Below are 43,172 nucleotides of genomic sequence, written 5' to 3' on the forward strand. Positions count from 1 at the left end.
CCGTGACACGATCGACCTCGCCGTCATCGGCGGCGACGGCATCGGCCCGGAGGTCGTCGCCGAGGGCCTGAAGGTGCTCTCCGCCGTCACCAACGGCGGCCCGAAGGTCACGACCACCGAGTACGACCTCGGCGCCCGCCGCTGGCACGCCACCGGCGAGACGCTGCCCGACTCGGTGCTCGAGCAGCTGCGCGGCCACGACGCGATCCTGCTCGGTGCGGTCGGCGACCCCGGCGTGCCGAGCGGCGTGCTCGAGCGTGGCCTGCTGCTGCGCCTGCGCTTCGCCTTCGACCACTACGTCAACCTCCGCCCGGGCCGGCTCTACCCGGGCGTGGCGAGCCCGCTGGACGTCGCGCGCGTCGCCCCCGACGGCATCGACTTCGTCGTCGTGCGCGAGGGCACCGAGGGTCCGTATGCCGGCAACGGCGGTGTGCTGCGCCACGGCACCCCCGCGGAGATCGCCACGGAGGTCAGCGTCAACACCCGCTACGGGGTGGAGCGCGTGGTCCGCGACGCGTTCGCCCGGGCTCAGGCCCGGCCGCGCAAGCACCTCACCCTGGTGCACAAGCACAACGTCCTCAGCCACGCCGGCCACCTGTGGCGTCGCACGGTCGAAGAGGTCGGCGCCGAGTACCCGGAGGTCACCACCGCCTACCAGCACGTCGACGCGGCGACGATCTTCCTGACCACCGACCCTGGCCGGTTCGACGTCATCGTCACCGACAACCTCTTCGGCGACATCCTCACCGACCTGGCCGCGGCCGTCACCGGCGGCATCGGCCTCGCGGCCAGCGGCAACATCAACCCGGACCGGACGGCCCCGAGCATGTTCGAGCCGGTCCACGGCTCAGCGCCGGACATCGCCGGCCAGGGGCTCGCCGACCCGACGGCCACGATCCTGTCGGTGGCGCTGCTGCTGGACCACCTGGGCCGAAGGGATGAGGCGCGACGCGTCGAGGACGCCGTCGCCGCCGACCTGGCGGAGCGGGCGAGCACCGAGGGTGCCGCCCGGCGCAGCACCGGCGAGATCGGCGACGCGATCGCCGCCCGCGTCTCCTGAGCCGGCGGGCCCGGCGATAGCCTGCGGGCACACACCGACCGCGTCTGGAGGAGCCATGTCCTTGTCGTTCTCGCCGCAGCGGCGCAGTGACCCCGTCCCGGCGGAGGAGCGTGCGGCGATCCTCGCCGACCCGGGCTTCGGCAAGCACTTCACCGACCACATGGCCCAGGCGACGTGGACCCAGGGGGAGGGGTGGCACGACGCCCGCGTGACGGCATACGGACCGATCACGCTCATGCCCTCCGCGGCCGTCCTGCACTACGCCCAGGAGATCTTCGAGGGGATGAAGGCCTACCGGCACGCCGACGGGTCGATCTGGACGTTCCGGCCGGAGGCCAACGCGGCGCGGTTCCAGCGCAGCGCCCGGCGGCTCGCGCTGCCCGAGCTGCCGGCGGAGGACTTCGTGAACTCGCTCAAGGCTCTGGTCGACGTCGACCAGGAGTGGGTGCCGAGCGGTGAGGCGGGGGAGGCGAGCCTCTACCTGCGGCCGTTCATGTTCGCCTCGGAGGCCTTCCTCGGCGTGCGCCCGGCGGCAGAGGTCACCTACTGCGTGATCGCCTCGCCGGCCGGCCCGTACTTCAAGGGCGGCGTCAACCCGGTCTCGATCTGGCTGTCGAGCAACTACACCCGCGCGGCCCAGGGCGGCACGGGGGCGGCCAAGTGCGGCGGCAACTACGCTGCCTCGCTCGCCGCGCAGATCGAGGCGGCCGAGCACGGCTGCGAGCAGGTGGCCTTCCTCGACGGCGCCGAGCACACCTGGGTCGAGGAGCTCGGCGGGATGAACCTCTACTTCGTCCACCGCGACGGGCGGATCGTCACTCCGGAGCTGTCCGGCAGCATCCTCGAGGGCGTCACCCGCGACTCGATCCTCTCGATCGCCAAGGACCTCGGCCTGTCCGCGGAGGAGCGGCGCATCTCCATCGACGACTGGCGCGAGGGCGCGCGCAGCGGCGAGATCACCGAGGTCTTCGCGTGCGGCACCGCCGCCGTGGTCACCCCGGTTGGCCGGCTCGCCTGGGACGGCGGCGAGGTGACCACCGGCGCCGACGGCAACCCGACCGCGCTGAAGATCCGCCAGGCGCTGCTCGACATCCAGTACGGCCGCGCCGAGGACACCCACGGCTGGCTCACCCGCCTCGCCTGACGATCGTCGCGCCGGAACCGTCTCGCCGGACGATCGTCGCGCCGGAACCGTCTCGCCCCACGATCGTCGCGCCGGATCATTGTGCCCTTCTGGCTGCTCTGGCAGCCAGAAGGGCACGTTGATTGCGGACAACGATTCATGACGGCCGGTATGCCGGGCACGCCGGGGCGGCCCACCGCCGCGACGCCGCCCACGCCCGCCCGCCCACGCCCGCCGGCGTCGTCTTGGATGGCAAGACGGTGGTGCCGGATGGCGGGATGGCCTGACATAGTTGCGCCCGTGACCATCCCCGGGACGTGCGTGGCGACCGCCACCATCATTCTCGAGTAGCGCGACGGGTTCTCCCGCCGCGCAGACCTCCCACACCCTGGGGGGTCTTTTTCGTTCCCGGGGCACCACCCCCGCACCGGGATCGCGCGAGGCGGGACGGGAATCGGCTCCGGACCGGTCACACCGCACAATGGAACAGCACTGCCGGCGGGGGACCGCCGCACCAGCTCGAGCTCGAGGATGGGCCGCGATGACCGACGTTCACGTCTACGACACCACGCTGCGCGACGGTGCCCAGCAGGAGGGGCTCAACCTCTCCGTGGCGGACAAGCTCGCCATCGCGGCCCACCTCGACGAGCTCGGCGTCGGCTACATCGAGGGCGGTTGGCCCGGGGCGAACCCGAAGGACACCGAGTTCTTCGCCCAGGCCCGCACCGGACTGCACCTGCAGCACGCGCAGCTCGTCGCTTTCGGCTCGACCCGACGGGCCGGCGTGGTCGCCGCCGACGACCCGCAGGTGCGGGCGCTGCTCGAGGCGCAGACGCCCGTCGTGACGCTGGTCGCCAAGTCGCACGTGCGACACGTGGAGCAGGCCCTGCGGACCACCCTCGAGGAGAACCTCGCGATGGTCCGCGACACGGTGGCCTTCCTGACCCGGGAGGGCCGGCGGGTCTTCCTCGACGCGGAGCACTTCTTCGACGGCTACGCGACGGACCCGGCATACGCCCTGGAGGTGGTGCGCACGGCCGCCGAGGCGGGCGCCGACGTCGTGGCGCTCTGCGACACCAACGGCGGCATGCTGCCGCCGCAGGTCGCCGACGTGGTGCAGGCGACGTTGGCCGGCACGCAGGCCCGACTGGGCATCCACTGCCACAACGACACCGGCTGTGCCGTGGCGAACTCGCTCAGCGCGGTCGCGGCGGGCGCGAGCCACGTGCAGGGGACCGTCAACGGCTACGGCGAGCGCACCGGCAACGCGGACCTGCTCACCGTGGTGAGCAACCTGCAGCTCAAGCTCGGGCACGACCTGCTCGAGCCGGGCCGGCTGCGCGAGGCCACTCGCGTGGCCCACTCGATCAGCGAGATCACCAACGTGCCGGCCTACAGCCGCCAGCCGTATGTCGGTGCGAGCGCCTTCGCGCACAAGGCCGGGCTGCACGCCAGCGCCATCCGCGTCGACCCCGACCTCTACCAGCACACCGACCCCGACGCCATCGGCAACGGGATGCGCACCCTCGTCTCCGACATGGCCGGCCGCGCGAGCATCGAGCTGAAGGCCCGCGAACTCGGCTACGACGTCGCGGGGCAGAACGACCTGCTCACCCGGGTCGTCACCAAGGTCAAGGACCTCGAGCTGCAGGGCTACACCTTCGACGCTGCCGACGCGTCCTTCGAGCTGCTGCTGCGCGGCGAGCTCGAGGGGCACCGGGTCAGCTACTTCGACGTCGAGTCGTGGCGTGTCATCACCGACGCCCGCGGCGACGGGGCGGCGCTGTCCGAGGCGACGGTCAAGCTCATCGCCGGCGGCGAGCGGCACGTCGCGACCGGCGAGGGTAACGGCCCGGTCAACGCCCTCGACCACGCGCTGCGCCAGGCGCTGTCCCGGGTCTACCCGGAGCTGGACAAGCTGGAGCTGATCGACTTCCGGGTGCGCCTCTTCGACGCCGCACACGGCACCGATGCCACCACCCGCGTCCTCATCGAGCACGCCGACGACGAGCGGTCCTGGGAGACCCTCGGCGTCGCCGGCAACATCCTCGAGGCGAGCTGGCGGGCGCTCACCGACGGCGTCACCTACGGCCTGCTGCGCCAGGGGGTGCCGGTCCGCACCGGCGACTGAGTCACCTCAGCAGCTGGTCGCAGGCCGCCAGCAAACGCCCTCGCAACGCCTGCGCCCGCTCGCTGAACGCCCGCTGCGCCGCGACGTACTCCGCCTTGCCCTCCGCCGTCTCGATCGGCACCGGCGCATAGCCCAGCTCGGACAGGTCGTACGGCGAGGCGCGCATGTCCAGCTCCCGGACCTCCCGGGCCAGCTCGAAGCAGTCGACCGTCAGCTCGCTCGGCACCGCGGGCGCCAGCTTGTAGGCCCACTTGTAGACGTCCATCCCGGCATGTAGGCATCCCGGCTGCTCGAACGCGACCTGCGAATCACGCTGGGGCTCCAGCGCGTTCAGCGGTCGTGCCGCCTCGGTGAAGAATCGGAACGCGTCGTGGTGGGAGCAGCGGATCCGGTGCCGTTCCACCACCGCGTCGGTGCCCGCATGCCCCAGCCGCAGCGGCCAGCTCGCGTGTCGGACCTCCTCCGGCGGCTGACGGTAGACCATCGCCCACTCGTGCAGCCCGAAGCAGCTCAGGTGCGCCGGTCGCTCCAGCGTCGCCGACAGCAGGTCGCGCACGAAGCGGACCGTCTCTGCCCGGTCGCGCAGGAACCCCTCGACGTCGACGTATGCCGTGTGCTCGGCATACCGGTAGTGCCGCCACCCTGCCCGCTCACCCGCGCCCTCCCCGCGTAGGGCGACCCCAGCACCCGGGTGCCAGCGGCGCAGCTGGCCCGGGCGGTGGCTGTAATAGGTGAACAGGAAGTCCTCGACCGGGTGGGCGCGCCCATCGCGGCGGCGGCGCAGGTACGGGGCGGTGAGCCGGTCGACGCGGGCCTGGTGGGCGCGCTCGCGCTCGCGCCACACGTCCTCGTCCAGGGCCTCACCGCTCACGTGGCCCAAGGGTAGGCGGCCGGGTGCGGCGGCCGGTACTCGACGGATGGCCGCCCGGCGCGCCCGGTGGGACGCTGGACCCGTCTGCCCGGGATCGCCCGGACATCGGCTCTGGAGGTCGTCATGTCCCTGCTCCGCCGCGGCGCCGCTCGGGTGGCCGCCCTCATCCTGTCCCTGTGTGCCGCGCTTGCGCTCGCCTTCGCCGGAGCCGCGCCCGCCTCGGCCGATCCGCCCCACGGCCACGGCGACCACCACGCCATGGGCTGGTACCTCGCGCTCGGTGACTCACTCGCCGCCGGCTACCAGCCGGGACTGGGCGAGGCGCGCCACGGCGGCTACACCGGCAAGGTCCTGCGGGACCTGCGGCGGGAGTCGGGCAAGACGACACTGCGCAACCTCTCGTGCTCGGGGGAGAGCACCGTGACCATGGCGCAGGGCGGAATCTGCAGTTACCACAAAGGAACCCAACTGGCCCAGGCCGTGCAGTTCCTGCACGCCCACGCCGGGCACACCCGTCTCGTCACCGTCACGATCGGTGCCAACGACGTGCAGCGGTGCGTGCGTGGCGCCATCGACGTCGCCTGCGTGGAGCAGGGCATGGCCGACATCCGGCAGGACCTGCCGGTCATCCTCGGGCAGCTGCGCGCCGCGGCGCCGCGCACGGAGATCGTGGTGACGAACTATGACAACCCGTTCCTCGCGGCCTGGCTGCTCGGCCCGGACGGGCAGGCACTGGCCCGCATGTCCGACGGCCTCCTCCTCCAGCTCAACGGGATCATCGCGGCGAGTGCCGCCGGGGTGCACGCGGGGGTCGCGGACGTGGCGACGGCGTTCTCCAGCCGGGACTTCACCGACCAGGTCACGCTGCCCGGCATCGGCGAGGTCCCGCTCAACGTCGCCCGGATCTGCCAGTGGACGTGGATGTGCACGCTGCAGGACATCCACACCAACGACCTCGGCTATGCGGTGATCGGCCACACCGTCATCGCGGTGCTCGAGGAGCGCGGCCTGGCGGCCGACCCGCGCCTGGCGCTCGTCGGGTAGCGCCGCATCGCCGGCGAGCTCCCGGGTGCCCGCCGGATAGGGTCGAGGCGTGCGCATCGCGAGGTACACGACTGGTGAGGACCCGACATACGGCTTGGTCGACGGGGCCGGGGAGAAGATCGCGCGGATCAGCGGCGACCCGCTCTACCAGCCGATCTCGCTGACCGGCGAGACCTCCATGGTGGAGGAGGTACGGCTGCTCGCGCCGGTCATCCCACGCAGCAAGGTGATCGGGATCGGCCGGAACTACGCCGAGCACGCCCGCGAGATGGGCGGTGAGACCCCGGCCGAGCCGCTCATGTTCCTCATCCCCAACACCGCCGTCGTCGGCCCCGGCGACCCGGTCGTGATGCCGCCGCAGAGCACCAACGTGCACTACGAGGGCGAGCTCGCCGTGGTCATCGGGCGGATGTGCAAGGACGTCGCGCCGGAGGACGTGGCGCGGGTCGTCTTCGGCTACACCTGTGCCAACGACGTGACCGCCCGCGACCTGCAGCGCTCCGACGGGCAGTGGGCACGGGCCAAGGGCTTCGACACCTTCTGTCCGCTCGGGCCGTGGATCGAGACCGAGCTCGACACCTCGAGCGTGCGGCTGCGCACCCGTCGCGACGAGGAGGTCGTCCAGGACGGCACCACCGGCGACATGATCCACGACGTCGCCCACCTGGTCTCCTACGCCTCGCAGGCGTTCACCCTGCTGCCCGGTGACGTCATCCTCACCGGCACGCCCGAGGGCGTCGGGCCGGTCGAGGCCGGCCAGCGCGTCGAGGTGCAGATTGAGGGGATCGGCACCCTGTCGAACCCGTTCGTCCGTCACGACGACTGACCGGGGCGAGGCGGTCAGTCGTTCCGGGGCGAGGCGGTCAGGCGTTCCAGGGCGAGGCGGTCAGGCGTTCCGGGACAAGGTGGAACATCCGTGTCGTCATGACGACACGAGGTTTCCAGCTCGTCGGCAGGCGTCGTCCACAGATTCGCCCCGAGCGGGCACGGGCGGCCCCCGAGGCGGGACGCTGTCGGGGTGTCGGACGAGGCTGGGGCAGAGCTCCGCGAGATCGCGCGACGGCAGCTGGGCGTCGTCACCCGTGCCCAGTGCCTGACCAGCGGTATGACGCTCGCCCAGACCCGCTGGAAGCTCCGGTCCGGGCGGTGGCGGAGCATCCACCCCGGGATCTACCTGACCCACAGCGGCACGGTCGGCTGGAAGCTGCGCGCCGCTGCCGCGGTGCTGGCCTGTGGACCCGGTGCCGTGTTGGCCGGTCGGGCGGCAGCGCGTTGGCACACGCTGGTGGACGACGACCCGGCGACGATCGACGTGCAGGTGCCGGCTCGGCGCCGCGTTCGTCCACCGGCACGCGTCCGGGTCCGTCGGGTTACGCAGCTCGAGGCCCGCACGGCGAGGCTGGCTTCTTGGCCACCGCGGACGTCGGTCGAGGACACCGTCCTCGACGTGGCCGAGGCGAGCTCGCCGCGCGAGGCGGAGGCGTTGGTGGCCCGTGCCTGCCAACGCGGTCTCACGACGATCGAACGGCTCGGCGCGGCTCTGGGGCGCCGTGGCCGCCACCGGTGGCGGGACCTGTTCCGCGTGGCGCTCGAGGATGTCGCCGACGGGGCCGAGAGCATCGCCGAGATCCGCTACATCCGTGGGGTGGAGCGGGCCCACGGTCTGCCCCGGGCGATCCGGCAGCTGCGCGTGGTGCGGGGCGGTCGTCGGCAGCGGGACGACAACCTGTACGAGGCCGAGGAGGTGCTGGTCGAGGTGGACGGCCGAGTCGGGCACGTCGGTGACGGGCGGCTCCGGGACCGTCGTCGGGACCGACGGGCGGCGGCGTCCGGCCTGCTGACCCTGCGTGTCGGCTGGGTCGAGGTCTCCGCGGAGGAGTGTGAGACGGCTCGCGACATCGCCGAGGTCCTGATGAGCCGAGGATGGTCCGGCCCACTCGAGTCGTGCGGTGCCGATTGCCGGGCGTTCGAGCCGGACGACGAACAGGGTGGAACATCCGTGGCGTCATGACGACACGAAGCGTCCACCTTGTGGTGACGGCCGCCTCGTGGTGACGGCCAGCTTGTGGTGACGGCCGGCCTCAGCGTGCCGGCCGGCTTGTGGTGACGGCCGGCCTCAGCGCGCCGGCCAGCCGCGGTGTGACCAAGGTGACGGCCCGGCGAGGCTGGGAGCCGGCTGTGTCCGGCATACCCTTCTGTGCCGTGGCAGACGCACCGATCGGCATCTTCGACTCCGGCTTCGGCGGGCTCACCGTCGCCCGGGCCGTGCTCGACCAGCTGCCGCAGGAGTCGGTCCTCTACCTGGGGGACACGGCCCGCCAGCCGTACGGACCGCGCCCGATCGCCCAGGTGCGGGCCTTCGCCCTGGAGTCCCTCGACCAGCTCGTCGACCGCGGGGTCAAGCTGCTCGTCATCGCCTGCAACTCCGCCTCCGCCGCGGTGCTGCACGACGCACGGGAGCGCTACGACGTGCCGGTCGTGGAGGTGATCCGACCGGCGGTGCGTCGGGCGGTCTCGGCGACCCGCAACAACCGAGTCGGCGTGATCTCCACCCAGGCCACGCACCGCAGCCACGCCTACATCGACGCGTTCGCCGCGGCCCCGCAGATCGAGGTCACGAGTCGGGCCTGCCCCCGGTTCGTGGAGTTCGTCGAGGCCGGGGTGACCGGCGGCACGGAGCTGCTCGACGTCGCGCGGGAGTACCTCGCGCCGCTGCAGGCCCACGACGTCGACACCCTGATCCTCGGCTGCACGCACTACCCACTGCTGACCGGCGTGCTGTCCTACGTGATGGGCGAGGACGTCTCGCTGGTCTCGTCGGCGGAGGAGACGGCCAAGGACGTCTACCGGATCCTCGCCGACGCCGACCAGCTGCGCCCCGACGGCCTGCCCCGCCCCCAGCACGAGTTCCTCACCACCGGGGAGCCGGCGGCGTTCGAGCGGCTCGCGCGGCGCTTCCTCGGCGCCGAGATCGTGGCGGCGGCAGCGGCGGCGGAAGCAGCCTCGTGAGGCTCACCGTCATCGGGTGCGCGGGCTCGTTCCCGGGGCCCGACTCCCCGGCGTCCTGCTACCTCGCCCAGGCCGACCACGAGGGGCGCACGTTCAGCCTGCTACTGGACCTCGGCAACGGCGCGCTCGGCGCGCTCCAACGCCACCTGTCGCCCTGGGAGGTCGACGCGGTCGCGTTCAGCCACCTGCACCCGGACCACTGCGTCGACCTGTGCGGGCTCTACGTCATGCGGCGCTACCGGCCCGGGCACGCCGACGGGTCGCAGCACCGCATCCCGGTCTGGGGCCCGACCGGCGCGCGGGAGCGCATGGCGGCGATCAACGGCGCCGAGGGGCCCGAGGACATGGGCGAGGAGTTCACCTTCCGCACCCACACCGACGCGACGCCCGTCCGCATCGGCCCCTTCACGGTCACGCCGCATCGCGTGAACCACCCGGTCGAGGCCTACGGCCTGCGCGTCGAGGCCGACGGCGCCACGCTCGCCTACACCGGGGACACCGACAGCTGCCCCGCGCTCACCCCGCTGATGGCCGGCGCCGACCTCGTCCTGTCGGACTCCGCCTTCGTCGACGGCCGCGACCACACCGAGGGGATCCACCTGTCCGGTCGCCGGGCCGCCGAGGCGGCGGTGGCGGCCGGGGGAGTGCGGCGGCTCGTCCTCACGCACATCCCCGCCTGGAACGACCCGGAGGTATGCCGGGCACAGGCCGCCGCGGTCTGGCCCGGTGACGTCGGGCTCGCCCGCCCGGGGACGGCATACGAGCTCTGAGCGGGGCGACCGTAGCCTTGGGGGCATGACCCAGACCACGGCCGACACCACCGCCACGACACGCCACGACGGGCGTGCACCGGATCAGCTGCGCACGGTGCGGATCACCCGCAACTGGCTCGACCACGCCGAGGGGAGCGTGCTCGTCGAGTTCGGCCGGACCCGGGTGCTGTGCGCGGCGTCGTTCACCGAAGGCGTGCCTCGCTGGCGCAAGGGCAGCGGCGAGGGCTGGGTGACGGCGGAGTACGCGATGCTGCCGCGTGCCACCAACACCCGCTCCGACCGGGAGTCCGTCAAGGGCCGCATCGGTGGCCGCACGCACGAGATCTCCCGACTCGTCGGCCGCAGCCTGCGGGCTGTCGTCGACACGAAGGCGTTGGGGGAGAACACGATCGTGCTCGACTGCGACGTGCTCCAGGCTGACGGCGGCACCCGCACCGCCGCCATCACGGGCGCCTGGGTCGCCCTGCACGACGCGATCGAGACGGGGCGGCGCAACGGCTCGATCGGTGCGAACGCCCGGCCGCTCAAGGGGTCCGTGGCGGCGGTCAGCGTCGGGGTCGTCGAGGGCCGTCCCGTGCTCGACCTCGACTACCACGAGGACGTCTCGGCCGACACCGACATGAACGTCGTGCTCACCGGTGACGGGGCGTTCGTCGAGGTCCAGGGGACCGCGGAGGGCGAGCCGTTCGACCGCGATCTGCTCAACGGGCTCCTCGACCTCGCCGTGACCGGCTGCGCCGACCTGACCCGGCGGCAGCAGGAGGCCCTCGCCCAGCCCGCGGAGCAGCCCGCGTGAGCCGCGTCGCCCGTGTCGTTCTGGCGACCCGCAACGCGCACAAGGTCGAGGAGCTGAACGCGATCCTGTCCGAGGTCGTCGGCGAGCTGCACCTGGAAGTGGTCGGGGTGACCGAGTTCCCCGAGGTGGAGGACGTGGTCGAGTCCGGGGTCACCTTCGCCGAGAACGCCACCCTGAAGGCCGTGCAGGTCTGCCAGGCCACCGGTATGCCGTCCCTCGCCGACGACTCCGGCCTCGCCGTGGACGTGCTGGGCGGCTGTCCCGGCGTGTTCAGCGCGCGGTGGTCCGGCGTGCAGGGGCCGGACAAGGACCGGGCCAACAACCAGCTGCTGCTCTCCCAGCTCGGCGACGTGCCGGATGCGCACCGTGCCGCCGCGTTCGTGTGCGCCGCGGTGCTCGCGATGCCCGACGGGACCGTTCGCGTGCAGGAGGGACGCGTCTCGGGCCGCCTCGGCCGGGCACCGCGCGGCTCGGGTGGTTTCGGCTACGACCCCCTGCTCATCGTCGACGGCGGCGAGCGCACCCTCGCCGAGTTCTCACCGGCGGAGAAGAACGCGATCTCCCACCGCGGCAAGGCCTTCCGCGCGTTGGCAGCAGACCTGCGCGAGCTGCTGGCCTGACCGCGCTGGACGGCCTCGCACAGCGGCGTCGGGACCACAGCGTTCCGTGAGAACCTGACCGGGTGAAGCGCTCCTGGCCCGTGGCGGCGCTGAGCGGCGTGGCGACGGGTGCGGTGATTCTCGGAGCCGCGGCGGTCCTGGCCGGGCTGCTCGAACGCGCCGGGCTGGCGGGTGGGGAGCCGTTCCCCGCCGTGGCCGTCGGGAGCGCGTTCGTCGACCACACGCCGGCGGCGTTGCGCGAATGGGCGATCGCGACGTTCGACGGACAGGACAAGACGGCCCTCTTCGTCGGGATGGGCGTCGTGCTCGTGTGCGTGTGCGCCCTGCTCGGTGTGCTGGCCGCGCGCCGGCGCCAGGCCGCGCTCCTGGGGTTCGCCGTCCTGGGGGCGCTCGGCGCCGCTGCGGTGCTGACGCGGCCCCGCGCCGTCGCCCTGGACGTGGGTCCGACCGTGGTGGGGACCCTGGTCGGGCTCTTCGTGCTGGGAGCCCTGCTCGGCCCCCAAGCGCCGAGGGTCGGCGCCGCGCGGGCGGCGGCGCCGGCACGCCACGAACAGCTGGCACGTCGCCCCGTCCTGGGGTGGGGCGTCGGCCTGGTGCTGCTCGGGCTCATCGGCACGTGGGCCGGCCGCGGTCTCGCTTCAGGCAGCCAGCAGGTGCGACGCGCCCGTGAGCGACTGCAGCTTCCCGCCGTCCGACACCGGGTCCGGGTCCCTGCCGCGGCGCAGGTGCACGTCCCCGGCGAGACCCCGTTCATCATGCCCGCGGCACGGTTCTACCGGGTCGACACGGCGCTGGTCGTGCCCGAGGTCGACCCGGCGACCTGGCAGCTCCACGTCCACGGCCTGGTGGAGCGCGAGGTCACCCTCACCTGGCAGGAGTTGCTCGCCCGCCCGATGCAGGAGGCGATGGTCACCCTGACCTGCGTCTCGAACGAGGTCGGCGGTGACCTCGCCGGCAACGCCGTGTGGACCGGGTGGCCGGTGCGCGACCTGCTCGCGATGGCGCGACCTCACCCCGACGCCGACATGGTGTTGTCACGCAGCGTCGACGGGTTCACCGCGGGGACCCCGCTCAGCGCACTCACCGACGGACGCAACGCCCTCGTCGCGATCGGCATGAACGGCAAGCCGTTGCCGTTCGCCCACGGCTTCCCGGCCAGGCTCGTCGTGCCCGGCCTCTACGGCTACGTCTCCGCGACCAAGTGGGTCACCGACCTCAAGGTGACCACCTTCGCGCGGGACGAGGCCTACTGGACGACGCGCGGCTGGTCGGTCCGCGGGCCGGTCAAGACGGCATCCCGGATCGACGTCCCGCAGGCCGGTACCGCCCTGAAGGCGGGGCCCGTAGCGGTCGCCGGCGTCGCGTGGGCGCAGCACCGGGGGATCGACAAGGTGGAGGTGCGCGTCGACGACGGGCCGTGGCGGCGGGCCCGGCTCGCCGCCGAGCCCACGATCGACGCGTGGCGCGAGTGGGTGCTGCGCTGGGACGCCCCCCGCGGCCACCACACCCTGACCGTGCGGGCCACCGACGGGGAGGGTCACCTGCAGACGAAGCTGTCCGCGCCGCCGGTGCCCGACGGCGCCAGCGGATGGCACACCATCAGCGTGCGGGTTGACTGACGCACGGTCAGTGTCGTGCGGAAGAAGGGACTCGAACCCTCACGCCCGAAGGCACAGGAACCTAAATCCTGCGTGTCTACCAGTTCCACCACTCCCGCGCGGCGCCGACTCTACGTCACCGCCGTCGCCAGCGGCGACGTCGCAGGAGCCGCGAGACGGGACAGCGGCGACGTCGCAGGAGCCGCGAGACGGGACAGCGGCGACGTCGCAGGAGCCGCGAGACGGGACAGCGGCGACGTCGCAGGAGCCGCGAGACGGCTCGTCAGGCCGCGGCGAGGGCCTTCTTCAGCGATGCGACGTGGCCGGTGGCCTTCACGTTGTACTTCGCCAGCAGCACCGTCTGGTCGGTGTCGACCACGATCGTGGAGCGGATGACGCCCGTCGTCTTCTTGCCGTAGAGGTTCTTCTCGCCGTACGCGCCGTAGGCGTCGAGCACCGCCTTGTCGGTGTCCGACAGCAACGGGTAGGTGAGGGACTCCTTCTCCTCGAACTGCTTGAGCTTCTCCGGCGCGTCCGGGCTGATGCCGACCACTGCGTAGCCCTCGGACTGCAGTGACGCGAGCGAGTCGCGGAAGTCGCATGCCTCCGTCGTGCAGCCCGGAGTCATTGCGGCCGGGTAGAAGAAGATGATCAACCGCCGTCCGGCGTAGTCGGACAGCGAGACGGTGCGGCCGTCCTGGTCCGTCAACGTGAACGCCGGTGCCGGTTGTCCTGCTTCCAGTCTGGGCATGTGTTTCCTCCGTCGTTGTCCTGGGCGATGCCTGTCGCCGTGTCCACCACGGCGCTGTGCGTTATCGTCGCAGGCGAGCCAGACGAAAGGGAGGCCACCATGGCGAACAGCGGACAGAGCAGGTCCGTCACGCAGATCGAGGCGGATCTGCGCGCGTCACGCGCCCGCCTTGCGAACACGATCGACCAGCTCGCCTTCCGGGCCCAGCCGAAGGAAATCGTCCGCCGGGAGAAGGCATCCGCCCGACAGAAGTTCATGGAGGCCACCCACACGCCCAGCGGGGAGCTCCGGGTCGAGCGCATCGCGGCCGTCCTCGCCGCCGTGTCGGCCGTCTTCATCGCGGCGGGCCTCCTGCGACGCCACAGTGGCTGACCGGGGTCGACCGACGGCGGATCGCCTGCCGATCCGCATGCTGCACGACCGCATCCTCGTGTCCCTGGAGGGGGAGCCGGGTGAGCGGCGCTCGGGGGGAGGGATCGTCATACCGGCCACGGCGAGCGTGGGCAAGCGACTGTCCTGGGGCGAGGTGGTGGCCACGGGCCCCAACGTCCGCCAGGTGCAGATGGGCGACCGCGTGCTGTTCGACCCCGCCGACCGCGCGGAGGTCGAGTTGCACAGCAAGGACTACGTCCTGCTGCGCGAACGCGACCTCCATGCCGTTGCAGCGCCCCGCGTCGAGGACGGACAGACTGGTCTGTACCTCTGACCCGCCTGAGATTGCGGCCGCGTGCGGGTCGACGGCGCGGCGGAGGAGGGTAGCGAGCGTGCGGACGGTGCGACCCACGACACTGGGCTTGCCGGGCCCGGGAGCGCTCGACATGGCGCTGCGACTGCAGTCCATCCGAGCCGACCCCCTGAGCTTCCTGCAGGAGGTGCAACAGCGGTATGGCGACCACGTCGCCTTCCCTGCCCCCGGACCTCCCGTCCTGCTGCTGAACGCGCCGGAGGACATCCGCCGGGTGCTGCAGGAGCACAGCCGGTCCTGGACGAAGCACACCGTGCAGTACCAGACCCTCGCACGGGTGACCGGCCCCGGTCTGCTCGCCAGTGCGCAGTCCGACTGGCTGAGCCGGCGGCGCATCGCGGGGCCGGCGTTCCACCACGAGCGGGTCGACGCCATGGCGGCGACCATGCGCGAGGCGGCGGGCGACCTGCTCCCGACGTGGGGCCGGCCGATCAGCGGTGTGGCCGGGGAACGGACGATCGAGGTCGACGTCGAGGCGATGGCCACGGACGTCACCCTGCGGGTCGTCGGTCGCGCGTTGTTCGGCTACGACCTGAGCAGCGTGGGGGAGCGCCTCACCCGGGCCACGGCCGCCGCGGCGGAGCTCATCGTCGCGCTGGCGCGGGCGGTCATTCCCGTGCCAGCCGCCGTGCCCACTCCGCTGAACCGGCGACTACGGGCCGCGACGCAGGAGCTCGACCAGGTGTGCCGGCAGTTGATCGCCGACCGTCGCCGTGCCGGAGGCGATGAGCCGGACCTGCTCGGTCAGCTCCTCGCGGCGGGCCTGACCGACCGGGCGGTCCGTGACGAGCTGGTCACCATGGTCGTCGCCGGGCACGAGACCGTGGCGACGGCACTGATGTGGACCCTGCTGCTGCTGGCCCGCCATCCCGAGGCCCAGCAACGGCTGCGGAGGGAGCTGGCGGCCCTGCGGCCCGCCCACGGCTCGGCAACGGGCGGTCTCCCGGCCGCGGCGCTGCTCCGCGCCCTGCCCTGGACGCGGGCCGTCATCGACGAGTCGCTGCGGCTCTACCCGCCGGCCTGGGTGATGTCGCGGCGGGCCCGCAGCGCGGACCTGGTGGCGGGGCGGCACGTCCCTCCCGGGACACTCGCCATCGTGAGCCCGTGGCTCGTGCACCGCACCAGCCCGTCCTGGGAGGCGCCCGAGGCCTTCCGCCCGGAGCGGTTCCTCGGGACGGGGACCAGCGCCCGGGCCGACTACCTGCCGTTCGGGCTCGGCCCACGCCTCTGCATCGGTCGCGACATGGCGCTGCTCGAACTCGTGGTCCTGCTCACCGAGCTGCTGCGCGAGCACACGGTGAGCATGCGTCCCGGCAGCGGGCTGCCGGGACGGGACGCCTTCATCACCGTCCGGCCGCACGGCGGGCTGCGGCTCCGCTTCACCTCGGCGGCGCCGGGCGAAGCGGCGACGTGATGGGGGCCGCCAGCCGGCTCGACAAACTGACAGGCCATTTTCAGGTTGTTTCCAGACAGGCGCCCTAACGTCATTCCCAACATCCCGACCGGGGCGTCTGGCCAGGGTGAGGGCGCCCCGGTCCGGGATGTGACAACAGGGGGATCCGCGGAGTGGTCTATCCGACCCTCTCCCGAGCAGAGACGAAGGCGCGCACGCAGCGCTCCACGTCCTCCACGCTGTGCGCCGCGGACAGCTGCACCCGGATGCGGGCCTTGCCGGTCGGCACGACCGGGTAGGAGAACGCGATCACGTAGATGCCCTCGCTGAGCATCTCGTCGGCGATCTGCGTGGCCTTCCGGGCCCCGTCCTCACCCGGGAACATCACCGGGGTGATGGGGTGGCTGCCCGGCAGGACGTCGAAGCCCTCCTCGCCCATGCGCCGCCGGAACAACTCGGTGTTGCGACGCAGCGCCTCGCGTTGTTCGTCGGACCGGCTGGCGAGTTCCAGGGCGGCCAATGACCCCGCCGCGACACCGGGCGCGACGGCGTTGGAGAACAGGTAGGGGCGCGACCGCTGGCGCAGCAGGTCGACGATCTCCCGGTGGGCGCTGATGTAGCCACCGGAGGCACCGCCGAGCGCCTTGCCGAGCGTCCCGGTGAGGATGTCGACCCGGTCCATCACCCCGAACAGCTCGTGGGTGCCGCGACCGTGCTCCCCGATGAAGCCGACGGCGTGGGAGTCGTCGACCATGACGAGCGCGTCGTACTGCTCGGCCAGGTCGCAGATCCGGTCGAGGGGAGCGTAGGAGCCGTCCATGGAGAAGACGCCGTCGGTCACCACCACTCGCCGGCGCGCGTCCTGCGCGGCGATCAGTTGCTGCTCCAGGTCCGCCATGTCGGCGTTGCGGTAGCGCAGCCGTCGCGCCTTGCACAGCCGGATGCCGTCGATGAGGGAGGCGTGGTTCAGCTCGTCGGAGATGACGGCGTCCTGTTCGCCGAACAGCACCTCGAAGGTGCCGCCGTTGGCGTCGAAGCAGGACGAGTAAAGGATGGTCTCCTCGGTGCCGAGGAACTCCGAGATCTTGCGCTCCAGCTCCTTGTGCAGTGTCTGGGTGCCGCAGATGAACCGGACGGACGCCATGCCGAAACCCCACTGCTGCAACGCTTTTGTCGCAGCATCGATGATGGTGGGGTCATCGGCCAGCCCGAGGTAGTTGTTGGCGCAGAAGTTGATCGCGTTCGCCTTCAGCGTCGTCACGTGCGCCGACTGGGGCGACGTGAGTTCGCGCTCCTCCTTGTAGAGCCCCGCGTCACGGATCTCCTGAAGCGTCGCCGCCAGCTCGTTCTTCACTGCTCCGTACATCGTCGATCCCTTCCTCGGCCGTCAACTCCAGTCCATGACGACCTTGCCACACCGCCCGGAACGTGCGGCCTCGAACGCGTCCTGCCACTGCTCGGCGGGGAAGCGGTGGGTGATGACGGAGCGGACGGCCTCGCGGAGGGTCGACGAGCTCTGCAGCATCGAGCTCATCGCGTACCAGGTGTCGTACATCTCCCGACCGTAGATGCCCTTGATCGTGATCATGTGGGTGATCACGCGGCCCCAGTCGATCGGGTACGGATCCTTCGGGAGGCCCAGCATGGCGATGCGGCCGCCGTGGTTCATGTTGCCGAGCATCTCCTCGACCGCGGACGGGCTGCCCGACATCTCCAGGCCGACGTCGAACCCCTCGCGCATCCCGAGCTCGCGCTGGGCGTCGACGATCCGGCGCTCGGCGACGTTGACGACCAGGTCCGCGCCGGCACCCTTGGCGAGGGCGAGCCGGTCGTCGCTGACGTCGGTGACCACGACGTGACGGGCGCCGACGTGGCGCGCGATCGCCGCGGACATCACCCCGATGGGGCCGGCGCCGGTCACGAGGACGTCCTCGCCGGCCAACGGGAAGCTCAACGTGGTGTGCACGGCGTTGCCGAGCGGATCGAACACCGCGCCGAGGTCGGGGTCCAGGTCGTCCGGCTGGACCCACACGTTGCTGGCCGGGATGACCACGTAGTCGGCGAAGGCTCCGTCGCGGTTCACCCCGACACTGTTGGTCCTGATGCAGAGGTGGCGTCGTCCGGCCCGGCAGTTGCGGCACGTCCCGCAGACCACGTGTCCCTCGCCGGAGGCGAACTGACCCTTCTGGACGTCGGTCACGTCCTCGCCGACCTCCACGACCTCACCGAAGAATTCGTGTCCGATCACCAGTGGTGGCTGCACCGTGCTGGCCGCCCAGTCGTCCCACTGCTCCAGATGCAGGTCGGTGCCGCAGAGCCCGGCCCGGAGCACGCGGATCTTGACCTCCAGCGGTCCGACCGACGGCTCGGGCCGGTCCACCAGCTCGAGGCCGGGTCCGGCGTTCGACTTGACCAGTGCGCGCATCGGCGTGCTCCTTCAACTCGTGCCCGCGTGGGTCGCCCGCGTGGCATGACGTGGCGTCGGCGTCCAGTGGGACGTCCGTCCACATGATGACCCATCCGAGGCGTCCGTTAACCGCGCGGTGAGTGGGTAACCCGCCGAGGGAGTGAAGGAGGACGCCATGACGCAGACCGGACCCGATGAGGGCAGCGCCCTGTTCGCGGCGGTGCGAGAGGACGTGCGAGCACTGTTGCGGCAGGAGCTGCGCCTCGCGCAGACCGAGCTGATGCAGAAGGGCCGGAACGCCGGCAAGGGCACGGCGGCGCTGGGCGGGGCGGCGGTGTGCGGGGCCTTGGCGACGGCCGGCTCGGTGGTCTTCACGTTGCGGGTGCTGGACCGGTACCTGCCGCCGAAGACAGCCGCATTCCTGCTGACCGCCGGCTACGGAGCGGCTGCGGGGGCGCTCGCCGCGTGGGGCTACGCGCAGATTCGCGAGGCCATGCCCCTCTATCCGGAAGAGACTGTCGAGAACGTCCAGGCGAATGTGCACCAGGCGTTCCCGGGCGACAGCCCTGCGCCGTGACCGGCTCTCCCGCACCCGAGCTAGCGGCAGGCGGTGAGTTGCTGCTCCCCGCCCCGGCAGCGCCGCTCGGGGGTGGCCACCTCGCCCGGGTCATCGGTCGGGCCGTACAGGCGCACCAGCAGGCGCAGGCCGAGCTGGTGCAGACCCCGCGGGGCGGGCCGGTCGGCTGAGGCGGAAAGGCGGATCATCGAGGTCTCCAAGCGGAAGGGGAGCGCCCGGGAACGGGTGGGCGCTGTGGGCTGGCAGGGGCCGATCAGGCGCAGCGATGCCAGCACGTGGCAACGCGGCAGCACAGCGGATAGCTGCGCGCCGGCGTTCGCCACGTCACGGGAGACATGGCCACAGTCGATCACGCGGCGCTGGGCGCGTCCAGTCCTCCAGCGGCGTGTCTTGCCTGCTGGACCAGCGCGAGTTTCGGTGCTGGAAGGAAGGGGTAGGGCGCACACGTCGCCGGAGAAGAGCAACTGGCGGAAAGCAGGATCGTGGTGACTGCACAGGACGACGCGGCCAAGCCGACCGATCAGGAGGTGCGCGACATCCTGGATGCGGCGGCGGTCCTGACTGCCATGGCGGAACTGTCCTCCGAGGCGGACCTCGGGAGTGAGTCGCACGCCTACGCCGAGCGAGTGCTCGGGTATGCCGAGTCGCTGCGCAGGTTCGCCTACCGACAGGAGATTCCGCCCGGTGGCTGGCTGAGCCGCGCCGCCCCCGAGCACGCCCGGATGCTCAGTGGCTGGCGGCCGGCGGATCCACCGCCGGTGTAGGTGGGCGCGTGCGACTGCCGAACATCGGAAGCCCCTGGCGCCTTCGCAGGAGCGCCCAGACCACCGACATGACCAGGAGCAGGGCAATGCCGATCAGGGCGATCAGGACCGGATGGGTCTGGTCCTTACCCGCGCCCAGCGGGGCCCAGCCCGCCTTGTCGAGCAGCGCGAGCCCCGAGATCGTCAGTACCACGACGATGCCGCGACGGATCACTGCGGCGGGAACCTTCGGCGCGAGACGCGCGCCGAGGAGCGAACCGGGAACCGAGCCGAGGACCAACGGCAGGGCAACGCCCAAATCCAGCCCATAGGTCAGGATGTTGGCGATGGCGGCGGCAAGGACGAGGGGGACGGCCTGCACCAGGTCCGTGCCGACGAGCTTCAGCGCGGACAGGGCCGGGTAGAGCATCACGAGCGCGATCATGATGACCGATCCGGAGCCGACCGAGGTGACGCCCACGAGCAGTCCACCCAGGGCGCCGATGAGCACGGTCGGCAGGGGACGGATCACCGGTTCGCCACCCGTGCGCTCCGTGGTGCGCGACCGACGTAGCTGCACGTACAACCGGACCGCGTAGGTCCCTGCGGCCAGCAGCAGGGCGAAGCCGATCGCCAGTTGCAGCAGCCTCTCGATCTGCGACGGCGCTGCGAACCAGTGGAGCAGGTGCGGGCCGAGGAACGCCATCGGGATGGAGCCGAGCATCAGCCAGCCCGCCAGCCGGAGGTTCGGTGCCCCCTTGCGCCAGTGGACGAGGGCGCCCCCGGACTTGTAGACGGCGGCGGCAGTCAGGTCGGCCGTCACCACGGTGGAGGCGTTCCCGACGCCGAGGAAGATGAGTGCCGGCGTCATGAGCGCACCACCACCCATGCCGGTGATCCCCACGACGGTGCCCACCAGGAAGCCGGCGACCACCGTCTTCACGGCGTTGCCGTGCCCGGCGAACCACCCCTCGGTCACCGCCTGCTGTGCAAGAGACCACATCGGCCCTCCTCGGGACAGTAGGGCCGGCAGCCGACCCGGGACGAGAATTGTGCAGTAACTCTACTTGCTGACTCGAGTATAGACAGATGGGTGTCTTCTGTGGACGTCATCTCCGAGATGTGGTGGTCGTCCGTTCGGCCCCTTTTCACTTCAACCACTTGCGCCACAGAGTGCCGGTCGGCTCTACTGCTCAGGCCGATATTCGTTACGACTCCAGATTTCAAGCCGACGCGCCGAAAGATTCCGAAAGATGCTCCCCACCCTGCGCGCAATCTCTCCTGCCCTGAAAGTGACTCTCGGGGCCTCCGCCTCTGTGGCGACAGTCGTCGCCCTCGCGCCCGCCGCCAGCGCCGCCCCAGTTCCCGTTCCCCGGGTCCCGGCGCGGTTGCCCGCGGCCATCGAGAGCTACCCCGCCTACGTCCAGGACAACTCCTGTGACGTGACGGCCAAGCCCGGGACCCTCGCCCTGTCGCAACTGCTGCGGCAGACCTACCCGTCGACGAGCGTCAACGCGACCACGCGCACGTGCGGGACCGACACGATGGTGTCCTACTCCGAGCACTACGACGGCCGATCCGTGGACTGGGGCGTGAGCGTTCGGAACAGCAGCAAGAAGTACGGTGACGCCTTCGCGAAGTGGCTTGTCGGCAAGGACGAGCGGGGGGTCCCGGGCGGCAACGCCCGACGACTCGGCGTGATGTACCTCATCTGGAACAACAAGCAGTGGTGGGGCTGGGCGCCGCAGAAGGGGTGGTTCGACTACCGCGGGTGCTCCACCCGCAAGGCCCTGGCGGGCGCGGCCCACGACAGCGCGTGCCACCGGAACCACCTGCACATCACCCTCTCCTGGGAGGGAGCGATGAAGCGGACCTCCTGGTGGACGGGACACGTGGCGCGGCAGGACTTCGGGCCCTGCCGGCCTGCTGACCTCAACTGGTCCTCCGGCTACACCCGCTTCAACGGGACGCGGTGCCCCTCCTCTCCGCACGTTCGTGCCGAGGACGGTTCCTCCACCCTCCACAAGAGGCTGGTCACCTTCAGCGGGATCACCGTCAGGCAAGGCATGGTCGGCCCGGTCGTCAAGGTCGTCCAGCAGCTCGTCGGCATCACGGCCGACGGCGAATTCGGCCCGGCGACGCGAGCTGTGGTCGCCCGGTGGCAGCGCGAACAGGGCCTGGTCGGGGACGGTGTCGTCGGCTACCGGACGTGGCGCGCGGCGCTGCTGGCCACCCGTCCCTCGTTGAGCAGGTACTACGGCACCGTGCTCCGGCAGGGCAGCCGCGGCGCTGCGGTGAAGGCCCTCCAGGAGCGGCTCGGCGCACTCGCCGTCGACGGACGCTACGGCCCCGCCACGGCGGCGGCGGTGAGCAGGTTCCAGGCGTCGAAGCACCTCCCGGCCGACGGGGTCACCGACCGGGCCACCTGGCTGGCGCTCGACGGCAAGAAGGCGACCGCTGCCACGCAGCCCAAGCGGCAGCCGGCAAAGCCGAAGCACGTCGCCCAGCCCAAGCCGAAGCACACGGCCAAGCCGAAGCACACGGCCAAGGCCAAGCGGGTCTACGCGGCGTACTACCGCAGCTCGGTGCGCTACGGTTCCCGGGGCCGGGCGGTGAAGGTGCTGCAGAACGCCCTCGGCGGCCTGCAGCGGGACGGCGTCTTCGGCCCGGCCACCCGTCGAAAGGTCAACACCCTCAAGCGTGCCAACGGCCTCCGTGTGGACGGAGTCGCCGGGTCGTCGGTGTGGCACATCCTCGGCCATGACTACACGCCCTGGGTCAGCAAGCGCTTGCACCAGGGCTCGAGGGGCCGTTACGTGAAGATCGCCCAGAACGCACTCGGCGGCCTGCGGCCCGATGGCATCTTCGGCCCTGCCACGCGACGCCAGGTCAACCGCTTCAAGAGGGCGCACCACCTGCGCGCCAACGGCGTCATCGACCGAGGTGTCTGGCGCGCGCTGAGCGCTCGCTGAACGCAGCGGTGGCGTGCCCGCTGACCGCGATCAGCGGAGCCGTCGGAGTGGGAGCGACCCGAGCCGCTGTCGCCGTGCGCATTGGTGGTGCACGGAGCGGCCGGACGGGCCACTCTTGGAGATGTGCACGGGCTTGTCGCCAAGTTCGCCAATGTCCTGAGCCTGTTCGGCGCGTTCGTCGCGACCGCGGTGGTGGTCGGCCTGCTGGGCGCCGCCCTGTTGATCCCCGGCGTGGGAGCGGTGGGGATGACGGCACGGCAGGGCGTGCAGATGTTCGACTCCCTGCCCAGCCGGTTCCAGAGCAACCCGTTGTTGCAGCAGTCGACGATCGTCGCCGCGAATGGGGCCGTCATAGCGACGCCGTATGACCAGGACCGCATCATCGTGCCCCTGTCGAAGGTCTCCCGGGCGATGCAGGACGCCCAGGTGGCCATCGAGGACGCACGGTTCTTCCAGCACGGAGCGCTGGACCCCAAGGGCGTCGCCAGAGCCCTCGCCTCGAACCTGGTCAACGGCACCACGGAGCAAGGCGCGTCCACGCTGACCCAGCAGTTCGTCAAGATCTCGCTGGAGGACGACGCGCTGCGCAACGGCAACCAACGCGCCGCCCAGGCGGCGACGGTGCGACAGGGGGTGGCCGGCTATGAGCGCAAGCTGCAGGAACTGAAGTACGCGATCGCCCTCGAGAAGAAGCTGACCAAGGACCAGATCCTGCAGGGCTACCTCAACATCGTCTACTACGGCGACCAGGCCTATGGCGTGGAGGCGGCGGCCCGGCACTACTACGGCATCCACGCCAGCCGGCTCGACATCCCCCAGGCGGCGATGCTGGCTGGCATCGTGAACGAGCCCGGTGTCACGGATCCGATCCACGACCCGCAGGCGGCGCTGCAGCGGCGCAACGTGGTGCTGGACAAGATGTACCAGCACCACTTCATCGACGAGCGGCAGTGGATCACGGCCAAGCACACGCCGGTTCGGCTCCACGTGACCCCGCACAAGAGCACGTGCGCGGCCTCACGGTTCCCCTACTTCTGCACCTACGTGATGGCCTGGCTGGCGCAGCAGCCGGCTCTCGGAGCAACCGTGGCCCAGCGGATCGACCGCATCGACCGCGGTGGCCTGACCATCCGCACGACGCTGGACCCCAGGCTCCAGGATGAGGCGCTACGCAGGCTCCGACAGGCGGTGCCGGCCAACAGGTACGGCATCGCGGGCGCCGCCGTGGTGCTTCAGCCCGGCACGGGCCACGTGCTGGCCGCAGCGCAGAGCACAAGGTTCACCACCGCGCAGCATCCCCCTGCGGGACAGACGGGTTTGAACTACGCCGTGGACCAGGTCTACGGCGGGTCCGGCGGGTTCCAGTTCGGATCGGCGGCCAAGACGTTCGCCGTGGTGACGGCCCTGAAGCAAGGAATGTCGATCCACAGCAACGTCTACGCCCGCCCCGCGAGCGCGTCGAAGGCTGCCACGTTCACCACGGCGGAGCTTCCCGGCCCGTGCGGCCTCGGCCCGGGACAGAGCTATCCCGTGTTCAACGACGAGGGCACCACCGTCGGCAACATGTCGCTGCTCTCGGCCACCACGAAGTCGGTCAACACGGCGTTCGTGGGCCTGGACGGCAAGCTGGGGCTGTGCAACGTGCGTGACACGATGACGCAGCTGGGCCTGCACCAGGCGAGCGGCCAGCCGATCGAGCACCTCGTCGCGCCGATCGCGCTGGGCGCGGACCCGGTGTCACCGATGACGCTGGCCGACGCCTACGCGACCATCGCGTCCGACGGCGAGCGCTGTGCCCCGGTCCCGGTGCTCTCGGTCACCGGTCCCGATGGCAAGAAGCTGGGCATCCGGACGGGCACCTGCCAGCAGGTGCTCGACCCCGTGATCGCCGACGGCACCACAGCGATCCTCAGGCACGTGCTCACCGACGACGGAGCGACCGCCAAGGGTGTCCACCTCGCGGGGCACCGGCCCGCCGCCGGCAAGACCGGCACCGCCGACTTCGGCAACGCCACGTGGTTCGTGGGCTACACGCCGCAGCTGGTGGGCGCGGTCTGGGTCGGCGCACCGGACAACAACGCGGTGCACCTGCGCAACATCCGGCTGGGCGGAACCTTCTACAAGGGACAGGTCTTCGGGGCGACGATCGCGGCCCCCCTGTGGGCCGACCTGCTCAGCTTCGCCTCACGCGGTCTGCCCGTCGAGCGCTTCGCCCCCTACCACTCCGCCGGCTGAGGAAGTGCGGTCCCGACGGCGTACGGACGAACCGGTGCGTCCGCCGACGGCCGACACCTCGGATCAGCCGAATCTGCCGGAGATGTAGTCCTCGGTGGCCTTCTGACCGGGGCTGTCGAAGATGGCCCGGGTGTCTCCCATCTCCACGAGTCGCCCGGGCTGGCCGGTGCCCGAGACGTTGAAGAAGGCCGTCCGGTCCGAGACGCGGGCGGCTTGTTGCATGTTGTGGGTGACGATGACGATGGTGTAGCGAGACTTGAGCTCGCCGATGAGGTCTTCGATGGCGAGCGTTGAGATGGGGTCCAGGGCCGAGCAGGGTTCGTCCATGAGTAGGACCTCGGGTTCCACCGCGATCGCGCGGGCGATGCACAGGCGTTGTTGCTGGCCGCCGGACAACCCGCCACCGGGCTTGTGCAACCGGTCGCGGACCTCTGTCCAGAGACTGGCGGCCCGCAGGGAGGTCTCGACCCGTTCGGCCAGGAGCTTCTTGTCGCGGAGGCCGTTGAGCTTCAACCCGGCGGCGACGTTGTCGAAGATGGACATGGTGGGAAAGGGGTTGGGCCGTTGGAAGACCATGCCGACGGTGCGGCGCACCACGACGGGGTCAATGCCGGCGGAGTAGAGGTTGACTCCGTCCAGGTGAACGGACCCCTCGATCCGGGCTCCGGGCACGACTTCGTGCATGCGGTTGAGGGCGCGTAGGAAGGTCGACTTGCCGCAGCCGGACGGCCCGATGAGCGCGGTGGCAGAGCGGGGCTCGATGGTCATGGTGACTTGGTCGACGGCCTTGACGGTCCCGTAGTAGATGTTCAGGTCGTTGACGTCGATGCGCTTGGACACGAGCGGTGTTCCTCTGGTCTGGGGTCAGTTGCCGGTTCGTCGGGCGAACGTCCGGGAGATGAGTCGGGCGAGCAGGTTCAGGCCGATGACGATCAGGATCAGGGTCAGCGCAGCGGTCCAGGCTCGTTGCAGGAAGGGCTCCAGCGGGATCCCGGGGGCGGCGTAGGAGTAGTAGGAGAAGATGGGCAGGGTCTCCATCCGCCCCGAGAAGGGGTTGAGGTTGGTGCCGGTGGTGGCTCCGGCAGTCACCAACAGCGGCGCGGTCTCGCCGACCACGCGGGCGACCGCCAGCGTGATTCCGGTGGTGATCCCGGCGACCGAGGTGGGCAGCACGACCTTGGTGATGGTGCGCCAGGTGGGAACACCGAGGGCCCAGGAGGACTCACGCAGCTCGCCCGGCACGAGGCGCAGCATCTCCTCGGTGGAGCGAACCACGACCGGGATCATCAGGACGCTGAGCGCGACGGCGCCGATGATGCCGGCGCGGGCGCCGGGGCCGAGGAAGAGGACGAACAGCGTGTAGGCGAACAGGCCCGCGACGATGGAGGGGATGCCGGTCATGACGTCGACCAGGAAGGTGATGGCGCGCGCGAGGCTGCGTGGCCGGCCGTACTCGACGAGGTAGATCGCGGTCATGACCCCGATCGGCACCGAGAGAAGGGTGGTGAGCCCGGTGATGAGGAGCGTGCCGAAGATGGCGTGGTAGGCCCCGCCGCCGGCGCCGACGATGCCACGCATCGAATAGGTGAAGAACTCCGGATCCAGGCGCGCGTATCCGGCGCTGACCACCTTCTGGATCACCGAGATCAGCGGCAGGAGGGCGAGCAGGAAGAAGCCGGTCACCACCACGCTGACGAGCCGGTCCTTCGCGCGCCGCCAGCGGCTCGTCCGGGCGAGCCACAGGGGCGACTGCGCGGCGGTCTCGGTCTCGGGGCGGGCTTGGGTCAGTGACGTCAACGCCATCAGGAAGCCTCACGATTCGCCCGGGCCGCGATCGCGCGGGCGGCGACGTTGACGCCCAGGGTGAGCAGGAAGAGCACCAACCCGGAGGCGACCAGCGTGGCCACGTTGATGCCGCTGGAGTTCGGGAACTGCAAGGCGATGTCCGCGGCGATGGTGCCGGAGTTCGCCGAACTGACGAGGTCCCAGCTGTACCGGGCCGAGGGGGACAGGATGATCGCCACGGCCATGGTCTCCCCGAGGGCGCGCCCGAGTCCGAGCATCGCCCCGGAGACCAGACCGGAGCGGGCCGGGGGGAGCACTGCCTGCCGGATCATCTCCCAGCGGGTGGCGCCCAGGGCCAGGGCGGCCTCCTCCTGCAGGCGGGGGGTCTTGAGGAACACCTCCCGGTTCACCGCGGTCATGATCGGCAGGATCATGACCGCCAGCACGACCCCGACCACGAGCATGGTCCGCCCGGTCCCGCTGGCGGGCCCGGCGAAGAAGGGTAGGAAACCGGCGTGTTCGGCCAGCCACTGCGCGATGCCGACGGAGTGCGGGGCCACCACTTCGATGCCCCACAGGCCGTAGATGATGCTCGGGATGGCGGCCAGCAGGTCGATCAGGAAGCCCAGGCCCTGGGCCAGGCGGCGCGGTGCGTAGTGGGTGATGAACAACGCGATCCCGACCGACAGGGGGGTGGCGATGAGCAACGCGACCACCGCGGACAGCCCGGTGCCGAACGCCAGGGGGCCGATGTAGTGGAGCAGGCCGTGACCGCCGCGCACGTCCTGCGGGGCCGCGGTCAGGGCCGGCCAGGCGCGCCAGAGCAGGAAACCCGCGACGCCGGCCAGGACGACCAGGATGAGCAGGCCCGCGCCGGTGGCCGCCGCGTGGAAGGCGCGGTCGCCACCGTTGCGACGCCGGGCGTGGAGCCGTTCGGTGAGCTGGGTCATGGAGTCTGGATCGCCTTCGCGGCCCGGGTGACCAGGCTCCTGCCGTGCCCGCTCAGGGGCGCCGACCCGGCGGCCCGGGCGGCGACGTGCTGGCCTTCCTTGCTGCCGATGTAGGACAGCCACGCCTTGGCCAGTGCAGCCTTGTTCGGGTCGGAGTACGTCGTGCAGAACAGCTGGTAGGAGGCCAGGACGATCGGGTAGGTGTTCGAGTCCTTGGGGGTGCGCTGGAGGTTGAGGGCGTCGTCGTAGGTGCCACGGCCCGGTACCTGCGTGGACACGTCGACGACCCTGGCAGCGGCGGTGGAGGTGAGCGACACGTCGTGGTTGCCCACCGTGATCCGGGCGGAGGGGAGGTCGCCGATCTGGCTGTCGTCGGCATACCCGATGGTGCCGGTGCCGGACGTGACCGCCTGCACGACCCCGGTGGTGCCCTTGGCCGCTTCGCCGCCGTGCAGGGGCCACATCCCGCTGACCTGGTAGGTCCAGACCGTGGGTGCCGCCTTGGCCAGGTAGTCGGTGAAGTTCTCCGTGGTGCCGGAGTCGTCGGAGCGGTTGACCGCGGTGATCGGCGTGTTCGGCAGCGTGGTGCCGGGGTTGTCCCGCTTGATCGCCGGGTCGTCCCAGGTGGTGATCTTGCGCGCGAAGATCTTCGCCAAGGTGTCCGGTGAGAGGCGCAGGTCCTTCACGCCCTGCAGGTGATAGACGACCGCGATCGGGGAGAGGTAGACCGGGACCTCGATGAGCTGCCCGCCCGAGCAACGCTTCTTGGCCTGTGCCAGCTCATCGGAGGCGAGGTAGGCGTCGGAACCGCCGAAGTCCACCCCTCCGGAGATGAACTGCTCGCGGCCGCCGCCAGAACCCACCGGGTCGTAGTTGACGGTGACGTTCGGGTGGCTCTCCTCGAAGGCCGCCTTCCAAGCGGCGACGGCGGCCGCCTGGGCGCTCGACCCGGCACCGTTGATCGTGCCGGACAACGACGAACCGGAGACTCCGGTCGTCTCGCTGCCGGCAGTGGCTCCGGCGGCGCGCTCGTTGACTGCGCCGCAGCCGCCGAGCAACACGGTGGCGGCTGCAGCGGCCACCGACACACAGAGCCGGCGGCGCAGGATGCTTCGCTCCACACTCAACCCCTCTCCGGGAAAGTCCTTCGGACAGTTGCTATCGGCATCGATCGACCGAGGTCCTACAGCGGGGACCGTAGGCGGCGCAGGTGGCGGCCAGCCGCTCCCGCGGTGAACGGGAGGTGAACGATGGGTGCACGCTCGCCAACGCGGGCACGAGCGGGCCCACGGAGGGCCGGTCAAGCGGTGGACCCACCGACCGCCGTACGTAGGCTGGTGCCCGTGACGACCACCTTGGCCGCCCTGCTCGGCGGAGCGCTCGGCCTGCTGCTCGGGGCCGCCGCCGTCCTCGCCGCGCGCTGGTCCGAGGGCAGGCACGTGGCCCCGTCCCCCATCGGGGTCGACGCCACCGCCCCCGGCACGGTCGCCGACGTGCTGGCAGTCCTCCGATCGAGCGGCATCATCCTCGACGCCGAGGAACGGGTCGTGAACACCAGCCCGCCCGCGGTGGCGCACGGCCTGGTCCGGGACCGGCAGCTCGTGCACGACCAGCTGCTGCAGCTGTCCCGACAGGTCCGCCGGGACGGGGAGATCCGTGAGGCCGAGCTGGACCTGCCGCGCGGGCCGATCGGGCACGGCCGGCTCACCGTCGGCGCCCGAGTCGCCCCGCTCGGCAGCGAGCACGTGCTCCTGCTGGTCGAGGACCTCACCCGCGCCAAGCAGGTGGAAGAGGTGCGCCGCGACTTCGTGGAGAACGTCAGCCACGAGCTGAAGACCCCGGTGGGCGGTCTCGCCCTGCTCGCCGAGGCGGTGCTGGACGCCCACGACGACCCCGACGCCGTGCAGCGGTTCGCCGCGCGGATGAAGGTCGAGAGTTCCCGGTTGACCCGGCTCGTCCAGGAGATCGTGGACCTCTCTCGGCTCCAGACGGCCGAGACGGTCGAGCAACCGCGGCCGGTCAACCTGCACGAGGTCGCCACCGACGCGGTCGAGCAGACCCGGCTGTTGGCCGAGTCCCGGTCCATCAGCGTTGAACTCGACCACGGGACGGTCGACGGGCACCGGCTTCCCTGCGTCGTCTACGGCGACCGGGAGCTCCTGACCACCGCCGTGCGCAACCTGGTCACCAACGCCGTGAACTACTCCGAGAAGGACACCCGCGTCCAGGTGTCGGTCACCCGGGCGGCAGACCTCGGTCGGGTGCGGGTCACCGACGAGGGATGCGGCATCGCCCGCGCCGACCTCGCCCGCATCTTCGAGCGCTTCTACCGGGTGGATCCCGCACGGTCCCGATCCACCGGTGGCACCGGACTCGGGCTGGCCATCGTCAAGCACGTGTGCGCCAACCACGGCGGTGAGGTCACCGTCGACAGCGAGCCGGGCCGCGGCTCGACCTTCACCGTCCGGCTACCGCTCGCGCCGGCCGACGCGCTCGCCGGCCGCAGGCCGGCGCCACCCGGGGTGCGCACCCGCGCCGTGCCCGGCATACCGGCAGGGGAGGATGTGCACGTGGAGGTGCGCCCGTGACGCGGATCCTGCTGGTGGATGACGAGGAGTCGTTCGCGGACCCGCTGTCCTACCTGCTGCGCAAGGAGGGCTACGAGGTGGCGCTGGCCGCCACCGGTCCTGACGCACTCGCCGGGTTCGACCGCGACGGTGCGGATCTCGTGCTGCTCGACCTGATGCTGCCCGGCCTGTCGGGAGTGGAGGTATGCCGTGCGCTCCGGCAGCGCTCGCAGGTCCCGATCATCATGCTCACCGCCAAGGACAGCGAGGTGGACAAGGTGGTCGGGCTGGAGATCGGTGCCGACGACTACGTGACCAAGCCGTACTCGGCCCGTGAACTGCTGGCCAGGGTCAAGGCGGTGCTGCGCCGGGCGGAGGACACCGAGGACGTGAGTTCCGGTGTGCTGGAGGCCGGGCCGGTCCGCATGGATGTCGAGCGCCACGTCGTGACCGTGCGCGGCGAGGACGTCGCGATGCCGCTGAAGGAGTTCGAGCTGCTGGAGCAGTTGCTGCGCAACGCCGGCCGGGTGCTCACCCGCGGGCAGCTGATCGACCGGGTCTGGGGCAGTGACTACGTGGGTGACACCAAGACACTGGACGTGCACGTCAAGCGGCTGCGCGCGAAGATCGAGCCCCACCCGAGCGAGCCCCAGCACCTGGTCACGGTGCGCGGGCTCGGCTACAAGTTCGACGCCGTCTGACGCTCGTCTCACCCTCCGCTCGACGGGTTGAGGTGCAGCGTCCGGTCGACGAGGGAGTTCGGCGGCACCAGGTCCAGGCCGTCCGGGTTCGACAGGTAGCCGGGGGCTCGGCCCGCGTGGTGGGTGTGGCCGTACTGCCAGACGATCTTGTTGGTGTGGGGGTCGATGACGATGACGCGCTGGTTGTAGTCGTCGTTGCACACGATGTCCCCGTTCGGCATCGGGAGCGCCAGGGACGGGTGGTCGAGGGCGGCCGCGCCGGTGGGCCGGTAGCGCCAGAGGGGCCTGCCGGTTCTGGTGAAGATGACGATCTGACCTGGGGCGGAGTAGTCGGTCGTCAGGTACCTGTCGGGTCCGACCTGGTTCGTGTCGGAGGGATAGAGCACCCCGGGCGGGTGGGTGGACCACCTGACCTGCCCCTGGAGGCTCATGGCCGTCACCCAGTCGCCACGGATCTCGGTGACGAGGAACTCTCCGGGCGCGCTCGGGAACATCCCGTTCGGCGCTCCCCAGGCACGGGGCGGGTCGTGGTAGCCGCCGGTCGGGCCGCCCCAGACCCGTGCGGGACGGTGCGCGCCCTCGGTGATGTGCAGGAGGCGCTGGTTCTTGATGTCGGCGGTGACGATCGAACCGTCGCGCAGCATGATCGCGTCGTCCGGGTTCCACAGCTGGTTCGGGCCGGCGCCGTGGCTCCCGGGCGTGCCGTAGTGGTAGACGATGCGGTGCGTGGCGATGTCGATGACGCGGATGACGAAGTCGTCCTCCTCCGTGACGATGATGTGTCGGCCGTCCGGGGTGAAGAACGCGTCATCGGGAACGCGGAACGTCTGCCCGGGGCGAAGATCGCCCGGTCGGGGGAACCGCCAGCGGATCCGCCCCTGCGCGTCGACGATGATCAGCCGGTTGTTCGCCTTGTCCGCGATCAGCAGCCCGGTGGGTAGCGCGTGCGGATCCGATCCGGGATGCAGGTGACCGGCGCCGGGACCCAGGGGCCTTCCCTGCCAGGGCTGTCCGGGGCCCGCGCCGCTCGACGGGGCCGTGCTTCGGCTCGGCTGGGCGGCTCGCGGGTGCTGAGCTGTGACCGGCGCTGGGCTCCTCGGGGACGAGATGGCGCTCACGGGCGGCGTGCCCGCACTGCTGCACGCGCTCACACCGAGGGCTGCTGCGGTGGCGACCAGTACGAGCCGACTGATCCGCATGGTCACGCGACGAAGCACGCTCGGTAGTCGCCCGGCAGCCCGCGGACGGTGGTCAGTTGCAGTCCAGCGCCATTGGCCAGGCGGGTGAGGCGGCGGAGACGCACATAGTGCCGGTCAGCGAACTCGCCGACGACGAGCCGGCCACCGGGGCGCAGCACGCGCTTGACCTCCGTCAGCACCCCTGCGGGATGGGGAATCTCGCCCAGCACGGTGACCATGTAGACGGCGTCGAACTGATTGTCCTCGAACGGCAGCTGGTGCGCATCCCCGCGCACCACACGCAGGTTGGTCAACCTCCGCCGCCGTGCCCGCCGGCCCACCACATCGAGCATGCCCTGCTGCACGTCCATCGCCTCCAGTCGGCCGTCCTGGCCCAGCCGCGCGGCGACATGCAGGGCCTGCAGGCCGCTGCCGGGCCCGATTTCCAGCATCCTCTCCCCGGGACGCGCTCGCAGGACCTTGTCGACGGCGCGGTTCCCCAGCCCCGGCAGCGGAATGTCGAGCAGCCAGCGCTGTCGTACTGGGTAGGGGGCCTCGTCGAGGAGGACGCCGGCGGTCAGGGCAAGGGCCGTCCCCGCAACCGCCAGCAACACCTTGACGGCACGCCTGCTCATCTGAGGCCTCCGAAGCCGTCAGCAACCGCTTACGATTCCGTCGAACCGCCATTTCACGCTAGGAGCCGAACCTGTGTGCCGGCTCGGAACGGCGGGGAACACGCCCTACCCTGACGACGTGCGACCTGACATAGACGAGCTCCTCGCGGAGCGGGAGGAACGGCTCCAGCGCGACCTCGCCGAACTGACCAAGCCCGCTGGCGAAGTCGGCTCGATCTCGTTCGGCAAGCGGGTCGGCGAGGGGACCTCGATGGCGGCCGACCGTCTCACCGCGGTGTCGGCGCAGGAACAGCTGCTCGCGATGCTCGAGGACGTGCGGCGGGCCCGACAGCATGTGGCGCAGGGCAGCTACGGCCGGTGCGAGGTGTGTGGGGAGGCGATCCCTGAGGAGCGACTCGAAGTGCGCCCGTGGGCCATCCGGTGTGTCCATCACAGCTGAGCTGAGAGGCCGGCAACCACCGGAGCACCGTTTGACGTCGTGCGTGCAGCACAAGAGGCTGGGGACGGGCCTTGCCCGGTCGTCCCACGGAGTGGGTCGCCCCGGGCCGGCGCCCGGCGAGTGTGTGGAGGTAGAGATGAGCGGCCGGCACGCCAGTGCTCGGGGACGACCCTCGGCCGAGGACACGGGCTCCATGGTGGGGCGGGACCAGTTGGCGACTCGCCTGAGCGAATTGGCCCGTGAGCTGCAGCACGAGCAGGACCTGGATTCGTTGCTGGGCAGAATGGTGGCCACGGCCGTGCGCATGATTCCGGGAGCCGAGGAAGGCTCCATCAGCAGGGTGCGCGCCCGTCAGCATGTCGACTCCCACGTGTCGACGGGTGAGCTGCCGAAGCGAGTAGACGCTTTGCAGAACGAACTCGGCCAAGGACCGTGTCTGGATGCGGTCTATGAACAGCAGACAGTCCGCGTCAACGACTTGAGCACGGCGGAGCGCTGGCCCCTGTTCGCTCCCCGGGCCGCAGAAGCGGGGGCCCTGAGCATGCTCGCGTTCCAGCTGTATGTGCAGGGCAACAACTTGGGCTCGCTGAACCTCTTCTCCAGTCGCCGCGGGGCGTTCACCGACGAGTCGGAGCACATCGGGCTGCTGTTTGCGGCCCATTCCGCCGTGGCCTTCGCTGACCTGCAGATGCGGGAGCAGCTCCACGACGCACTGGCCACCCGTGACCTGATCGGGCAGGCCAAGGGCGTCCTCATCGAGCGGCTGAAGATCACTCCCGAGAAGGCCTTCCTCCTCCTGGCTCAGGTGAGCCAGGAGACCAACACCAAACTGGTCACCGTGGCCGAGCAGCTGGTGCACAGCGGCGTGCTGGATCAACGCGACGTCCCGGGCGACTGACCGCGCGCCAGAGGAGGTGGATCCCGAAACCGCGGCAGCGGACCGCTATGACGCCCTCCGTGCCGGCGGCGAGGGGGGCGCTTGCGGCTCGCGGGCCTCACGTGCCGACCTCCGGCACCATCCACCGCTGGTGACGCTGTGCCGCCTCCGCCCGGGCGGGGGAGTCAGCTGGCCGTGCAGGTCCCCGTCGGGGGTCCAGTGCAGGTACTCCTCCTCCCAGGGATGGTTGAGCAGCCAGAGCCGCTCCCATGCCTCGACCTGGTCGCTGTTGGCCTCTCGGAGACGCGTCCACAGGCGTCGGACCGATCCGTGGGCGAAGGCGAGGTCAGCGAGCATTCCCATACCGACCAGCATCGGTCGGGATCGATGGGCTCAACACTGGCAGAACTGACAGGTGTCGGGGATATTCTGCCAACCATGATTCGAGACGTGGTGGCGCTGGTCGGCACAGAGATCCACCCCTTCGAGTTGGGGGTGGCCAGCGAGGTGTTCGGCCTCGACCGGTCCGCTGACGGCCTGCCCACGTTCGACTACGCCGTGTGTTCCGCGGACCAGCGTCCCCTGCGCACGGTGGGCGGGATGACGGTGCAGGTCGGCCATGGGCTGGAGCGCGCTCGCACCGCGGACCTGATCGTCGTGCCGGCATGGCGGACCGACGGGGCTGCGCCCCAGCCCGGTGTTGTCGAGACCCTGCGGGCGGCCGTCGAGCGTGGGGCGACCGTCCTGAGCGTCTGTTCCGGCGCCTTCCTCCTGGCGGCCGCCGGGCTGCTCGAGGGCCGGGTCGTGACGACGCACTGGTACCACGCCGACGCCTTGCTCGAGCTGTACCCGGGCCTGCGAGTCGAGCGCGACCGGCTCTATGTGGAGGACGGGCCGGTCATCACCAGCGCCGGCACGGCGGCCGGGATCGACGCCTGTCTCCACCTCGTGCGGCGCGAGTTCGGTGCCCGCGTCGCGAACGGCTTCGCCCGGCGAATGGTGGTGTCGCCCCATCGCGACGGGGGACAGGCCCAGTTCGTCGAAACGCCGGTGCCGACGCGCCGGCGCTCCCAGGACGACCTCGGTTCCCTGCTGGGGTGGCTCCCGGCACACCTGGACCAGCCGCACACCGTCGAGGCCCTGGCCTACCGGGTGCACATGTCGCCCCGCACCTTCGCCCGCCGGTTCACCGCGGCGACCGGCACTGCCCCGCACCAGTGGCTCACCCGGCAGCGTGTCCTCCTGGCGCAGCAGCTCCTGGAGGAGGACCGTCTCGACGTCGAGGAGGTCGCCCGACGGGCGGGCTTCAGCAATGGGGAGGCCCTGCGGCACCACTTCGTGCGCCAGCTCGGCACCACGCCAAGTTCCTATCGGCAGCGGTTCAGCCACCGGCTGGTCACTGCCTGAGGGCGTCCTCGCCCGTGCCGCGCCACCCGCCGTCTGGCGGCGGGTGGCGCGGCACGCCGTGCGGGGACTACCGGACTGTCGCCGAGGCGCCCCTCGCCGGCGAGCCGTTCCTGGCCGCAGTGGTCGCCGCCGCGACCCTCGTCGTCGGGTTGCCGCGCGCGGCACGCGCGGCCGAGCGGGAGCGACTCAGCATCTCCAACATGGCCACCAACGCGATGGCGACGAAGACAGCCGCGCCGGTGACGGGCAGCACCGTCGACCACATCGTCGAGACTGGGTCGACCGTGGTGACCGGGCTCACCGAAACCACCTTGGCGGGGTCGGCAGCGGCCTTCTGGGTCTGCGCGTCGAGGAGCTGCTGTTGCGCCTGGCCCAGCGTCGTCGCGGCAAGGTTGCGCTCGGAGGTCAGCTGCTCGTACTGGGTCACCAGCGGACCAAGGTCAGGCAGCTGGTGCTTGGCGGTGGCGATCGCTCCGCCGAGCGCAGCCGCGCCCGCGGAGTCACCGCTGGACAGGCGCTGCGCCTGCACCTGCTTGAGCGAGTTGAGGTTGTTCAGCTGATCCTGGTACATCCGGGTCGGGTCGACCATGCCGTGCTTCGTGCGCCAGTCACCGATGGCCGAGTTTGCCGCAGACAGAGCGGCCTTCGCGGAGTCGACTCGGTTCTGGGCCAGAGACACCTGCGTGTCGAACAGTGTCGAGAGGGTTTGCGTGGTCAACGTCCGCAGCACCGCGGCCGGAGCGTCGTGGTCCGTGGACGTGAACGTCAGGTCCATGACGCTGCTGGCGCCCATCTGGGTGATCAGGAGCCCGTTCGCGATGACCGCCCGGCTGACCCCCGTGGCCCGAGCGGTCTCGGTCAACACGGCAGGTGACTGCGCTGTCGCCTGGAACTGAGCCACGTACTGGTTCACCGCCTGGGAGCCCGAGTACTGGTTCGAGGTGGACCCGCCCACCAGTGCTGGTGCTGAGATGCTGCTGGAGGCCGTGTACTGCGTGGGCGCCCCGAGTATGAGGTAGACAGTGACACCCGCGGCGATCACGGGGACGCCGATCAGCACCCAGATCCTTCGCCGGGCGGCCCTGAGGTAGTCGATGAGGTCCATGGTGTTCTCTTCCTAGTCCGAGGTCGGTCGGGGCACCGATGAGAGGTGGAGATCCTCGCGAACGGGGCTGTCCGCAAGGGCTGTTACGCCGTCCGAGGGCGCTCCGCGGGCGATGAACGAGGCTGCCGCCGCGAACGTGACGAGGTACCACAGGCACACGACGTTCGACATGACGTTGGCAGCCGCGCTGCCCACGATGAAGCACCAGGCACACCCGAGAGCGCCAGCGGCGACGGCATGCTCGAACGTCTGTGGTCTGGCCGCGCGCAGTGCCCGCCGCGCGTTGCCGACGAGCGCGGCGAGCCAGGCGACGTAGGTGAGCAGGCCGAGGACGCCCATCTCGACGTAGGCGCGGATGAAGTCGTTGTGTGGTTGCTTGGCGGCGTCGGTGTTGTACTGCGTCATGTTCAGGCCGATGCCGGTGATGGGGTTGGAGTTCGCCAAGGGGAGCACCTCGGTCCAGTAGTCCAGCCGCCACTGCAGCGTGTTACCGGTCGGCGTGCCCCCGATGTTGCGGGACGAGCCCAGCTCGGCAAACCTGCTGCTGACTCCGGGCAAGGCGATGGCCGCAGCGAGCACCGCTGCGCACAAGCCGGCCAGCAGCGCCTTTCGACGCTCGACGATCGCGATCACGATGATGCCGAAGACCGTGGCAATGAGCGCACCGCGCGTCAGCGTGAGGACCAGGAACACGGATGACAGCGACAAGAGGCCGGCCATGACGAGCTTCGCCCGTCGGCTGAGGTGGGGCAGGATCGCGACCCCGAAGACGATCATGAAGGCCAGGTAGCGGGAGAACGTGTTGGCCTGGCTGAAGGGCCCCGTGATCCGTGTGAAGCTGCCCTTGACCTCAGAGGCCGGGTTCCCGGCCGCCATGGTGTAGAGCGTGTAGACGAGCGGAAACAACAGTGAGACATAGGCCGTCGTCAGCACGCGCCGCAGCATCAGGTCGCTCGAGATCAACTGTTCCAGGACGACATACATCATGACGACCGAGGCGATGCGCAACCACTCGAGCAGGCTCACGAGCTGGGCGGCCGAGCCGGTGACCCCGATCAGCCCCACGGCTCCGAAGGACACCAGTGCCAAGCGCAGCCGCGAACCCCTCAGGTGACCGGTGTCGAAGTACTGTGCGCACAGCCACAACGCGGCGGCGAGCAGGAAGAGCGCCCCCAGCATGCTCGAGGGGTCGAGTCCGCGCGACGCCGTGTTCGTGGCGGTGTTGCCGGCCGAGGAGCCGCTGAGCTTGAAGAGATCGATGCTGGAGCGGACTCCCAGGACCAGCAGCACGAAGACCGAGAAGCGGGTGCAGGCCAGGACAGCGAGGACACCGACCACGGCGATGGCGATCGGTAGCACCACCATGCGCTTGTCGCTGCCTCCGGCGGACATTCCGCTGAAGACGGCGGCCAGGGCCATGGCCACGGCGGCAAGGGCGGTGAAGATGCGGCCGGGCACGAACCATCGCGTGCGGGCAGGCAGGCCGACGGACGTCATCAGTTGGCACTCCAGGTGAAGTCGATTCCCGGCAGCGCGTACAGGAGCCGGTTGTGCGGCCGGTAGTACTCCCGCAGCTGCTCGACCTGCTCCTCCGGCATTGCGCTGTAGCGGCCCTGCTTCATGGCGGTCAGCCCAGCCAGCCGGACAGGTGGGACGTCGAGGAACTCCCAGACCTTGGTGAGCTCCAGGTTGGGGTCGGCAAACAAGCGCTCGCTCTGCAGGATCAGAACCTGCTCCGCAGCGAAGAATTCGTAGAGCCGCTCCAACTGCTCGGCGTAGTGCCCGCGCGACAGGTAGCTGTGGTGCCGGTAGGAGAAGCTCTCGTATGCCGGATCAGCCTGCATGCGCTGCACCTCACCTCGCAGCCGGCTCGGTTCTGCCGCGACGGCCTCTGTCACGGAAAGGTGCTCGTGGCCGCGTGCCACCTCGTACTGGTAGTGCGACCACAGCCGCGCTACCGGATCGCGCAGGACGAGAATGAGCTTCACGTCGGGGAGGGCCCGTGCGATCCGTGCCGGCGCCAGCGGGTGGAACATGTAGTAGGGACTGGCTTCGCCGGTGATCTGGAAACCTGACGAGAGCGGCTCGAACTTCGAGCGGAACCACCCCGGTCCCCGCCCGTAGTTCACGTCGAAGTAGTGAGTGCCCTTCAGGGCCCGGCACGGCGCGATCGACGGGTGCCGAACGATCCAGTGGTAGGTGGACGTGGTCCCACCCCGCTTCGTGCCCACGACGAGGAAGGTCGGGCTCATCCGCCGGGCGCTGTCACTCCATGGCAGCAGGGGGGCGAGCAGGTCGACTCCCACACGTCTGACGCTCATCGGATCCGCCTAGCACGGTTAAGAGGTTCACTTCAAAACCGCAGCCGGGGCCAGGTCAGCCGCACAAGCATTCTTACCGGGTGGGGCGGGGCAGCGGGTGGTTTTGCCGAAATCAGCTGCCAAGCCCTTCGTCAGCTCACCGCACCTGGGGGGCAGGTCCGGCAAGCGCCGTGGAGGTCAATGAACCCACTTGGTACCCAGCAGGATTCATCGCCGAGGAGTTGGGTCGCCCTGGCTTAACCGCGTCGTGGCTCAGCGGGTAACCGTGCCGAGTCAGCGAGTCGCCGATGGCCTCCTCGAGGCGGTGGATCGCGGCCGGGCCCAGGTCTCGCTGCCAGGCTGTCCCGCGACCTCTTTCGAAGGTGTGTCGAGCGAAGCCGGCTTCGAAGGCCGCCGTCCAGTCCAGGTCGAGGAAGCCCAGGAGGCGGGAGATGTTCGCTCGCGGCGCGGCGATCAGCTCTTCAAACCGCAGGTCCATCCATTGGCCCGGGGGCACCTGTGAACGCGCCGTGTCGAAGGCGTCGAGCAGCAGTTGCCATCCCAAGCCGGCCAGCACCACGAAGTCGCGTCGTGACTCATCCCAGACGGCTCGCTCGCGCTCCGGCAAGGGTCCCAGGTACCAGTTGGCCGGCCCGGCATAGCCATCCCACCAGCCCACCTGCAGCCATGAGTTGGCCACTGCGCGACCATCGCGAACCACGTGGACGAATCTGGCGTCGGGAAAGGCCTTCCGGAGCAGGCCGACGCGTGGCCACCCGGTCACGTGGTGCATGAAGACGGACGTTCCCTGGACCTGCTGGCGTTCGAGGAAGAACGACCTCAGGCGCTGAACCAACCACGGGGTTGCATCGACGTCCGTGAGGTCGCGGCACGGCCGCGGAAGGATGGAGGAGACCTGTCGCTCCAAGAGTTCCCAGCCCTCCGACGGAGCGATCCGGAGGCGGGCAAGCTCGAGGGGGTGACGTCTGTTCCGGAAGGCCCGCAACGACGGGTCGCGCGGCTCACTGTGCGTGAACAAGGTCTTGTTCCAGCGCCCCTTGAGGTCCAATCGGGGAAGCTTGTCGTCCAGGTTGGAGACGAATCCGACATCTGGGTGTCGGGCGACCAGTTCGGTGAGGAGGGTCGAGCCGCAGCGGCCTGTCCCGATGATGAAGGTGAGCATGGATGTGCCCTTCTCGAAGTCCGGGGGCAGGGCAACCCCCCGAAGTGTTCGGGCCCTGGTGCAGGGAGCGCACCGGAGCCGACTCCGCGCGTCATGCTAGGGCGTCGCCGTCGTCGCCGTGCGCCTTTTCGGCCAACTCGCTCCTGTCCGCTGCCCTCCTGCCGCTTGTCGGTACCTGTCGCTAGCGTGCAGGAAGCTGGATGACCACCGTCGTGTAGGAACAGGAGCACCGCACCATGACCAACCTCCCCGGCCGTTCTCGCACCGCTTTGCTTGTCATCGACGTGCAACGAGGCGTCGTCCCTGACGCGTACAACCGTGAGGGCGTCATCGCCAACATCCGTGCCCTCGTCGACCGGGCTCGCGCGGAGAATGTCCCCGTGGTGTGGGTGCAGCACTCCGACGAGGGGCTGCCCGAGGGGTCACCCGAGTGGGAGTACGTTCCCGAGCTGCGGCGCCGGGACGATGAGCCGCTGGTGCGCAAGCACTACGGCGACTCCTTCGACGACACCGACTTGGAGTCGATCCTTGCCGACGGGGAGGTGGGGCGGCTGGTCGTCACCGGTGCCCAGACCGACGCGTGCATTCGTGCGACCCTCCACAGCGCGCTGGTGCGGGGCTACGACACCACCTTGGTCGAGGACGCCCACACCACCGAGGACCTACGCAAGTGGGGCGCCCCCATCGGGCCGGAGGAGGCGATCGCCTACACCAATCTCTACTGGCAGCACTCCGCTGCAGCCGGACGGACCGGCGGCACCTCCCCGACGAGCAGGGTGGACTTCGCCCCGACGAGTCTGGTCAGCCCCGCACGTCCCACAGGTGGTGCGTGAGCTCGTGGAGGAAGTACTGGGCGAGGGTCCCGGCAGTGAACCGGGTTCCATCGCTTCGCCGGGCAGGCCACGCCCACTGCTCCTCGGTGGGGCCGGCGTAGAGGTCTGCAGCTCGGTCAAGTGACTCGGTGAGTTGCCGGCTCACGGCCACGGGGTCGGCCCGCCAGTACTGCTGTGTCGACGCGGCCTCGTTCTGGTCCCAGTCGGCGAACTGCACGAGCTCGCCACCGGCCGCCAGTATCTGCTCCAGGCGCTCGGTCATGACCTGAGACATGTCTCGGACGTGGCCGCCGTATTCGAGGGCTGACCAGGTGTTGGCCGACGGGCGATCGCGCACGTCCGCACGGCCCAGGACGGCGACGAACCGCGGTCGGGCGTCCCGCACGATGGTGGGCAGCTCCTGCGGTCGGACCCGGGAGGCGTCAAACCCGCAGTCCGGACAGCGCTTGTCGAGCACCCAGGTCCAGTCGGAACGATCTGGTGCCACCGGGCCCGGGTCCTGCACATCGTCGGCCACGGCTCCCGAGCCTATGCCACCCTGCACTGCGCTTGCGGACAGCGTGAGCGGTCGTTGGAGCTCACGCGTTGGCGACGGTGAAGCGGCCATTCCTGACCGTCGGCTCCTCGATCTCGTCGAGCGCCGCGACCGCGAACGTTCCCGTGCTGACGAAGTCACCGACGGGGCTGTCACCACCGATGACGTACTTCTCGGTTGCCGCACCCGGGCCGATCTCGGGAGCCGGGCACGCCATCACCCAGTCGATGGTGTCACCGGCTGCACGGTAGAACTCGAGGACCTTGGCGAACGTCGTCGCCTCGGCCTTGTAGGCCTCGGGGAAGTCAGGCGTGTCCACCAGGCGGGTGCCGTCGTCGGTCAGGAGGCTGCCGGCCCCGCCGACGACGAACAGACGGGCCTTCGGCGCGGCAGCGACCAGATCCCGGTGCCCTTCCAACAGAGGTTCGTGCGAGCCGCCGCTGCGGTCCGGAGGGACGGCGATGACCACCACGTCACTGCCGGCCGCACGGGCGACCAGCTGCGCGGTCTCGGCGAGGTCGCCGAGCTCGTAGTCCACCCGGCCGAGCGGCCGCTCCGGTGCATGCCTCGCCACACCATGGACATGGTGACCACGGCGAACCGCCTCCTCGGCGATCTGTTGACCGACCATGCCCGTCGCCCCATAGACGGTGATCGTGCTCATGGCTTTGCCTCCCAGTTCGCCTCGTGGACCGGCCAAGCAGGGGATCGTTGGCCACACCCATGAGACTGTCCCACAGCCGGTCCCGGTTGATGCGCAGCGCAATCAGGTGTGGTGCAGCTACGAGGGCAGTCCTTCCGTGCTGAGGAGCGCGACGACGGCGTCGTCAGGCAGATCGAGCTGGCCGCGGCGCGCCGGGTCGGTCAGAGCGGCGCGGGCCCCGGCCAGCGTGGCGGCACCGCAGGGCCCGGAGGCCACGCCCAGCGCCATCAGGTCTGAGGAGGCCCGCAAAGCCTGGGCGTCGGTCACCACGACGGCGGCGTCACACCCTCGCTGGAGCACGGGCCATGCAGCGCTCGAGACGGTGCCGCAGTTCAGTCCGGCCATGACCGTGGCGGCGGTCGGGACACTGGTGGGTCGGCCGTGCGACAGGCTGGTCAGGAGACAGGCGGCGGTGTCCGGCTCCACGGACAGCACCGCGGGATGGCTGCTGCCCGCTCGACGGTAGTGGGTGACCACGGCCTGAGCCAGCGAACCGACACCCACGGGCACGACAACCAGGTCTGGCGCGCGCCCGAGCGTCTCGTCGACCTCCTCGAGGAGCGTCGCGTACCCCTCCACGATCCACGCGGGCACGTCCTCGTAGCCCGGCCACGCAGTGTCCTGCACCAACGCCCGGTCCCCGTCGGCACGGGCATACTCCGCCGCGGCCGCGACGGTCTGGTCGTAGTCGCCATCGACCCGGACGACCTGCGCGCCCTCGGAGGCGATGAGGTCGGCAGGGCCCTGCTGCATCACGGAGGGGACGAAGACCGTCGCGGTGGTCCCCAGCTGCGCGGCCACGCGGGCCACCGCACGCCCGTGGTTGCCGTCGGTGGCCGTGACCAGGGTCGCACCGGGCTGACGGTCCAGCACCTGCTGGCAGGCCCAGGAGGCACCGAGCACCTTGAAAGCGGGCAGCCCCAGTCGCGACGACTCGTCCTTGACCAGCAGCCGCCCCACCCCGAGCTCGACGGCCACGGACGGGAGCCCGACCAGCGGTGTGGGCGCATACCCCGGAAGCGAGGCATGGAAGGACCGTGCGGACGCTGCCGCCTGCTCGGAGCACCAGTGACGCGCGGAGGGATGGCAGTACCAGTCGTTCACCCGGCCAGTCTCGGGGACACCG

44 protein-coding genes and 1 tRNA gene are annotated in these 43,172 nt (G+C 70.5%); 25 read left to right on the forward strand and 20 right to left on the reverse strand.

Annotated features, from left to right (window positions below; all coding sequences use genetic code 11):
• Positions 1 to 10: 10 nt before the first annotated feature.
• From VFL99_RS07225 to cimA, 4 genes are all read left to right on the forward strand, one after another.
• The gene (locus VFL99_RS07225) at positions 11 to 1,060 is read left to right on the forward strand and encodes a 3-isopropylmalate dehydrogenase (protein ID WP_325105703.1); all 1,050 of its coding nucleotides are present in this window, start codon (positions 11 to 13) and stop codon (positions 1,058 to 1,060) included.
• A 55-nt stretch (positions 1,061 to 1,115) separates the two neighbouring features.
• Positions 1,116 to 2,204 carry a branched-chain amino acid aminotransferase gene (locus VFL99_RS07230; protein ID WP_325105660.1) on the forward strand — a complete coding sequence of 363 codons (1,089 nt, stop codon included), beginning with the start codon at positions 1,116 to 1,118 and terminating at the stop codon, positions 2,202 to 2,204.
• Positions 2,205 to 2,326: 122 nt separating this feature from the next.
• Positions 2,327 to 2,470, forward strand: a complete 144-nt coding sequence (locus tag VFL99_RS07235) for a hypothetical protein (protein ID WP_325105661.1) — start codon at positions 2,327 to 2,329, stop codon at positions 2,468 to 2,470.
• 254 nt (positions 2,471 to 2,724) lie between these two features.
• Positions 2,725 to 4,314: a citramalate synthase gene (gene cimA / locus VFL99_RS07240; protein WP_325105662.1), complete on the forward strand. Its 1,590-nt coding sequence runs from the start codon at positions 2,725 to 2,727 to the stop codon at positions 4,312 to 4,314.
• 1 nt (position 4,315) lies between these two features.
• Here cimA and VFL99_RS07245 read toward each other — a convergent pair whose 3' ends face one another.
• The gene (locus VFL99_RS07245) at positions 4,316 to 5,185 is read right to left on the reverse strand and encodes a 3-methyladenine DNA glycosylase (protein WP_325105663.1); all 870 of its coding nucleotides are present in this window, start codon (positions 5,183 to 5,185) and stop codon (positions 4,316 to 4,318) included.
• Between the two features lie 123 nt (positions 5,186 to 5,308).
• Between VFL99_RS07245 and VFL99_RS07250 the strand changes: the two genes are divergently transcribed.
• From VFL99_RS07250 to VFL99_RS07285, 8 genes are all read left to right on the forward strand, one after another.
• Entirely contained in the window at positions 5,309 to 6,229 is a 921-nt protein-coding gene (locus tag VFL99_RS07250) for an SGNH/GDSL hydrolase family protein (protein WP_325105664.1), read from the forward strand.
• A 49-nt stretch (positions 6,230 to 6,278) separates the two neighbouring features.
• Positions 6,279 to 7,055, forward strand: coding sequence for a fumarylacetoacetate hydrolase family protein (locus VFL99_RS07255; RefSeq protein WP_325105665.1), 777 nt, complete (start codon positions 6,279 to 6,281; stop codon positions 7,053 to 7,055).
• A gap of 192 nt (positions 7,056 to 7,247) precedes the next feature.
• A complete protein-coding gene (locus VFL99_RS07260) occupies positions 7,248 to 8,240 on the forward strand; it encodes a type IV toxin-antitoxin system AbiEi family antitoxin domain-containing protein (protein ID WP_325105666.1) in 993 nt (330 codons plus the stop codon).
• A gap of 191 nt (positions 8,241 to 8,431) precedes the next feature.
• Complete coding sequence (gene murI / locus VFL99_RS07265; protein WP_325105667.1) at positions 8,432 to 9,238, forward strand: glutamate racemase; 807 nt, start codon at positions 8,432 to 8,434, stop codon at positions 9,236 to 9,238.
• On the forward strand, positions 9,235 to 10,008 hold the full coding sequence (locus VFL99_RS07270; protein WP_325105668.1) for an MBL fold metallo-hydrolase: 774 nt from the start codon (positions 9,235 to 9,237) through the stop codon (positions 10,006 to 10,008). Before murI ends, VFL99_RS07270 begins: the two co-directional genes overlap by 4 nt.
• A 25-nt stretch (positions 10,009 to 10,033) precedes the next feature.
• Positions 10,034 to 10,807 carry a ribonuclease PH gene (gene rph / locus VFL99_RS07275; protein WP_325105669.1) on the forward strand — a complete coding sequence of 258 codons (774 nt, stop codon included), beginning with the start codon at positions 10,034 to 10,036 and terminating at the stop codon, positions 10,805 to 10,807.
• Positions 10,804 to 11,427 carry an RdgB/HAM1 family non-canonical purine NTP pyrophosphatase gene (gene rdgB / locus VFL99_RS07280; RefSeq protein WP_325105670.1) on the forward strand — a complete coding sequence of 208 codons (624 nt, stop codon included), beginning with the start codon at positions 10,804 to 10,806 and terminating at the stop codon, positions 11,425 to 11,427. Before rph ends, rdgB begins: the two co-directional genes overlap by 4 nt.
• A gap of 62 nt (positions 11,428 to 11,489) precedes the next feature.
• Positions 11,490 to 13,046, forward strand: a complete 1,557-nt coding sequence (locus VFL99_RS07285) for a molybdopterin-dependent oxidoreductase (RefSeq protein WP_325105671.1) — start codon at positions 11,490 to 11,492, stop codon at positions 13,044 to 13,046.
• 16 nt (positions 13,047 to 13,062) lie between these two features.
• Here the strand turns inward: VFL99_RS07285 and VFL99_RS07290 are convergent.
• Both VFL99_RS07290 and bcp read right to left on the reverse strand, forming a co-directional pair.
• Positions 13,063 to 13,144, reverse strand: a tRNA-Leu gene (locus VFL99_RS07290).
• Positions 13,145 to 13,308: 164 nt separating this feature from the next.
• Positions 13,309 to 13,776: a thioredoxin-dependent thiol peroxidase gene (gene bcp, locus VFL99_RS07295; protein ID WP_325105672.1), complete on the reverse strand. Its 468-nt coding sequence runs from the start codon at positions 13,774 to 13,776 to the stop codon at positions 13,309 to 13,311.
• Positions 13,777 to 13,815: 39 nt separating this feature from the next.
• Here bcp and VFL99_RS07300 point away from each other — a divergent pair, with 39 nt between their 5' ends.
• The 3 genes from VFL99_RS07300 (at position 13,816) to VFL99_RS07310 (ending at position 15,935) form a co-directional block, all read left to right on the forward strand.
• A complete protein-coding gene (locus VFL99_RS07300) occupies positions 13,816 to 14,148 on the forward strand; it encodes a DUF3618 domain-containing protein (protein WP_325105673.1) in 333 nt (110 codons plus the stop codon).
• 37 nt (positions 14,149 to 14,185) lie between these two features.
• Positions 14,186 to 14,482, forward strand: coding sequence for a GroES family chaperonin (locus VFL99_RS07305; protein WP_325105674.1), 297 nt, complete (start codon positions 14,186 to 14,188; stop codon positions 14,480 to 14,482).
• Between the two features lie 67 nt (positions 14,483 to 14,549).
• A complete protein-coding gene (locus VFL99_RS07310) occupies positions 14,550 to 15,935 on the forward strand; it encodes a cytochrome P450 (protein WP_325105675.1) in 1,386 nt (461 codons plus the stop codon).
• Between the two features lie 157 nt (positions 15,936 to 16,092).
• Here the strand turns inward: VFL99_RS07310 and VFL99_RS07315 are convergent, their stop codons facing one another.
• Together VFL99_RS07315 and tdh are read right to left on the reverse strand one after the other, a co-directional pair.
• Positions 16,093 to 17,280, reverse strand: a complete 1,188-nt coding sequence (locus tag VFL99_RS07315; RefSeq protein WP_325105676.1) for a glycine C-acetyltransferase — start codon at positions 17,278 to 17,280, stop codon at positions 16,093 to 16,095.
• A gap of 21 nt (positions 17,281 to 17,301) precedes the next feature.
• Entirely contained in the window at positions 17,302 to 18,339 is a 1,038-nt protein-coding gene (gene tdh / locus VFL99_RS07320) for an L-threonine 3-dehydrogenase (protein WP_325105677.1), read from the reverse strand.
• A gap of 157 nt (positions 18,340 to 18,496) precedes the next feature.
• Between tdh and VFL99_RS07325 the strand changes: the two genes are divergently transcribed.
• Complete coding sequence (locus tag VFL99_RS07325) at positions 18,497 to 18,898, forward strand: phage holin family protein (RefSeq protein ID WP_325105678.1); 402 nt, start codon at positions 18,497 to 18,499, stop codon at positions 18,896 to 18,898.
• Positions 18,899 to 18,918: 20 nt separating this feature from the next.
• Here the strand turns inward: VFL99_RS07325 and VFL99_RS07330 are convergent, their stop codons facing one another.
• A complete protein-coding gene (locus VFL99_RS07330; RefSeq protein ID WP_325105679.1) occupies positions 18,919 to 19,086 on the reverse strand; it encodes a hypothetical protein in 168 nt (55 codons plus the stop codon).
• Positions 19,087 to 19,383: 297 nt separating this feature from the next.
• On the opposite strand from VFL99_RS07330, the gene VFL99_RS07335 reads away from it, so the two are divergent.
• Complete coding sequence (locus VFL99_RS07335; protein WP_325105680.1) at positions 19,384 to 19,662, forward strand: hypothetical protein; 279 nt, start codon at positions 19,384 to 19,386, stop codon at positions 19,660 to 19,662.
• Here VFL99_RS07335 and VFL99_RS07340 read toward each other — a convergent pair.
• Positions 19,625 to 20,644 carry a sulfite exporter TauE/SafE family protein gene (locus VFL99_RS07340; protein ID WP_325105681.1) on the reverse strand — a complete coding sequence of 340 codons (1,020 nt, stop codon included), beginning with the start codon at positions 20,642 to 20,644 and terminating at the stop codon, positions 19,625 to 19,627. The genes VFL99_RS07335 and VFL99_RS07340 overlap by 38 nt on opposite strands.
• Before the next feature lie 250 nt (positions 20,645 to 20,894).
• On the opposite strand from VFL99_RS07340, the gene VFL99_RS07345 reads away from it, so the two are divergent.
• Positions 20,895 to 22,613, forward strand: a complete 1,719-nt coding sequence (locus VFL99_RS07345; RefSeq protein ID WP_325105682.1) for a peptidoglycan-binding domain-containing protein — start codon at positions 20,895 to 20,897, stop codon at positions 22,611 to 22,613.
• A 123-nt stretch (positions 22,614 to 22,736) separates the two neighbouring features.
• Entirely contained in the window at positions 22,737 to 24,848 is a 2,112-nt protein-coding gene (locus tag VFL99_RS07350) for a transglycosylase domain-containing protein (protein ID WP_325105683.1), read from the forward strand.
• Between the two features lie 63 nt (positions 24,849 to 24,911).
• Here VFL99_RS07350 and pstB read toward each other — a convergent pair whose 3' ends face one another.
• Genes pstB through pstS form a run of 4 tightly spaced genes read right to left on the reverse strand, consistent with a single transcriptional unit; the run spans position 24,912 to position 28,704 of the window.
• A complete protein-coding gene (gene pstB, locus VFL99_RS07355) occupies positions 24,912 to 25,688 on the reverse strand; it encodes a phosphate ABC transporter ATP-binding protein PstB (protein ID WP_325105684.1) in 777 nt (258 codons plus the stop codon).
• Positions 25,689 to 25,712: 24 nt separating this feature from the next.
• Positions 25,713 to 26,651, reverse strand: coding sequence for a phosphate ABC transporter permease PstA (pstA, locus tag VFL99_RS07360; protein WP_325105685.1), 939 nt, complete (start codon positions 26,649 to 26,651; stop codon positions 25,713 to 25,715).
• Positions 26,651 to 27,583 (reverse strand): phosphate ABC transporter permease subunit PstC, encoded by a 933-nt coding sequence (gene pstC, locus VFL99_RS07365; protein ID WP_325105686.1) that lies wholly within the window; start codon positions 27,581 to 27,583, stop codon positions 26,651 to 26,653. Before pstC ends, pstA begins: the two co-directional genes overlap by 1 nt.
• On the reverse strand, positions 27,580 to 28,704 hold the full coding sequence (gene pstS / locus VFL99_RS07370) for a phosphate ABC transporter substrate-binding protein PstS (RefSeq protein ID WP_325105687.1): 1,125 nt from the start codon (positions 28,702 to 28,704) through the stop codon (positions 27,580 to 27,582). Before pstS ends, pstC begins: the two co-directional genes overlap by 4 nt.
• 222 nt (positions 28,705 to 28,926) lie before the next feature.
• On the opposite strand from pstS, the gene VFL99_RS07375 reads away from it, so the two are divergent.
• Positions 28,927 to 30,171 carry a sensor histidine kinase gene (locus VFL99_RS07375; protein WP_325105688.1) on the forward strand — a complete coding sequence of 415 codons (1,245 nt, stop codon included), beginning with the start codon at positions 28,927 to 28,929 and terminating at the stop codon, positions 30,169 to 30,171.
• Positions 30,168 to 30,851 carry a response regulator transcription factor gene (locus VFL99_RS07380; protein ID WP_325105689.1) on the forward strand — a complete coding sequence of 228 codons (684 nt, stop codon included), beginning with the start codon at positions 30,168 to 30,170 and terminating at the stop codon, positions 30,849 to 30,851. The genes VFL99_RS07375 and VFL99_RS07380 overlap by 4 nt, the downstream gene beginning before the upstream one ends.
• Before the next feature lie 8 nt (positions 30,852 to 30,859).
• On the opposite strand, the gene VFL99_RS07385 is transcribed toward VFL99_RS07380, so the two are convergent.
• Together VFL99_RS07385 and VFL99_RS07390 are read right to left on the reverse strand one after the other, a co-directional pair.
• Complete coding sequence (locus VFL99_RS07385; protein ID WP_325105690.1) at positions 30,860 to 31,969, reverse strand: outer membrane protein assembly factor BamB family protein; 1,110 nt, start codon at positions 31,967 to 31,969, stop codon at positions 30,860 to 30,862.
• 83 nt (positions 31,970 to 32,052) lie between these two features.
• Entirely contained in the window at positions 32,053 to 32,664 is a 612-nt protein-coding gene (locus VFL99_RS07390) for a class I SAM-dependent methyltransferase (RefSeq protein WP_325105691.1), read from the reverse strand.
• Between the two features lie 118 nt (positions 32,665 to 32,782).
• On the opposite strand from VFL99_RS07390, the gene VFL99_RS07395 reads away from it, so the two are divergent.
• The 3 genes from VFL99_RS07395 (at position 32,783) to VFL99_RS07405 (ending at position 35,387) form a co-directional block, all read left to right on the forward strand.
• Complete coding sequence (locus VFL99_RS07395) at positions 32,783 to 33,103, forward strand: TraR/DksA family transcriptional regulator (protein ID WP_325105692.1); 321 nt, start codon at positions 32,783 to 32,785, stop codon at positions 33,101 to 33,103.
• A 136-nt stretch (positions 33,104 to 33,239) separates the two neighbouring features.
• The gene (locus VFL99_RS07400) at positions 33,240 to 34,001 is read left to right on the forward strand and encodes a GAF and ANTAR domain-containing protein (RefSeq protein WP_325105693.1); all 762 of its coding nucleotides are present in this window, start codon (positions 33,240 to 33,242) and stop codon (positions 33,999 to 34,001) included.
• Positions 34,002 to 34,418: 417 nt separating this feature from the next.
• Positions 34,419 to 35,387, forward strand: coding sequence for a helix-turn-helix domain-containing protein (locus tag VFL99_RS07405; protein ID WP_325105694.1), 969 nt, complete (start codon positions 34,419 to 34,421; stop codon positions 35,385 to 35,387).
• 67 nt (positions 35,388 to 35,454) lie between these two features.
• Here the strand turns inward: VFL99_RS07405 and VFL99_RS07410 are convergent, their stop codons facing one another.
• The 4 genes from VFL99_RS07410 to VFL99_RS07425 form a co-directional block, all read right to left on the reverse strand.
• Positions 35,455 to 36,492 carry a Wzz/FepE/Etk N-terminal domain-containing protein gene (locus VFL99_RS07410; protein ID WP_325105695.1) on the reverse strand — a complete coding sequence of 346 codons (1,038 nt, stop codon included), beginning with the start codon at positions 36,490 to 36,492 and terminating at the stop codon, positions 35,455 to 35,457.
• A 12-nt stretch (positions 36,493 to 36,504) separates the two neighbouring features.
• A complete protein-coding gene (locus tag VFL99_RS07415; protein WP_325105696.1) occupies positions 36,505 to 37,989 on the reverse strand; it encodes an O-antigen ligase family protein in 1,485 nt (494 codons plus the stop codon).
• Entirely contained in the window at positions 37,989 to 38,813 is an 825-nt protein-coding gene (locus tag VFL99_RS07420) for a sulfotransferase domain-containing protein (protein ID WP_325105697.1), read from the reverse strand. Before VFL99_RS07420 ends, VFL99_RS07415 begins: the two co-directional genes overlap by 1 nt.
• Before the next feature lie 136 nt (positions 38,814 to 38,949).
• Positions 38,950 to 39,975 carry a sulfotransferase family protein gene (locus tag VFL99_RS07425; protein ID WP_325105698.1) on the reverse strand — a complete coding sequence of 342 codons (1,026 nt, stop codon included), beginning with the start codon at positions 39,973 to 39,975 and terminating at the stop codon, positions 38,950 to 38,952.
• Between the two features lie 236 nt (positions 39,976 to 40,211).
• On the opposite strand from VFL99_RS07425, the gene VFL99_RS07430 reads away from it, so the two are divergent.
• Positions 40,212 to 40,808: a cysteine hydrolase family protein gene (locus tag VFL99_RS07430; protein ID WP_325105699.1), complete on the forward strand. Its 597-nt coding sequence runs from the start codon at positions 40,212 to 40,214 to the stop codon at positions 40,806 to 40,808.
• On the opposite strand, the gene VFL99_RS07435 is transcribed toward VFL99_RS07430, so the two are convergent.
• From VFL99_RS07435 to VFL99_RS07445, 3 genes are all read right to left on the reverse strand, one after another.
• Positions 40,777 to 41,325, reverse strand: coding sequence for a DinB family protein (locus VFL99_RS07435; RefSeq protein ID WP_325105700.1), 549 nt, complete (start codon positions 41,323 to 41,325; stop codon positions 40,777 to 40,779). The two genes, VFL99_RS07430 and VFL99_RS07435, sit on opposite strands and share 32 nt — an antisense overlap.
• 61 nt (positions 41,326 to 41,386) lie before the next feature.
• A complete protein-coding gene (locus VFL99_RS07440; protein WP_325105701.1) occupies positions 41,387 to 42,007 on the reverse strand; it encodes an NAD(P)-dependent oxidoreductase in 621 nt (206 codons plus the stop codon).
• A 117-nt stretch (positions 42,008 to 42,124) separates the two neighbouring features.
• On the reverse strand, positions 42,125 to 43,172 hold a 1,048-nt coding region (locus VFL99_RS07445), incomplete at its 5' end, for a pyridoxal-phosphate dependent enzyme (protein WP_325105702.1).

This window comes from Segeticoccus sp. (genome assembly GCF_035708005.1).

Excerpts from the sequence above, each read along its gene's own strand:
- VFL99_RS07230 (WP_325105660.1), top strand. The coding sequence starts at position 1,116 with ATGTCCTTGTCGTTCTCGCCGCAGCGGCGCAGTGACCCCGTCCCGGCG.
- cimA (WP_325105662.1), top strand. The coding sequence starts at position 2,725 with ATGACCGACGTTCACGTCTACGACACCACGCTGCGCGACGGTGCCCAG.
- VFL99_RS07250 (WP_325105664.1), top strand. The coding sequence starts at position 5,309 with ATGTCCCTGCTCCGCCGCGGCGCCGCTCGGGTGGCCGCCCTCATCCTG.
- rph (WP_325105669.1), top strand. The coding sequence starts at position 10,034 with ATGACCCAGACCACGGCCGACACCACCGCCACGACACGCCACGACGGG.
- bcp (WP_325105672.1), bottom strand. The coding sequence starts at position 13,776 with ATGCCCAGACTGGAAGCAGGACAACCGGCACCGGCGTTCACGTTGACG.
- VFL99_RS07305 (WP_325105674.1), top strand. The coding sequence starts at position 14,186 with ATGCTGCACGACCGCATCCTCGTGTCCCTGGAGGGGGAGCCGGGTGAG.
- VFL99_RS07315 (WP_325105676.1), bottom strand. The coding sequence starts at position 17,280 with ATGTACGGAGCAGTGAAGAACGAGCTGGCGGCGACGCTTCAGGAGATC.
- tdh (WP_325105677.1), bottom strand. The coding sequence starts at position 18,339 with ATGCGCGCACTGGTCAAGTCGAACGCCGGACCCGGCCTCGAGCTGGTG.
- VFL99_RS07325 (WP_325105678.1), top strand. The coding sequence starts at position 18,497 with ATGACGCAGACCGGACCCGATGAGGGCAGCGCCCTGTTCGCGGCGGTG.
- VFL99_RS07330 (WP_325105679.1), bottom strand. The coding sequence starts at position 19,086 with ATGATCCGCCTTTCCGCCTCAGCCGACCGGCCCGCCCCGCGGGGTCTG.
- VFL99_RS07340 (WP_325105681.1), bottom strand. The coding sequence starts at position 20,644 with ATGTGGTCTCTTGCACAGCAGGCGGTGACCGAGGGGTGGTTCGCCGGG.
- VFL99_RS07345 (WP_325105682.1), top strand. The coding sequence starts at position 20,895 with ATGCTCCCCACCCTGCGCGCAATCTCTCCTGCCCTGAAAGTGACTCTC.
- pstA (WP_325105685.1), bottom strand. The coding sequence starts at position 26,651 with ATGGCGTTGACGTCACTGACCCAAGCCCGCCCCGAGACCGAGACCGCC.
- pstC (WP_325105686.1), bottom strand. The coding sequence starts at position 27,583 with ATGACCCAGCTCACCGAACGGCTCCACGCCCGGCGTCGCAACGGTGGC.
- VFL99_RS07390 (WP_325105691.1), bottom strand. The coding sequence starts at position 32,664 with ATGAGCAGGCGTGCCGTCAAGGTGTTGCTGGCGGTTGCGGGGACGGCC.
- VFL99_RS07400 (WP_325105693.1), top strand. The coding sequence starts at position 33,240 with ATGAGCGGCCGGCACGCCAGTGCTCGGGGACGACCCTCGGCCGAGGAC.
- VFL99_RS07405 (WP_325105694.1), top strand. The coding sequence starts at position 34,419 with ATGATTCGAGACGTGGTGGCGCTGGTCGGCACAGAGATCCACCCCTTC.
- VFL99_RS07410 (WP_325105695.1), bottom strand. The coding sequence starts at position 36,492 with ATGGACCTCATCGACTACCTCAGGGCCGCCCGGCGAAGGATCTGGGTG.
- VFL99_RS07415 (WP_325105696.1), bottom strand. The coding sequence starts at position 37,989 with ATGACGTCCGTCGGCCTGCCTGCCCGCACGCGATGGTTCGTGCCCGGC.
- VFL99_RS07420 (WP_325105697.1), bottom strand. The coding sequence starts at position 38,813 with ATGAGCGTCAGACGTGTGGGAGTCGACCTGCTCGCCCCCCTGCTGCCA.
- VFL99_RS07425 (WP_325105698.1), bottom strand. The coding sequence starts at position 39,975 with ATGCTCACCTTCATCATCGGGACAGGCCGCTGCGGCTCGACCCTCCTC.
- VFL99_RS07430 (WP_325105699.1), top strand. The coding sequence starts at position 40,212 with ATGACCAACCTCCCCGGCCGTTCTCGCACCGCTTTGCTTGTCATCGAC.
- VFL99_RS07440 (WP_325105701.1), bottom strand. The coding sequence starts at position 42,007 with ATGAGCACGATCACCGTCTATGGGGCGACGGGCATGGTCGGTCAACAG.